Origin of the sequence: Parahaliea maris, assembly GCF_008064665.1 — a bacterium.
Classification (GTDB): domain Bacteria; phylum Pseudomonadota; class Gammaproteobacteria; order Pseudomonadales; family Halieaceae; genus Parahaliea; species Parahaliea maris.
The window spans coordinates 57,672-115,342 of the sequence record NZ_VRZA01000003.1 but is presented as its reverse complement, the minus strand read 5'-3'; the positions used below and the strand labels follow the sequence as shown (position 1 = coordinate 115,342).

Annotated in this window: 51 protein-coding genes (2 of these 51 cut by a window edge); 24 read left to right on the top strand and 27 right to left on the bottom strand. The window is 61.6% G+C overall.

All coding sequences use genetic code 11. The annotated features are described in order from the left end of the window. The 17 genes from atpG to rpmH all read right to left on the bottom strand — a co-directional run. Nucleotides 1-287, bottom strand: partial view of a F0F1 ATP synthase subunit gamma gene (gene atpG / locus FV139_RS08890; protein WP_148068092.1) — the start only. 580 nt of this gene lie to the left of the window's left edge; the window shows 287 of its 867 coding nt (coding positions 1-287); its start codon is at nucleotides 285-287; its stop codon lies off the left edge, out of view. Nucleotides 288-303: 16 nt separating this feature from the next. After that, nucleotides 304-1,848 carry a F0F1 ATP synthase subunit alpha gene (gene atpA, locus FV139_RS08885; RefSeq protein ID WP_148068091.1) on the bottom strand — a complete coding sequence of 515 codons (1,545 nt, stop codon included), beginning with the start codon at nucleotides 1,846-1,848 and terminating at the stop codon, nucleotides 304-306. 16 nt (nucleotides 1,849-1,864) lie between these two features. After that, a complete protein-coding gene (locus FV139_RS08880; RefSeq protein WP_148068090.1) occupies nucleotides 1,865-2,401 on the bottom strand; it encodes a F0F1 ATP synthase subunit delta in 537 nt (178 codons plus the stop codon). 12 nt (nucleotides 2,402-2,413) lie between these two features. Continuing rightward, nucleotides 2,414-2,884 carry a F0F1 ATP synthase subunit B gene (locus tag FV139_RS08875; protein ID WP_148068089.1) on the bottom strand — a complete coding sequence of 157 codons (471 nt, stop codon included), beginning with the start codon at nucleotides 2,882-2,884 and terminating at the stop codon, nucleotides 2,414-2,416. A 67-nt stretch (nucleotides 2,885-2,951) separates the two neighbouring features. Further along, nucleotides 2,952-3,179, bottom strand: coding sequence for a F0F1 ATP synthase subunit C (gene atpE, locus FV139_RS08870; protein ID WP_009020576.1), 228 nt, complete (start codon nucleotides 3,177-3,179; stop codon nucleotides 2,952-2,954). 46 nt (nucleotides 3,180-3,225) lie between these two features. Then, on the bottom strand, nucleotides 3,226-4,104 hold the full coding sequence (gene atpB, locus FV139_RS08865; RefSeq protein ID WP_148068088.1) for a F0F1 ATP synthase subunit A: 879 nt from the start codon (nucleotides 4,102-4,104) through the stop codon (nucleotides 3,226-3,228). Between the two features lie 18 nt (nucleotides 4,105-4,122). After that, nucleotides 4,123-4,560, bottom strand: coding sequence for an ATP synthase subunit I (locus FV139_RS08860; RefSeq protein ID WP_148068087.1), 438 nt, complete (start codon nucleotides 4,558-4,560; stop codon nucleotides 4,123-4,125). Between the two features lie 214 nt (nucleotides 4,561-4,774). After that, nucleotides 4,775-5,686, bottom strand: coding sequence for a ParB/RepB/Spo0J family partition protein (locus tag FV139_RS08855; RefSeq protein WP_148068086.1), 912 nt, complete (start codon nucleotides 5,684-5,686; stop codon nucleotides 4,775-4,777). Next, nucleotides 5,683-6,522 (bottom strand): ParA family protein, encoded by an 840-nt coding sequence (locus FV139_RS08850; protein WP_148068085.1) that lies wholly within the window; start codon nucleotides 6,520-6,522, stop codon nucleotides 5,683-5,685. Before FV139_RS08850 ends, FV139_RS08855 begins: the two co-directional genes overlap by 4 nt. Before the next feature lie 86 nt (nucleotides 6,523-6,608). Further along, nucleotides 6,609-7,256, bottom strand: coding sequence for a 16S rRNA (guanine(527)-N(7))-methyltransferase RsmG (gene rsmG / locus FV139_RS08845; protein ID WP_148068084.1), 648 nt, complete (start codon nucleotides 7,254-7,256; stop codon nucleotides 6,609-6,611). 17 nt (nucleotides 7,257-7,273) lie between these two features. Continuing rightward, nucleotides 7,274-9,172, bottom strand: coding sequence for a tRNA uridine-5-carboxymethylaminomethyl(34) synthesis enzyme MnmG (gene mnmG, locus FV139_RS08840; RefSeq protein ID WP_148068083.1), 1,899 nt, complete (start codon nucleotides 9,170-9,172; stop codon nucleotides 7,274-7,276). A 93-nt stretch (nucleotides 9,173-9,265) separates the two neighbouring features. Further along, on the bottom strand, nucleotides 9,266-10,150 hold the full coding sequence (locus FV139_RS08835) for a DUF2971 domain-containing protein (protein ID WP_148068082.1): 885 nt from the start codon (nucleotides 10,148-10,150) through the stop codon (nucleotides 9,266-9,268). A gap of 512 nt (nucleotides 10,151-10,662) precedes the next feature. Next, nucleotides 10,663-12,042 (bottom strand): tRNA uridine-5-carboxymethylaminomethyl(34) synthesis GTPase MnmE, encoded by a 1,380-nt coding sequence (mnmE, locus tag FV139_RS08830; RefSeq protein WP_148068081.1) that lies wholly within the window; start codon nucleotides 12,040-12,042, stop codon nucleotides 10,663-10,665. Between the two features lie 67 nt (nucleotides 12,043-12,109). Beyond that, a complete protein-coding gene (gene yidC, locus FV139_RS08825; protein WP_148068080.1) occupies nucleotides 12,110-13,819 on the bottom strand; it encodes a membrane protein insertase YidC in 1,710 nt (569 codons plus the stop codon). Nucleotides 13,820-13,831: 12 nt separating this feature from the next. Continuing rightward, nucleotides 13,832-14,059, bottom strand: coding sequence for a membrane protein insertion efficiency factor YidD (gene yidD / locus FV139_RS08820; protein WP_213004073.1), 228 nt, complete (start codon nucleotides 14,057-14,059; stop codon nucleotides 13,832-13,834). Beyond that, nucleotides 14,059-14,460, bottom strand: a complete 402-nt coding sequence (rnpA, locus tag FV139_RS08815) for a ribonuclease P protein component (protein WP_235898601.1) — start codon at nucleotides 14,458-14,460, stop codon at nucleotides 14,059-14,061. The genes yidD and rnpA overlap by 1 nt, the downstream gene beginning before the upstream one ends. 28 nt (nucleotides 14,461-14,488) lie before the next feature. Next, nucleotides 14,489-14,623: a 50S ribosomal protein L34 gene (rpmH, locus tag FV139_RS08810; protein WP_116367785.1), complete on the bottom strand. Its 135-nt coding sequence runs from the start codon at nucleotides 14,621-14,623 to the stop codon at nucleotides 14,489-14,491. 490 nt (nucleotides 14,624-15,113) lie between these two features. On the opposite strand from rpmH, the gene dnaA reads away from it, so the two are divergent. The 18 genes from dnaA to FV139_RS08720 all read left to right on the top strand — a co-directional run bounded on the left by dnaA (nucleotide 15,114) and on the right by FV139_RS08720 (nucleotide 39,404). Beyond that, on the top strand, nucleotides 15,114-16,580 hold the full coding sequence (gene dnaA / locus FV139_RS08805; RefSeq protein ID WP_148068077.1) for a chromosomal replication initiator protein DnaA: 1,467 nt from the start codon (nucleotides 15,114-15,116) through the stop codon (nucleotides 16,578-16,580). A gap of 119 nt (nucleotides 16,581-16,699) precedes the next feature. After that, complete coding sequence (gene dnaN / locus FV139_RS08800; protein ID WP_148068076.1) at nucleotides 16,700-17,803, top strand: DNA polymerase III subunit beta; 1,104 nt, start codon at nucleotides 16,700-16,702, stop codon at nucleotides 17,801-17,803. A gap of 70 nt (nucleotides 17,804-17,873) precedes the next feature. Beyond that, the gene (gene recF / locus FV139_RS08795) at nucleotides 17,874-18,965 is read left to right on the top strand and encodes a DNA replication/repair protein RecF (RefSeq protein ID WP_148068075.1); all 1,092 of its coding nucleotides are present in this window, start codon (nucleotides 17,874-17,876) and stop codon (nucleotides 18,963-18,965) included. Between the two features lie 59 nt (nucleotides 18,966-19,024). After that, a complete protein-coding gene (gyrB, locus tag FV139_RS08790) occupies nucleotides 19,025-21,442 on the top strand; it encodes a DNA topoisomerase (ATP-hydrolyzing) subunit B (protein WP_148068074.1) in 2,418 nt (805 codons plus the stop codon). Between the two features lie 15 nt (nucleotides 21,443-21,457). Next, nucleotides 21,458-21,820, top strand: a complete 363-nt coding sequence (locus FV139_RS08785; RefSeq protein WP_148068073.1) for a DUF3127 domain-containing protein — start codon at nucleotides 21,458-21,460, stop codon at nucleotides 21,818-21,820. Between the two features lie 59 nt (nucleotides 21,821-21,879). Continuing rightward, entirely contained in the window at nucleotides 21,880-23,256 is a 1,377-nt protein-coding gene (locus FV139_RS08780) for a serine hydrolase domain-containing protein (RefSeq protein WP_235898599.1), read from the top strand. A gap of 160 nt (nucleotides 23,257-23,416) precedes the next feature. Then, the gene (locus tag FV139_RS08775; RefSeq protein ID WP_148068071.1) at nucleotides 23,417-24,706 is read left to right on the top strand and encodes an AAA-type ATPase lid domain-containing protein; all 1,290 of its coding nucleotides are present in this window, start codon (nucleotides 23,417-23,419) and stop codon (nucleotides 24,704-24,706) included. Then, on the top strand, nucleotides 24,703-25,323 hold the full coding sequence (locus FV139_RS08770) for a hypothetical protein (RefSeq protein WP_148068070.1): 621 nt from the start codon (nucleotides 24,703-24,705) through the stop codon (nucleotides 25,321-25,323). Before FV139_RS08775 ends, FV139_RS08770 begins: the two co-directional genes overlap by 4 nt. Continuing rightward, on the top strand, nucleotides 25,313-25,939 hold the full coding sequence (locus FV139_RS08765; protein ID WP_187276459.1) for a chemotaxis protein CheB: 627 nt from the start codon (nucleotides 25,313-25,315) through the stop codon (nucleotides 25,937-25,939). Before FV139_RS08770 ends, FV139_RS08765 begins: the two co-directional genes overlap by 11 nt. A gap of 162 nt (nucleotides 25,940-26,101) precedes the next feature. Continuing rightward, nucleotides 26,102-26,512, top strand: coding sequence for a response regulator (locus FV139_RS08760; protein ID WP_148068068.1), 411 nt, complete (start codon nucleotides 26,102-26,104; stop codon nucleotides 26,510-26,512). A 3-nt stretch (nucleotides 26,513-26,515) separates the two neighbouring features. Further along, nucleotides 26,516-27,079: a chemotaxis protein CheW gene (locus FV139_RS08755; protein ID WP_148068067.1), complete on the top strand. Its 564-nt coding sequence runs from the start codon at nucleotides 26,516-26,518 to the stop codon at nucleotides 27,077-27,079. Further along, nucleotides 27,076-29,172, top strand: a complete 2,097-nt coding sequence (locus FV139_RS08750; protein WP_148068066.1) for a methyl-accepting chemotaxis protein — start codon at nucleotides 27,076-27,078, stop codon at nucleotides 29,170-29,172. Before FV139_RS08755 ends, FV139_RS08750 begins: the two co-directional genes overlap by 4 nt. After that, entirely contained in the window at nucleotides 29,169-30,035 is an 867-nt protein-coding gene (locus FV139_RS08745) for a CheR family methyltransferase (protein WP_148068065.1), read from the top strand. The genes FV139_RS08750 and FV139_RS08745 overlap by 4 nt, the downstream gene beginning before the upstream one ends. Further along, nucleotides 30,028-32,481 carry an Hpt domain-containing protein gene (locus FV139_RS08740; RefSeq protein WP_148068064.1) on the top strand — a complete coding sequence of 818 codons (2,454 nt, stop codon included), beginning with the start codon at nucleotides 30,028-30,030 and terminating at the stop codon, nucleotides 32,479-32,481. Before FV139_RS08745 ends, FV139_RS08740 begins: the two co-directional genes overlap by 8 nt. 40 nt (nucleotides 32,482-32,521) lie before the next feature. Continuing rightward, a complete protein-coding gene (locus FV139_RS08735; protein WP_148068063.1) occupies nucleotides 32,522-37,834 on the top strand; it encodes a response regulator in 5,313 nt (1,770 codons plus the stop codon). Nucleotides 37,835-37,842: 8 nt separating this feature from the next. Further along, the gene (locus tag FV139_RS08730; RefSeq protein ID WP_148068062.1) at nucleotides 37,843-38,331 is read left to right on the top strand and encodes a hypothetical protein; all 489 of its coding nucleotides are present in this window, start codon (nucleotides 37,843-37,845) and stop codon (nucleotides 38,329-38,331) included. Between the two features lie 29 nt (nucleotides 38,332-38,360). Further along, the gene (locus tag FV139_RS08725; RefSeq protein WP_148068061.1) at nucleotides 38,361-38,765 is read left to right on the top strand and encodes a hypothetical protein; all 405 of its coding nucleotides are present in this window, start codon (nucleotides 38,361-38,363) and stop codon (nucleotides 38,763-38,765) included. A 306-nt stretch (nucleotides 38,766-39,071) separates the two neighbouring features. Further along, a complete protein-coding gene (locus FV139_RS08720; RefSeq protein WP_148068060.1) occupies nucleotides 39,072-39,404 on the top strand; it encodes a hypothetical protein in 333 nt (110 codons plus the stop codon). A 76-nt stretch (nucleotides 39,405-39,480) separates the two neighbouring features. Here FV139_RS08720 and FV139_RS08715 read toward each other — a convergent pair whose 3' ends face one another. The 5 genes from FV139_RS08715 to glyQ form a co-directional block, all read right to left on the bottom strand. Continuing rightward, entirely contained in the window at nucleotides 39,481-40,002 is a 522-nt protein-coding gene (locus tag FV139_RS08715) for a hypothetical protein (RefSeq protein WP_148068059.1), read from the bottom strand. Nucleotides 40,003-40,007: 5 nt separating this feature from the next. Continuing rightward, the gene (locus FV139_RS08710; protein WP_148068058.1) at nucleotides 40,008-41,303 is read right to left on the bottom strand and encodes an energy transducer TonB; all 1,296 of its coding nucleotides are present in this window, start codon (nucleotides 41,301-41,303) and stop codon (nucleotides 40,008-40,010) included. A 161-nt stretch (nucleotides 41,304-41,464) separates the two neighbouring features. Continuing rightward, nucleotides 41,465-42,844 carry a DNA recombination protein RmuC gene (rmuC, locus tag FV139_RS08705; RefSeq protein ID WP_148068057.1) on the bottom strand — a complete coding sequence of 460 codons (1,380 nt, stop codon included), beginning with the start codon at nucleotides 42,842-42,844 and terminating at the stop codon, nucleotides 41,465-41,467. Between the two features lie 132 nt (nucleotides 42,845-42,976). Continuing rightward, entirely contained in the window at nucleotides 42,977-45,055 is a 2,079-nt protein-coding gene (glyS, locus tag FV139_RS08700; protein WP_148068056.1) for a glycine--tRNA ligase subunit beta, read from the bottom strand. After that, a complete protein-coding gene (glyQ, locus tag FV139_RS08695) occupies nucleotides 45,052-46,008 on the bottom strand; it encodes a glycine--tRNA ligase subunit alpha (protein ID WP_148068055.1) in 957 nt (318 codons plus the stop codon). Before glyQ ends, glyS begins: the two co-directional genes overlap by 4 nt. Before the next feature lie 95 nt (nucleotides 46,009-46,103). Here glyQ and FV139_RS08690 point away from each other — a divergent pair, with 95 nt between their 5' ends. Further along, on the top strand, nucleotides 46,104-46,997 hold the full coding sequence (locus FV139_RS08690) for a lysophospholipid acyltransferase family protein (RefSeq protein ID WP_148068054.1): 894 nt from the start codon (nucleotides 46,104-46,106) through the stop codon (nucleotides 46,995-46,997). Nucleotides 46,998-47,050: 53 nt separating this feature from the next. Continuing rightward, a complete protein-coding gene (gene djlA / locus FV139_RS08685; RefSeq protein ID WP_148068053.1) occupies nucleotides 47,051-47,848 on the top strand; it encodes a co-chaperone DjlA in 798 nt (265 codons plus the stop codon). Nucleotides 47,849-47,862: 14 nt separating this feature from the next. Here the strand turns inward: djlA and FV139_RS08680 are convergent, their stop codons facing one another. From FV139_RS08680 to def, 5 genes are all read right to left on the bottom strand, one after another. Next, entirely contained in the window at nucleotides 47,863-49,311 is a 1,449-nt protein-coding gene (locus tag FV139_RS08680) for a TrkH family potassium uptake protein (RefSeq protein ID WP_148068052.1), read from the bottom strand. 21 nt (nucleotides 49,312-49,332) lie between these two features. Then, nucleotides 49,333-50,709 (bottom strand): Trk system potassium transporter TrkA, encoded by a 1,377-nt coding sequence (trkA, locus tag FV139_RS08675; RefSeq protein WP_148068051.1) that lies wholly within the window; start codon nucleotides 50,707-50,709, stop codon nucleotides 49,333-49,335. A 91-nt stretch (nucleotides 50,710-50,800) separates the two neighbouring features. After that, nucleotides 50,801-52,093: a 16S rRNA (cytosine(967)-C(5))-methyltransferase RsmB gene (gene rsmB / locus FV139_RS08670; RefSeq protein WP_148068050.1), complete on the bottom strand. Its 1,293-nt coding sequence runs from the start codon at nucleotides 52,091-52,093 to the stop codon at nucleotides 50,801-50,803. Continuing rightward, entirely contained in the window at nucleotides 52,093-53,058 is a 966-nt protein-coding gene (fmt, locus tag FV139_RS08665) for a methionyl-tRNA formyltransferase (protein WP_187276458.1), read from the bottom strand. Before fmt ends, rsmB begins: the two co-directional genes overlap by 1 nt. A 4-nt stretch (nucleotides 53,059-53,062) precedes the next feature. Beyond that, nucleotides 53,063-53,569, bottom strand: a complete 507-nt coding sequence (def, locus tag FV139_RS08660) for a peptide deformylase (RefSeq protein ID WP_148068049.1) — start codon at nucleotides 53,567-53,569, stop codon at nucleotides 53,063-53,065. 272 nt (nucleotides 53,570-53,841) lie between these two features. On the opposite strand from def, the gene FV139_RS08655 reads away from it, so the two are divergent. The 4 genes from FV139_RS08655 to hemF all read left to right on the top strand — a co-directional run. Continuing rightward, on the top strand, nucleotides 53,842-54,867 hold the full coding sequence (locus FV139_RS08655; protein ID WP_148068048.1) for a LysM peptidoglycan-binding domain-containing protein: 1,026 nt from the start codon (nucleotides 53,842-53,844) through the stop codon (nucleotides 54,865-54,867). Nucleotides 54,868-55,013: 146 nt separating this feature from the next. Further along, nucleotides 55,014-56,138 carry a DNA-processing protein DprA gene (dprA, locus tag FV139_RS08650; protein ID WP_148068047.1) on the top strand — a complete coding sequence of 375 codons (1,125 nt, stop codon included), beginning with the start codon at nucleotides 55,014-55,016 and terminating at the stop codon, nucleotides 56,136-56,138. Between the two features lie 189 nt (nucleotides 56,139-56,327). Further along, nucleotides 56,328-56,888: an L-threonylcarbamoyladenylate synthase gene (locus FV139_RS08645; RefSeq protein WP_148068046.1), complete on the top strand. Its 561-nt coding sequence runs from the start codon at nucleotides 56,328-56,330 to the stop codon at nucleotides 56,886-56,888. A 52-nt stretch (nucleotides 56,889-56,940) separates the two neighbouring features. After that, nucleotides 56,941-57,671 carry the 5' portion of an oxygen-dependent coproporphyrinogen oxidase gene (gene hemF / locus FV139_RS08640; protein ID WP_148068045.1) on the top strand. The gene runs 178 nt beyond the window's last position, so only the first 731 of its 909 coding nucleotides appear in the window; its start codon is at nucleotides 56,941-56,943; its stop codon lies beyond the right edge, outside the window.

The window sequence follows — 57,671 nt, the reverse complement described above, 5'->3', positions numbered from 1 at the left end:
AACAGGTTGATGTTCAGGCCGCCACACAGGCCGCGATCGGTGGAGACCACAATAAAGCCGACGCGCTTGACCTCGCGTTCCACCATGTACATATGGCGGTACTCGGGGGCGGCGTTGGCAATGTGACCCACCACTGCGCGCATGCGCCGGGCATAGGGTTTGCCGAGCTCCATGCGATCCTGGGCCTTGCGCATTTTGCTCGCCGCCACCATTTCCATGGCGGAGGTGATCTTCTGCGTGCTCTGGATGCTGGAGATCTTTGTCCGAATTTCTTTTCCGACTGCCATTTAAGCTGCCTCGGCCTTACCAGGTCTGGGTGGCTTTGAACTTCTCAACCGCCGCCTTGAAAGTGGCTTCGGATTCGTCGTCCCACTTGCCGGTCTCGACGATACTGCCCATCAGGTCGCCGTGCTCGGCGTGCATGTAGGACAGCAGGGCGTCTTCGAAGTCACCGATCTTGGCCACTTCGACGTCGTTCATGTAGCCCTCGTTGGCGGCGTACAGCAGCAGGCCCATTTCGGCCACGCTCTGGGGCGAGTACTGCTTCTGCTTCATCAGCTCGGTTACGCGCTCACCGTGGTCCAGCTGGGCCTTGGTGGCGTCGTCGAGGTCGGAAGCAAACTGCGAGAAGGCCGCCAGTTCACGGTACTGCGCCAGTGCGGTACGAATACCACCGGACAGTTTCTTCATGATCTTGGTCTGGGCCGCACCACCTACCCGGGATACGGAGATACCGGCGTTCATCGCCGGGCGGATGCCCGCGTTGAACATGTCCGCTTCCAGGAAGATCTGGCCGTCGGTGATGGAGATCACGTTGGTCGGTACGAAGGCGGATACGTCACCGGCCTGGGTCTCGATCACCGGCAGGGCGGTGAGGGAGCCGGTCTGGCCTTTCACTTCACCGTTGGTGAACTTCTCGACGTAGTCGGCGTTGACACGGGCGGCACGTTCCAGCAGGCGGGAGTGCAAGTAGAACACGTCACCGGGGTAGGCTTCACGGCCCGGAGGACGACGCAGCAGCAGGGAGATCTGGCGGTAAGCCCAGGCCTGCTTGGTCAGGTCATCGTAAATGATCAGGGCGTCTTCACCGCGGTCGCGATAGTACTCGCCCATGGAGCAACCGGCAAACGGCGCCAGGTACTGCATGGCAGCCGGGTCGGATGCGGTGGCTGCAACGACGATGGTGTGCTCCATCGCGCCGTGTTCTTCCAGCTTGCGCACTACGGAGGCAACCGAGGAAGCCTTCTGGCCAACGGCCACGTAGACACACTTAATGCCGGTGCCTTTCTGGTTGATGATGGCGTCCACGGCAATGGCGGTCTTACCCACCTGGCGGTCGCCGATGATCAGCTCGCGCTGGCCGCGGCCGATTGGCACCATGGCGTCGATGGCTTTCAGGCCGATCTGCACCGGCTGGTCTACCGATTGGCGCTCAATTACACCGGGCGCCACTTTTTCCAGGGCGTCGGTCAGTTTGGCATTGATCGGGCCCTTGCCGTCAATCGGCGTACCCAGGGCATCGACAACGCGACCCTGCAGTTCCGGACCGACCGGCACTTCCAGGATGCGGCCGGTGCAACGGCAGGACTGGCCTTCCGCCAGGCCCTTGTAGTCGCCCAGGACCACGGCGCCCACGGAGTCGCGCTCGAGGTTCAGCGCCATGCCGTAGATACCGCCGTCGAATTCGATCATCTCGCCGTACATCACGTCGTTCAGACCGTGGATGCGGATAATACCGTCGGTGACGGAAACCACCGTACCTTCGTTGCGAGCTTCAGAGGACACGTCGAGCTGGTCGATGCGCTGTTTGATAATCTCGCTAATTTCTGATGGATTCAGTTGCTGCATGCTCTGTTCCTCAATCCTACAAATTCATTGCTTCGGCAAGCTTGTTCAGCCTGCCGCGCACGGACCCGTCGATGACCATGTCACCGGCCCGGATTAATACGCCGCCCAGAAGGCTCGCGTCGGTCGCGGTGGTGACCTTCACCTCGCGTTCCAGTTTTTTGCCCAGTGCCGCGGCCAGTTTGTCCCGGGTGGCATCGTCCAGGTCGAAGGCAGACACCACTTCCACGTCGACCGATTTTTCCTGGTTGGCCTTGAACAGGGCGAACTGGGAATAAATCTCCGGCAGCAGCGCCACGCGCTTGTTGCTGGCCAGGATGGCGACGAAATTGCGCACGGGAGCGCCCAGGGCGTCACCGCACACGTCGGTCAGGGTCTGTGCCTGTTGCTCGCTGGTCAGCGCCGGGTTGTTCAGCACTGCCGCCATGGCGGGATCGGCGGCAACCGCAGCAGCGGTAGCCAGTTGACCTTCCCAGTCGGCCAGGGCGCCGGCATCGCGAGCGTACTCGAACGCCGCTTTGGCGTAGGGACGCGCCAGGGTGCTCAGTTCAGCCATCGGGTCCTCGCTTTAAAGCTCTGAAGCCAGCTGGTCAACCAACTCGGCGTGGGCGTTACGGTCAATGGACTTGCCCAGCACCTTCTCGGCACCGGCCAGTGACAGCGTCGCTACCTGGGCGCGCAGCTGTTCGCGTGCGCGGTTGGTTTCCTGCTCGATCTCGGCCTGTGCGGATGCCTTCACGCGATCCGCTTCGACGACGGCGGTTTGCTTCGCCTCCTCGACAATCTGGTTGGCGCGCTTGTTGGCAGAATCGATAATGCCGGCAGCTTCGCTCTTGGCTTCGCTCAGGCGTTCTACCGCCTTTTCCTTGGCCAGTTCCAGATCGTGATTGGCGCGATCGGCAGCGGCCAGACCATCGGCAATTTTCTTTTCGCGTTCCTGCATGGCGGCCAATAGCGGGGGCCACACGTACTTCATGCAGAAAACCACAAAACAGACAAACGCGATCATCTGCCCGATAAGCGTAAGATTAATATTCACGCCGTGCTCCTCACAGTTTACTTAAGGGCCGCATGACGCGGCCCCGTTCCAAGCCGTTGCTGCTGGCTTAGCCGGCAACTACGAAGATCAGGTACATCGCGATACCAACACCGATAATGGGGATCGCGTCTACCAGGCCAGCGCCCAGGAAGAAGGTCACCTGCAGTTTGGGAGCCAGTTCGGGCTGACGGGCAGAGCCCTCGATCAGCTTACCGCCCAGCAGGCCAACGCCGATAGCGGCGCCCAGACCACCCAGACCCATCATGATCGCGGCAGCAACGTAGATTAATTCCATGATTTTCTCCTAACGTTAAGAACCAAGAGGTTGTTGTAAAAGTGAATCAGTGATCTTCGTGGGCCATGCTGAGATACACGATCGTCAGCACCATGAAGATAAATGCCTGCAGGGTGATTACCAGGATGTGGAAAATCGCCCAGCCTATTTGCAGCAAGCCAGCGGGTACCGCCCACGCCAGGCCGGCGCTGAACAGGGCTGCAATCAGGATAAAGATCATCTCGCCAGCGTACATGTTGCCAAACAGACGCAGGCCGAGAGAGAAGGGCTTGGCCAGCAGGCCAACCACTTCCATGAACAGGTTGATGGGGATGAACGCCCAGTGGTTGAAGGGGTTCAGGGTCAATTCCTTGACGAAGCCGAAGCCCTTCACCTTGATGGAGTAGTACAGCATCAGGATGAATACGCCCACCGCCATGCCCATGGTGATGTTGGGATCGGTAGAGGGAACGATTTTCTGGTAGCCCACACCGACAAAGGTCAGCAGCCAGGGGACCAGGTCCACAGGAATCAGGTCCATCAGGTTCATCAGGAAGACCCAGACGAAGATGGTCAGGGCCAGGGGCGCGATCAGTTTGTTGCGGCCGTGGAAAGTGTCGCGAACGGTGTTATCGACAAAGCCGACAATCATTTCCACTGCGTTGAGCATGCCGCTGGGTACACCGGAGGTCGCCTTGACCGCCATGCGGCGGAACAGCCAGCAGAACAGGATGCCGAGGCCGATAGACCAGGCCATGGAATCGACGTGGATGGCGTTGAATCCCATGGCGGCGGCTTCTTCGCCACCGTGAGCCATAACCCAGGCACCGCCTTCACCAACAATCGAGCCGTCGTAACGCTCGTAACCAGCAGGCAACTTGCCAAAGGTGTGGTTCGTCAGGTGGTGAACGATATATTCGGAAACGGTCTGGTTTTCGCCTGCCATCTATTCCAACTCTTGCGTCTATGCTCTTTTTTCCGAACCCCGCCGCAGCAGCATCCAGCTTCCAGTAATCTGTATCGCGAGCATCGCGATGTATGCGCCAAATACCGCCAGCGGCGATACCGGTCGCAGCAGGATGAACAGCGCCGCGAAACCCACTGCGCTCAGCAGGAACTTGACCACCTCACCGCTGTAACCGGCGTTGGCCACTTCCCGCGCCGAACGGGCGCCGCGATGGGCAAAGGCTTTGGCTGCAAACCAGGCCTGGGGCACTACCGCCACCAACCCACCACACAGGGCGGAAACCGCCCAGACCCTGTCCACGGGCAGAAGCGCCAGACACAACAAAGCCAGCACCGTCAGTTGGGTCTGGCTGATGCGGTAAACAGGTGGTTTTGCGATGGGCGCCCCGCGCGCTGTCGGGGGGTCACTGCTATCGCGCCTGCTGCGCTGCTCCACGGGAAAACTTCATCCTTTTGGGCGCGCGCATTATAGGTGCAATATGGGGGGCGGTTCAACTGAACAGAAGTGTTGTGACCGCGAAAGTTCCCCGCGAGTTCCTACATGATAGGAACATAATTCGCCCACTTTAATTAAAAGTTATCAGAACACACAACATCCTGTACTGCTGAAATTTTGTACTACAAGATACTGTGGTTTGACGCCTAGAAATTTATTTTATGTGATTGAGGATTCCGTCCAGCTCATCGAGGCTGTTGTAGGACAGTACCAATTTGCCACGGCCCTTGGCGGAGTGCTGGATCTGCACCTTGGCCCCCAGTTTCTGCGACAGGTCATCCTGCAACTGGCGGATATTGGGATCCAGGCGGGTTTCCTGGCCTGGACCGGAAGGGCGTTCTTTCGCTGCCAGCAGATTACGCACCAGGGCTTCGGTCTGGCGGACCGACATCCCCTTGCCCACCACAGTACGCGCCGCCTGGGACTGGTCGTTACCGGACAGACCCAACAGGGCACGGGCGTGCCCCATTTCGAGATCGCCCCGCTCCAGCAGGGTGCGAACATCTTCTTCCAGGGTCATCAGGCGCAGCAGGTTGGTAATGGTCGAGCGTGATTTGCCCACCGCAGCCGCCACTTCCTGCTGGGTCAGCTCGAATTCCCGCTGCAGGCGCTGCAGGGCAATGGCCTCTTCCACGGGATTGAGATCTTCGCGCTGGATGTTCTCGATCAGCGCCATGGCGATGGCCGCTTCGTCCGGTACATCGCGGATCACGGCGGGAATACTGTCCAGCCCCGCCAGCTGGGTAGCACGCCAGCGCCGCTCACCGGCAATGATTTCGTACTTCCGATCGGAGATTCGCCGCACCACAATCGGTTGCATCACGCCTTGCGCCTTGATGCTCTCGGACAATTCCTGCAGCGCCTCGGGATCCATATCGCGGCGCGGCTGGTATTTGCCGCGCTGGATCAGGTCGACCGGTAATTGCCGAAGCTCGTCTTCGGAAGGTTCGCCCTTGGCAATCGACGCGGCGACTTCTTCCGCCGATTCCACAGCTTCACGTGCGGTATTGCTGGCGCCCAGCAGGGCGTCGAGCCCCCGGCCTAGCCCGCGTTTCCTGGCTGTCATTGGCTATCTCCGTCGGCTGCCATAATCAGGGTCGGCGTAACGATGCCGTCGGCCGATACCGACGATGGCGCACCTTCGTCCCGGCGCATGATTTCGCCGGCCAGTGCCATGTAGGCCTTCGAGCCCCGTGAATAGCGGTCGTAGTACATGACTGGCAGGCCGTGGCTGGGCGCTTCGGCCAGCCGCACATTGCGCGGAATTACCGTACGGTAGACCTTGCCGGCAAAGTGCTGGTGCAACTGGCTGGAAACATCGTTGGTCAGGCTGTTGCGCGGATCGTACATGGTGCGCAGGATCCCTTCGACACCAAGGCCCGGGTTCACCGCACCGGCCACCTTTGAAATGGTATCGAGCAGGGCGGAAAGGCCTTCCAGCGCATAGTATTCGCACTGCATGGCGATGATCACCCCCTGGGCGGCCACCAGTGCATTGAGCGTTAACAGGTTCAGGGACGGGGGGCAGTCGATCAGGATGTAGTCGAACAGGCCCTCGACCTCGGCCAGCGCATCCTGCAGGCGGCGTTCGCGGCCGTCCACTCCTACCAGCTCCACTTCGGCGGCGGTGAGGTCGCCATTGGCGGGAATGACCGAGAAATCACCCTCGGGGGCGCCCACCATGACATTCAGCACCGGGGTGCCGTGCACCAACAGATCGTAAACGCTGTAGCCAATCTCGTGTTTATCGACACCACTGCCCATGGTGGCGTTGCCCTGGGGGTCCAGGTCCACCAGCAAAACCCGCTTTTTGGCCGCGGCGAGGGAAGCCGCCAGATTGACGCAGGTGGTGGTCTTGCCCACGCCACCTTTCTGGTTCGCTATCGCGATGATTCTCGCCACGTTTGTCCCTTCACCCCTACCACTTGCTGGTCCCGGCCCGAGAGGCCGGTTACCCCGATATTGTGCGTCCGCCTCGCCAGCCGCGCTCAGCTCGCGCCAGGTGACAACAGACGCATGTCCACCAGGTGCCGCTGCTCCGCCAGACCGGGAACTTCGAGGGGAGTAACCGCCAGGATCTCGCACACACCGGCCAGATCCGCGATCTCTGTTTCCGGGAAGATCCCCTTCATCGCCTGAAAATGGCCGCCATCTGCCAGCAAATGCCGGCAACCGGAGACCATGTCCTGTAGTGACGCGAAGGCGCGCGACAGCACGGTGTCGAACAGCGCCTCCGGCTGGAACGACTCTACCCGGGCGTGATGCACGGTCATGTTATCCAAGCCCAGTGCAGTTTTCACCTGAAAAAGAAACCGGGTCTTCTTCGAGTTGCTGTCGAGCAGGTGAAATTCCCGCTGCGGATACAGTATCGACAGGGGAACCCCCGGCAGGCCGCCGCCGGTACCGACGTCGATCAGGCGCTGGCCAAGCACCAGGGGCGCAATGGCGAGGCTGTCCAGCAGGTGCTTGCGCACCATCTCGGCGGGATCGCGTACCGCGGTCAGGTTGTAGGCCCGATTCCACTTTGCGAGCAGGGCCAGGTATTCGCACAGCAGATCGAGTTGCGCGGGACTGACGTCAACTTCGAGTTTCTGGCAACCCGCAGCGAGTTCGGCCCGCAGCGCCGGGTCTGGCACGTTCACCACCCGGCAGCTCAGGCCGACTGGCGCGCAGTGGCACGCTCAAGGGCACCGCGTTTTTTCAGGTAGATCAGCAACAGGGAAACGGCCGCCGGGGTCACACCGGGAATACGGCTGGCCCGGGCCAGGGTTTCGGGCCGGGCATCGCCCAGTTTCTGCTTGACCTCGTTGGACAGGCCGTCGACCCCGTTGTAGTCGAGATCAGCGGGCAGCAGGGTGTGTTCATAACGGCGCAGTCGGTCGATCTCATCCTGCTGGCGGTCGATGTAACCGGCGTACTTGGCCTGGATCTGTACCTGTTCGGCGGCCTGGCTGTCGGCGAGGGGTTCTCCCTTGAGGCCGGCGATATCGGCGTATTCCAGCTCCGGGCGCTTGAGCAGGTCCGCCAGGGAGTACTCCCGGGTCAGGGGCTTGGTCAATTTGACCTCGAGTTGGCTGGCTTCCGCGGTCTGCGGGTGCACGAAGGTGGAGGCCAGGCGCGCGGATTCGCTGGCAATGTCCTCGCGTTTTGCCTCGAAACGGGCCCAGCGGGTGTCATCTACCAGACCCAGCTTGCGCCCCTGTTCGGTCAAGCGCAGGTCCGCATTGTCCTCCCGCAGCAGCAGCCGGTACTCGGCGCGAGAAGTAAACATGCGATAGGGTTCGAGTGTGCCCATGGTGATCAGGTCGTCCACCAACACGCCGATGTAGGCCTCGTCCCGGCGCGGGCACCAGGCTTCCTCTCCGCGCACGGCGAGCGCGGCATTCAGTCCCGCCAGCAGTCCCTGGGCGGCGGCCTCTTCATAGCCGGTGGTGCCATTGATCTGGCCGGCAAAGTAGAGCCCGGGTACCGCCTTGGTCTCCAGCGAGTAGGTGAGATCCCGGGGATCGAAAAAGTCGTATTCGATGGCGTAGCCCGGCCGGGTGATGTGGGCGTTCTCGAAGCCAGCGATGGAGCGCACCAGTTCGTACTGCACATCGAACGGCAGGCTGGTGGAGATACCGTTGGGGTACAGCTCGGTGGAGTTGAGCCCCTCGGGCTCGATAAACACCTGGTGCGAGCTTTTATCCGCAAACCGGTGAATCTTGTCTTCCACGCTGGGGCAATAACGCGGCCCTACTCCTTCGATAACCCCGGAGTACATCGGTGAACGATCCAGACCACCGCGGATAATCTCGTGGGTGCGCTCATTGGTGTAGGTAATCCAGCAACAGCGCTGCTCCGGGTGTTCCTCCACACTGCCGAGGAAGGACATCACCGGCAGGGGCGTGTCGCCCCACTGTTCCTCGAGGTTGGAAAAATCCACAGAGCGGGCATCGATGCGGGGCGGTGTGCCGGTCTTCAGGCGCTCGACCCGGAACGGCAGTTCCCGCAAACGCTCGGCGAGTTTGATCGCAGGTGCATCGCCCGCGCGACCGCCGGCACTGTTTTCCAGACCGATATGAATCTTGCCGCCGAGGAAGGTCCCGGTGGTCAGTACCACGGTGGGCGCCCGAAAGCGCAAACCCATCTGGGTCACGGCACCGGCCACCCGGCCATTTTCGATCAACAGGTCGTCGACGGCCTGCTGGAAAATACTCAGATTGGGCTGCTGTTCCAGCATCTCGCGGATGGCATTGCGGTACAGCACGCGGTCTGCCTGGGCGCGGGTAGCGCGCACAGCGGGTCCCTTGCGCGCATTCAGCACCCGAAACTGGATGCCGGCGCGGTCCGTGGCCCGGGCCATGGCGCCGCCGAGGGCGTCCACCTCTTTGACCAGGTGACTCTTGCCGATGCCGCCGATGGCGGGGTTGCAGGACATCTGCCCGAGGGTATCCACGCTGTGGGTTAACAGCAGGGTGCGACAGCCCATACGTGCGGCGGCCAGGCAGGCCTCGGTGCCGGCATGGCCACCACCGATCACGATCACGTCAAATTGTTGCGGATAGTCCACGGGGGCTGTCCTCGCCAAAGGGCTGTCTGGGATTTGGGGCCGGCGATTATACGGCTCGACGGCCGGTTGTACAAAAAGTGTTCTACCGGGATTTTAACGCTGCCGGTAGGGAATCTGGCAATAGGAAATCCCGTTGCGGGGGCTGGCGCCGCGCTGGGATAAAAACAGCTCGAGGGAGTTCATTGACAGGTCGATATTGCTGGTGGGGCCGAGATAGACATGGTTCAGCCCCATGGCAGCGGCCCCTTCCCGCTCCCGTAACTCAAACGCGTACCAAGGCACCAGCATTGAGGTGCCCTCCCTGAAATTGACCGGCGCTTCGCGACAGTCGCTGATCACGGGGGAGACGATGCGCCACTCCTGTTCTTCCTCGAAGGCCGGGTGTTTGAGTATTGCCGCCAGGCGAAGCAGGCGACCTTCCATGCGTTCAAAGATCTGCAGATTGGCCTGTTCGTCGCCGTCCCGGGTAGCACCCGACGCCGCATGGGCTTCCACCGCGTCCACCACCTCCTCGATCAGCCCGGCCTGTTGCCGCGGATCATAGATACAGCGCCCCACCTGGAATTGCTGGCGTTTTGCACAGTGCAGGATGTGCAGCGGATCGAACCCGAGGCTGACCCCCTTGCCGTGCACACTGTATCCCCGCCACTGGCTCAGCAAATTGCCGTTGGCCCGAAAAGAGGCGCCAAACAGCATGGGGCTGCTGACGATGCGGTGGCTGAGCCAGTCGGCGAGCTGGTTCAGCAATACCGGCCGATCAGTTCCACTTATCACCCGCCGGGTGATGTGTTCGGACATGAGATCCAGGGTGTGCCGCAGCTCCGTGGAGTCGTTCATGTAGCGCACATCCGACGCGCGCAGGTGGCCCGAGTCGATAATGCCCAGCAGGCCACTCAGGGATGTGTAGTGGTACAGGGTGGAACCGGGTTCATTGGCGTAAAGCCGCTGGATGATGTCGTCGATGATGTTGGCGTTCATTCGGGTGGCGATTTTTTGATCGTTGAGTCGGTTGTTACTTGTATTGAATAAATACTCTGTTATCCATGTATATAGAGTTTAGATTGTTGTAGTTATATTTATATAGCGGCCTCCCCTCTGTGGATAGTGCCACTTTTTGCTTTTATTTCATCAAGTTACGCTGATAACAAGCGCAGCCAGAACCCCTTTATCTGACCCCCTCCAAACCCTGTTTTCGCTGGGGAGGGATTGGGTACAGATTCGGCCACCCTGGTGGCACTGGCATTTATCCAGAATTCACCCCTGCTCGATTCAGGATCTGTCCCATTTTTACTCACAGATTCTGTGGATTTCGCCATTTCGGTTTTCCACAGGCGGGATATCTATCTCGATAAACTGTGGACAGCGTGTGGGTAGAGATAAACCTGTGGGTAAGCTGGTGGCAAACCCTGAATGTTCCGTTACTCATCTGTGTGCCTGGCAGGCGTAACTTTGTAACCTAATCACACCATTGTGGCATCGGCCGGGTAGCGCTACTTGCCGATGCAGAAGCTGGAAAAAATTTCGCCCAGTAGTTCGTCGCTGCTGACGGTGCCGGTGATGGTGCCGAGGGCGTTGTGGCAATGACGCAGGTCTTCCGCCAGCAACTCGCCAGCGCCCGCCGCCGCCAGTTGTTCCTGCCCCGCCGCGAGGAATTCCGCCGCTTCTTCAAGGGCTTCCAGATGGCGCCTGCGGGCGCTGTACTGACTGCCGGTGCTATCGCTGTAGCCCATGCACTGCTTCAGATGATCGCGCAGCAGATCCATCCCGGCGCCGGTCAGGGCGGAGAGTTCTATGACGGTATCGTTGCCTTGCTGGATGACGGTGGGTTTGCGTCCGGACCGATCGGCCTTGTTGTGAATCACGGTAACAGGCAGTTCCGCGCCCAGGCGTTCATTTTTTTCCGGCCACAGGCCCGCGCTGGCAATATCCGCATCGGGTGAACTGCCGTCCACCACAAGCAGGATCCGGTCTGCGGTGGCCATTTCCTCCCAGGCCCGGCGAATGCCTTCCTGTTCCACGACGTCGGCGGATTCCCGCAGACCCGCCGTATCGACAATGTGCAGGGGCATTCCATCAATCTGGATATGCTCGCGCAATACGTCGCGTGTTGTGCCCTCGATCGGGGTGACAATGGCACTGTCCTGGCCAGCCAGGGCATTGAGCAGGCTGGATTTGCCGGCGTTGGGGCGCCCGGCAATCACCAGTTTCATCCCCTCCCGCAGAAGGCTACCCTGGCGCGCCTGGTTCAGTACCTGTTGCAATCGTTGTTGCAGCGCGGTGACCTGTTCAGCAACCTTGCCGTCGGCGAGGAAATCGATCTCCTCTTCGGGAAAGTCGATGGCGGCTTCCACGTAGACCCGCAGGCGCGTGACCGCCTCAGCCAGTTCATCGACCTCCCGGGAAAACGCCCCCTGCAGGGAGCGGGTTGCACTGAGTGCCGCCTGTTCCGTGGTGCTGTTGATCAGGTCGGCGATGGCCTCGGCCTGGGCCAGGTCGAGTTTGTCGTTGAGGAAGGCCCGTTCGGAAAATTCACCCGCGCGGGCCAGGCGCGCGCCAAGGTTGCAGCAGGCGCGGACGATCAGGTCGAGGATTACCGGACCACCGTGGCCCTGCAGTTCTACCACGCACTCGCCAGTGAAGGAGTTGGGGGCCGGGAAGTAGAGGCCGATGCCGCTGTCCAGTACGCTGCCGTCGGTATCGCTGAACTGGCAGAAATGGGCGTGGCGCGGCTGCAGGCTACGACCGCAGAGCTGCTCCCCAATGGCCAGTGCGGCGGGACCGGAGAGGCGCACAATACCCACCCCACCGCGGCCTGGCGCGGTGGCGATGGCAGCGATGGTGTCGCCGTCGAGAGAGGATAACGCGGTCATGCCCGCAGTATACGAAGCCGAGGGCCGGGAAAGAATGCCGCGGCCTTCGGAAATGTCATGCTGGCGCTCAGGCGGCGGCGCCCTGCTTCTCGATCTGTCGGGTGATGATCCACTGCTGGGCCATGGACAGGAGGTTGTTCACCACCCAGTACAGCACCAGACCCGCCGGGAACCAGAGGAAGAAGAAGGTGAAGACGATCGGCATCCACTGCATGATCTTGGCCTGCATCGGGTCCGGCGGTGGGGGGTTCAGTTTCTGCATGAACCACATGCTCGCGCCCATCAACAGCGGCAGCACAAAGTAGGGGTCCATCACCGACAGGTCCTTGATCCACAGGATGAAGGGCGCGTGGCGCAGTTCCACGCTTTCCATCAGTACCCAGTACAGGGCGATAAACACCGGCATCTGTACCAGGATGGGCAGGCAGCCCCCCATGGGATTGATCTTTTCCTTGCGGTACAGCTCCATCATGGCCTGCGACTGTTTTTGTTTGTCGTCGCCATACTGTTCGCGGATATCCTGCATCTTCGGCGCTACCCGGCGCATATTGGCCATGGAGCGGTAGCTGGTGGCGGACAGTTTGAAGAATGCCGCCTTGATCAGCACCGTCAGGCAGATGATGGCGGCACCCCAGTTGCCGACAAAGGCGTGGATTTTCGTGAGTAGCCAGAACAGGGGCTGGGCAATCCACCACAACCAACCGTAGTCCACGCTCAGATCCAGGTAGGGTGAGATTTTCTCCAACCGGTACTGGTCCTTGGGGCCGGCGTAGAATCGTGCGCCTACCGAACCACTTTCTCCCGGCAGCACCACCAGGGCAGGACTGGTGAAACCGGCAATGTTGAAACCGTTGCCGGTGACCCGGGTGCTGTAGGTGTGGGATTGCTCGGGTGCCGGAATCCAGGCGCTGAGGAAGTAGTGCTGGATCATCGCGATCCAGCCTCCGGGCAGCTGCGCCTTGAAGGGTTCTTCCTTCATGTCGTCGAAGCTGAACTTGGTGAAGCGCTCGTCGGGTTGGGTCAGTGCCGAGCCCAGGAAGGGTTTGATCCCCATACCGCCGGTGTCGGCGTTGGGGGCAGGGGTGCTGTCCCGCTTCAGCTGGCCAAACAGGTTGGCCTGGAAGCGCTGCTGGCTGTCGTTCTGGACCAGGTATTCGACTTTCACCAGGAAATGTTCGCGCTGGAAACTGTAGCGCTTGGTGACTTTGAGACCACTCTGGTCAGACCACAGCAGGTCGACTTCAAGGGTGTCCTGCCCGTCGGCCAGACGGTATTCACTGCGGGCGCTGGAGAACTGTGCCCGTCCGTTGCTGTCGATCCCGTTGGGACCAATCAGCCCGGACTGGGCGGTGTAGACCCGGTTGCCATTCTGTTCGAGGAGCACGAAGGGTTTGCCTTCGAGGGATTCCAGGTGCTCGACCAGCGCCAGCTCGACGATGTCACCACCGCGGAGGTCGATTGCCACCTGCAATTCGTCGGTGAATACGCGCACGATATCGCCGGTTGTGGCTGCTGTGTCTGCCACGGCGGGCTCAGCGTTGACGGGAGCATCAGGTGCCGCTGGCAAGTCTTCGGGCAATTCGGTGGCGTCCGCCGGCGCAGCAGCTACCGCCGGGACATCGGAACCCGGAACTTCCGTGACGGGGGCTTCTGTCAGGCGGGTGGTGACCGGAGCCGCCGCCTGGGTTCTGGCATCCTTGAAGGCGACCCACTCGGTGAGCAGCATGAAGGACAGCACGGCGATGGCGCCGATCAGCAAAGAACGTTGCAAATCCATAGTGTGTTCGTATCAGTGAGTCTGTGTGCGGGGGGGCACCGGGTCTACACCGCCCTCGTGCCAGGGGTGACAGCGGGACAGTCTGCGTGCGGCCATCATGCTTCCTTTTATTACCCCGTATTCCTCGATCGCTTCCTGGGCATAGGCGGAACAGCTGGGGTAAAACCGACAGCGGTTGCCGAGAAACGGACTCAGGCAGGCCTGATAGATCGAAATAAGGAATACAGAGAAGCGGCGCATCAGCGTCCCCGGCGTTCGCTGGTTTCTGCTTCGGAAACCCGTTTCTCCAGTTTCCGCCATTGCCCGCGCAATATAGAGGATAGCTCGGCATTATCCAACTGGTCGATCCCTCGTCGGGCCAGCAGAACCACATCCATGTAGGGCGGGTTGTTGTCGGCCTGGCGGAATACCTCTCGGGCGAGGCGTTTGACGCGGTTGCGCTGTACCGCCAGGCGAACATTTTTTTTAGCCACGACCAAACCCAGGCGATGCCCGGGTCTGTCATTTTGTTTTGCCAGCAGCAAAACGTGTTTGTGCGAAGCGCGAGCTTCTGCGCCGTCAAAAACCCGGCTGTAGTCGCTGGCGGTGAGCAGGCGCTTCTCTTTGCCGAAGCAGGAGTGCGAGCCGTCAGGCTGCGCCACGCCACTCATCGCTGCGCAGGCAGCCGAATCAGGCTGCGAGGCGCTTGCGGCCTTTGGCGCGACGACGGTTCAGGACCTGGCGGCCGTTTTTGGTGGCCATGCGGGCCCGGAAGCCGTGGGTGCGCTTGCGCTTGAGAACGCTGGGCTGAAAAGTTCTTTTCATGACACTGATTCCAGTAGCTATATATAAAGTCGAAAGCCAGGGTTCATACCCGGGCCGGAAAAAAGGGTGGGTATTCTAGTGAAACGGCCCAGCCAATACAACGCTGAAAGTGGTTTTTTTGCAGGCTTCACACCGCCCTGGTGTCCTTCGTCCAATTTTTCTGCCGCGCCAGAGAAGACGCGGCCTGTAGCGTTCAGTGCACAATTTCCCACAAAGAAACACACAGGATATCCACAGGTGGATGGCTTGCAGGATAACCTTTCCCGGCGCCTCGTGCTTGCCTTGAGAGCGTGTATAAGGTACTGATTTCTAATAATAAAAAAACTGCACACCGGTACCTCTTTTTTGTGGATAAGTGAATTTTCTGGGCGTATGATTCGCCTTCCTGACGCCGGAAACGTCGGGGACATAAGAACTTACTCACAGTTTGAACGACCGTTAAAAACCAATTCAAGGACAGCCACATTGATGTGGCCCTCAGGGGGATAGTTTGCCTGGCATCACCTGGCAGCGTTGCATCGACCGACTGCAGACCGAGCTGCCGTCTCAACAATTCAATACCTGGATTCGGCCCCTGCAGGCCGCCCAGGAGGGGCAGATGCTGACCTTGTTTGCCCCCAACCGCTTCATCAAGGATTTTGTCGCCAACAAGTTTTCCTCGCGCATTCACGAACTGGTGCGGGAAATCGAGGGCGAGCTGGCCCCGGATGTGGTGCTTGAGATTGGCAGTGGACCCCAGCCGACTCACGATGCTCCCCCCGTGCAGCCAGTCGTTGGGTCACCGCAATCGGCACCGCTGGTGTCCGGCGCCGCGACTGCCGGGTCGATCCCAGCGGTGCGGCAGGCACCCCCGAGGCGGGAACCCGTTGCACCCCAACGGGTGGCACCCCAACCGCGTGTCGTCGAAAGTGAGCGTGCTGAACCATCAGTGGCCCATCAACCCGGGCTGCTTGGCAGTTACACCTTTGACAATTTTGTCGAGGGTAAATCCAACCAGTTGGCCCTGGCTGCGGCCCGGCAGGTTGCCGAAAACCCCGGCTCTGCCTATAACCCGCTGTTTCTGTACGGCGGGGTGGGTCTGGGTAAGACCCACTTGATGCACGCTGTCGGTAATGCCCTGCGAGCGGACAAACCGGACGCCAAGGTGGTCTACCTGCACTCAGAACGATTTGTCGCCGATATGGTAAAGGCCCTGCAGCTCAACGCCATTAATGAGTTCAAGCGGTTTTATCGCTCAGTGGACGCCCTGCTGATCGATGACATCCAGTTCTTCGCCAAGAAGGATCGTTCCCAGGAGGAATTCTTCCACACCTTTAATGCCCTGCTGGAGGGCGGCCAGCAGATGATCCTCACCTGCGACCGCTATCCCAAGGAGCTGGACGGGCTTGAAGAGCGTTTGAAGTCCCGCTTCGGCTGGGGCCTGACGGTGGCAGTCGAGCCGCCCGAACTGGAAACCCGGGTGGCAATTCTCATGAACAAGGCCAACCAGGCCGGCATCGAATTGCCGCCGGAGGCTGCCTTTTTTATTGCCCAACGCATACGCTCCAATGTACGGGAGCTAGAAGGCGCGCTTAAAAGGGTGATAGCAAGTGCTCACTTCACAGGGAAGCCTGTCGACATCGAGCTGATCAAGGAAAGCCTGAAAGACCTGCTCGCGCTGCAGGACAAGCAGGTTAGCCTGGACAATATACAGCGCACCGTGGCGGAGTATTACAAAATCAAGGTGGCGGATCTGATGTCCCGGCGCCGCAGTCGTTCCGTAGCGCGGCCGCGACAGGTCGCCATGACGCTGGCCAAGGAACTGACCAACCACAGTCTGCCGGAAATCGGTGACAGCTTTGGTGGTCGGGACCACACGACAGTTCTGCACGCATGTCGTAAAATCAAGGAGCTTCGCGAAACGAGCTCCGATATACGCGAAGACTATAAAAATCTGCTGCGTTCCCTGACTACCTGACGTCGGCGAGGGCAGCTTTATATTGCTTTGTTGGGCCAGGGAGTCGAATCTGCGACACTGGCTGGGGATAGGCGGAATTACCATCGCGGCGGGCGATGAGTTAAGGAATACAACAAGCTATGAAATTTGTGATTTCTCGGGATGCATTGCTCAAGCCACTCAACCTTGTAGCGGGCGTGGTGGAACGTCGCCAGACCCTGCCCATACTGTCCAATGTGTTACTGGTACTCGAGGGAGACAGGCTCTCCCTGACGGGTACTGACCTCGAAGTAGAACTGGTTGGCCGCGTACAACTACCCGCCGCCGGCGTTGACGGTGAACTGACCGTGCCTGCCCGGAAACTGGTCGATATCTGCAAGTCCCTGCCCGAGGGAAGCGACATTGAATTCAGCGCCGCAGACAGCAAGGTCTCGGTAAAGTCTGGCCGCAGTCGTTTCACGCTCTCCACCCTGCCGGCCCGGGAATTTCCCAGCGTTGACGACAGTATCGGAACCCACCAGTTCGCCATCAAGCAGGGCCAGCTGCGGCGTCTTATCGATCGCACCGGGTTCGCCATGGCACAGCAGGATGTGCGCTATTACCTCAACGGCATGCTGTGGGAGTTGAAGCAGGGCCGTATGCGGGTCGTGGCGACCGATGGTCACCGCCTGGCCATGTGCACCCTGCCGTCCGGTGTCGATATGCCGGAGGACGCCCAGGTGATTCTCCCGCGCAAAGGGGTGCTGGAGCTGGCCCGCCTGCTGATGAACGATGATGCCGACATTGGCATCGTACTCGGTAGCAACCACATGCGGGCGACCACAGAGGATTTCACGTTCACCTCCAAGCTGGTAGACGGCAAATTTCCCGATTACGAGCGGGTGCTCCCTCGCGCTCCCGACAAGCTGGTGGTGGGTTCCCGGACAGAGTTGCGCCAGGCCTTTACCCGCACAGCGATTTTGTCCAACGAAAAGTATCGCGGTGTTCGCCTGAAACTGGTGAGCGGCGCCATGGAGATTGTAGCCAACAACCCGGAACAGGAGCAGGCCGAGGAGTCCGTGCCGGTCGATTACGAGGGCGACAGCCTCGAAATCGGCTTTAACGTCAGTTATCTGCTGGATGTCCTCGGGGTCTTGAGCGGTGAGAAAGTCCGTCTTTCGCTCTCCGATCCGAATAGTAGTGCCCTCCTGGAGGAAACCGAGAGTGACGATTCGGTGTACGTCGTGATGCCGATGCGCCTGTAACCTACACCCTGACTGCCAGCCCTGTGTATCAGGCGGGGCTGGCAATAATCTCCTTACTCCCCCTCCCCGCTTGGCTCTCGAACAGCTCAACATCCACCATATCCGCAATCTCAGGTCTGTGTCCCTGAGGGATATCGGTCGCATCAATGTCTGTTTTGGTGAGAATGGCAGCGGCAAGACCTCGATTCTCGAGGCCATCCATTTGCTCGGGATGGCGAGGTCCTTTCGCGGAACCAGTGCAAAGACCTTGATCACCCACGGGGAAAATGATTGTGTCGTCCAGGGTGCGGTGCGGGCAAAGAGCGGCGCCCGTGTCACTCTCGGTGTACAGCGTCGTCTCGACGGGGAGGTAACGCTACGGGTGCAGGGGCAATCGGTCAGAGCGGTCTCCCAACTCGTGGACCAATTACCTCTTCAGGTCGTTAACGCGGAGAGTTTCGCCTTGCTCACCGGGACCCCTGCTGCACGACGACAATACCTGAATTGGGGTGTGTTCCACGTGGAACATCGCTTTTTTCCTGAGTGGCAGCGGTTTCAGCGCTGCATTAAACAGCGCAATAGCGGCCTTCGGCGTGATAAACTGGGCGATCGGGAAATAACCGCCTGGACTCGGGAGCTCGCCCAGTCAGGCCAGCAGCTAAACCTGTTTCGGCAGGCCTATTTTAGTGAGTTGGCGCCGCGATTCAGGGCGATTCTGGACCGGTTGTTACCGCACCTGGGAGAGCTTGAACTGCGGCTTCGCCAGGGTTGGGATCGACGCCTCACCTACGAAGAAGCGCTGGAAGCAACGCTTGCGTCTGATCGCGAGAAGGGTTTCACCCAGGTTGGACCTCAGCGGGCTGATCTCAAGGTAATGATAGACGGTCGGGCGGCCGAGGATGTGTTGTCGAGAGGCCAGCAGAAGCTGGTGGTGTGCGGCTTGAAGCTGGCTCAGGGCCAGTTAATGCAGGAAACAGCGGCACGGCAATGTACCTACCTGGTGGATGACCTGCCCTCTGAACTTGATGCCCAGCATTGTCAGAGAGTGTGCGAGGAGCTCGATGCACTGGGGGCGCAGGTATTCATTACCTGTGTCGAGCAGGGAAGCCTGGCCAACCGCTGGTCGGGGAAGGCTGATCTGGCGATGTTCCACGTGGAACATGGTGAGGTTGGCGCACAGTAATAACGGGGCGCCTTCATAGGTGGGCCCCACCAAGGGATGACAAGAGAGTCTTTCAGAATATGAGCGAGCAGGAACAGAACTACGATTCTTCAAGCATCAAGGTACTCAAGGGCCTGGACGCCGTCCGCAAGCGTCCTGGCATGTACATCGGGGACACGGATGACGGTACCGGCCTGCATCACATGGTGTTTGAGCTGGTCGATAACTCTATCGATGAGGCGCTCGCAGGACACTGCTCGCAAATTGACGTTGTCATCCATCCCGATGAGTCGGTGAGTGTGGGGGACGACGGTCGAGGTATCCCCACAGAGATGCACGAAGAGGGTGTCTCCGCCGCGGAAGTGATCATGACCGTGCTCCATGCCGGCGGCAAGTTTGATGACAACACCTACAAGGTTTCTGGAGGGCTTCACGGGGTGGGGGTCTCAGTGGTCAACGCCCTGTCAGAAGAGCTGACGCTGACCATACGCCGTGAAGGCAAAATGTATGAGCAGGTCTATCGCCACGGTGTTCCGCAGGCACCGCTGGCGGTGATCGGGGATACAGAAAGCTCCGGGACCAGCGTGCGCTTCAAGCCCTCCGCGCAAACTTTCACCAATATCGAATTCCACTTCGAACACCTGGCAAAGCGGCTGCGCGAACTGGCCTTCCTGAACTCCGGCGTCCGTATCGTCCTCAAGGACGAACGCAGCGGTAAGGAAGAGACCTATGCCTACGAGGGCGGCCTCAATGCCTTCGTTAACTACCTGAACCAGAACAAGACACCCATTAACAAGCCGTTTCACTTCCAACTGGATACGGATGACGGCATTGGTGTTGAAGTCGCCCTGCAGTGGAACGATTCCTTTCAGGAAGCCATCTACTGCTACACCAACAACATTCCGCAGCGCGATGGCGGTACCCACCTCGCCGGTTTCCGGGCGGCCCTGACCCGTAGCCTCAACAACTACATTGAGCGCGAGGGCCTGGCGAAGAAGGCCAAGGTCAACACCACCGGGGACGATGCGCGCGAGGGTCTCACGGCCATTATCTCGGTGAAAGTGCCGGATCCGAAGTTCTCTTCCCAGACCAAGGACAAGCTGGTTTCCTCAGAGGTAAAAACCGCTGTGGAGCAGTCCATGGGTACGGAATTTAATGACTTCCTGTTGGAGAACCCGCAGGAAGCCAAGGCCGTGGTCGGCAAGATGCTGGACGCGGCCCGTGCGCGTGAGGCCGCACGCAAGGCGCGGGAAATGACTCGCCGCAAAGGCGCGCTGGATATCGCCGGCCTGCCAGGCAAACTGGCGGACTGCCAGGAGAAAGATCCCGCCCTGTCAGAACTCTACCTGGTGGAGGGTGACTCCGCGGGCGGTTCTGCCAAGCAGGGCCGCAACCGCCGCTTCCAGGCCATTCTGCCTCTGAAGGGAAAGATCCTGAATGTGGAGAAGGCGCGCTTCGACAAAATGCTGGGCTCCGCGGAAGTCGGCACGATTGTGACCGCGCTGGGCTGTGGCATTGGCAAGGATGAATTCGATCCTAACAAACTCCGTTACCACAGCATCATCATCATGACCGATGCGGATGTTGATGGGTCCCATATTAGAACCTTGTTGCTGACCTTCTTCTTCCGGCAGATGCCCGAGTTGATCGAACGGGGCCACATCTTTATTGCCCAGCCGCCCCTGTACAAGGTCGCCAAGGGCAAGCAACACACCTACCTCAAGGATGACGAAGCCCTGCGCCAATACCTGACCCAGTCGGCCCTGGACGGCGCTGCCATCCATGTGAACGACGATGCCCCCCCCATCGCTGGGGAGGGCCTGGAGCAACTGGTGGGAGAGTTCCGTGGGGTAGCTGCGACCATCGACCGTCTGAGTCGACTGTACGCCCCGGTGGTGTTGTGGCAGATGATCTACGGCGAGCACATCACGGTGGATGATCTCAAGGACGAGGCCCGGGTCGCGGCCTTCGCCGAACAGCTAAGTGAGCGCTTACTTCCAGTGACTCCCAAGGGGAGTGCCTATCAGGTCGTGGTGCGCAAGGACCCGGAGCGGCAGATATTCTTCCCCGTGGTAAAACTGCTGGCCCACGGCGTCGAGTCCGAGACCGAGTATCACCACGAGTTCTTCGCCTCGGGTGAGTACCGCAGCCTGGTGGCGCTGGGGAACACCGTGAATAATCTCATCGACGAGGGCGGTTACTTCAAGCGCGGGGAGAAGGTGCTCAACACCCGCGACTTCGAGGAAGGTCTGGCCTGGCTGATGGCCGAGGCTCGCAAGGGCTACAACATCCAGCGCTACAAGGGTCTCGGCGAAATGAACCCCGACCAGCTCTGGGAAACCACCATGGACCCCGAGGTGCGTCGGATGCTGAAGGTGACGATCGAGGATGCGATCGCCGCCGACCAGATCTTCACCACCCTGATGGGAGATCACGTGGAACCTCGCCGGGACTTCATCGAGGAGAATGCGTTGTCCGTGGCTAACCTGGACGTCTGATCAAGGAGGATTATCGTGGCCTACGAGCTTACCGGAAAAATCAAACTCATCCAGGAGCCGCAGACGTTCAACAGTGGCTTTACCAAGCGGGAAATGGTGGTCACTGTTGACGACGGCCGTTATCCACAGGAGATCAACCTGGAGTTTGTCCAGGACAAGATTGCCCTGCTCGATGACCTGCAGCCCGGGCAGGAAGTCACCGTCAGCTTTGATATTCGCGGTCGTGAGTACAACGGCCGCTATTTCAACAACCTGCAAGGCTGGAAAGTGGTTCCCGCTGCCGCGGCTGCGGGCGGCTATCCCGGGGATGAGGCGCCTCCGCCGAACATGGACCCCGGGCCCGCGGCAGATTACGGGGATGACGACATCCCCTTCTGATGAAGTTTCCCGTGCTTTCCCGATGGGTCTGTGCGCCAGCTCTTGCCCTGACGAGCTTGTTGGGTTCATCGGCGAGCCAGGGTGAGGATTACTTCCAGCACCAGCGGCAGCTGATCCGACACGGAGTGGAGGCGGTGCTGGCCTGTAACGGCCTGTACACTTCCGACCGTACCCTGGCTCAGGTTCGAGCCCAGGAACTGGCCTACCTGGTGCGTTTCCAGGCTGATACCGTGCCGGGCGAACTACAGGTGCACCGTGAGCAGCAGGCGGTGACCGTTGCCGCCCCCACTGGCGATCAGGCGATCCACGCTGCCTTCCGGCCGGGCATCGGCTGTGTGGTACTGGCGCCGGAACAGACACTGGCCGACATTGGCACCCTGCCCCAGCTCGACCTGCCACCGCCAGCCGGCAACCCGGCTGACCTCCCCTGGCCGATGGGCGACGCCATACCCGAGCAACCGATACCCGACAGCATCGACGGCGCCGCGCTACAGGCGGCATCAGACTGGGCCTTCCAGCGTGAGACGCCCGAGCAGGACACCATCAGCCTGTTGGTGCTTTACCGCGGCCAGATTATCCATGAGCGCTACGCACCGGGTTTCGACATGCACACCCGTACCCGCACCTGGTCCACTGCCAAGAGCATCGCGGTCTCCCTGATCGGGCAACTGGTGGCGGCGGGAAAACTGAAACTGGATGAGCCCCTCAACCTGCCCTTCGGACCGCAACTGGAAGCCGGAGTGGACCCGCGGGCAGACATCACCCTGCGTCACCTGCTTAATATGTCCAGTGGCCTCTATCCGGTAGACAGCTTTAACAAGGAGTACGCTACCGGGTCGGGCCTCGCCTACTGGGCTGGCGCCAGTTCGGTAAAGGGCGCCCTCGATCGGGGGCTGGTGCGCGCGCCGGGGAGTTTCTGGGACTACGAGAACTACGACACCCTGCTCGCCGTGCTGGCCATGAAGCAGGTGCTGGGTGAACAGGCCTACAGGGAATACCCGCGCCGGGCGTTGCTGGACAAGCTGGGCATGCGCAATACCCTGGTGAGTACAGACCGCTTTGGCGACTTTATCCTCAGCAGCCAGGTGTACACCAATGCCCGGGACCTGGCCCGTTTTGGCCAGCTGTACCTGCAGCAGGGTGAATGGCAGGGAGAGCAGTTGTTGCCCCGGGAGTGGATCGACTTCGTTCGCCACCCGGCCCCGGCCACCGCCGGGAGCGGCAACTTCTACGGTGGACAGTGGTGGCTGGTGCCCGATGAACGCAAGGGTGAGGTGCCTGCGGATGCCTACAGTACCGCCGGCAACCGCGGCCAGTTTGTGATCGTGGTGCCCTCCCACGACCTTGTCATTGTGCGCCGGGGTCTCGACTACGGCGCCCAGGGTTTCGATCGCTGGGATCTCGCGCGCGAGGTCATCAAGGCCGTGCGCCACTGAGGGACTATCACCAGCGCTCAACCAGTCCGCGGCGTTGCGCCCGATGCCTTCCAGATCCCGGTATCGCCTATGGCCATGGGCGCCGGGAATCCCTATATTGGTGAACGGGGGCTACCTTCTGAACAGGGGTGGCTGACGACATAACAAGATGTAGTGCAATGTGAAGCAGCAAGGTCTCTGGGACACGGAGGGCGGTGCCGGCGGGCAGCGCCCCGGCAGTAACACCGGCTATGTCCTGGACAATATGGAAGGGGCGGTCGACCGTGCGGCCTTTCTCGCCAAGACCCATATGCCCATCGCGATCATCGGCGCCCGGGGCACCGGCAAGATGTACGTGGCGCGGGTGGTGCACGAGGAAGCCGGGGGGCTGCCGGGCCACCTGGTCGCCATCGACTGCCGGGAGTTTCGCAACTGTGATGCCGCCAACCGGGCCATTGCCAGGGCACTCAAGGCCAGCGTCGGCAAAACCCTGGTCTTCAAGTACCCCCACCTGATGTGCACAGAGGCGCAAACCCGGCTCGCCCGGCAGCTCAGCACCCGTACGGTACTCGATACCCGTCCGCCCCAGCCCCTGTCCCAAGCGCGGTTTGTGGCTCTGCTGCCAGACTCTATCGAGCGCCTGGTTCGCACCCAGCAATTGCAGGAAAGGCTCGGTAGTGTGTTTGCCGGCTACCCCATTTTCGTTCCACCTATCCGTGACCGCCAGCGCGCCGTGCTGCGCTGGGCCGACAAGATACTGCAGCAGGAATGCGCGGACCGCGATCTCGCCGAGCACCGGTTTACTCCCGAGGCCGAGCGCGCCATGCTCGCCCACACCTGGGAGGGCAACATCAGCGAAATGCGCCAGCGGATAAGTGACGCCCTGGGTTCGGCCAGTGACGCCTGGGTGAGCCCTGCCGACCTGGGCCTGCTGGGGGCGGCCCGGGAGCAGCAGCGCGTGCTCGAGCCCATCGTTGACGGCTTCGGCGGTGAATTGTCCAACCTTGGTCGCTATCGACCCTCTGCCACAGAGGAGCTGGAACTCGGGTTGGCGGAAGCCGTGCACCACGCGCTATCGACCCGGGCGTGTGAGCCCCTGGGGCTGTGGCTCGAAGACGAGGTGGTGCTGGCGGTGCTGGCCCAGTGTGGCGGGCAGCCGCCCAAGGCGGCTCGCCGACTGCAAACCACCTCGCGCAATGTGCAGCGCTGGCAACCTCGAATCGCCGAACGCGACAGCGAACGCGGCGAAAGCATGCTGTGGAAAAGCATGGATGAACGGGTGCGCGCCTGGCTGGCGGAAGCGGCGGACGACGCAACAGACCCGCTGGCGACCGCCCGCACCCTGCTGCTCAAACAATTGGAAAGTCAGGGAGCGGGCGTATCGCTGAAACAGCGGGCGGTGGTGCTCGGTGTCTCTGTACCCACCTATAACAAGCGCCTCCGGGAGGCTGCCGTGGAAGGCTCCAAGTGACAGAGAAAGTGACCGAAAGCAAGCAGGGGCAGGAAACTGCCCAGGACAAGCCCCGGCGTCGCCCTCTGGCGGAGTACGCAGAGCAGTATCGCGATCTCGCCCAGGAGCGTCCTCCGGTCGCCCTTGGCTTCTCGGCGAGGCTCAACATGCTCTGGGACCTGAGCGGGGTGGCGCCACCCCTGGCTGAGGGCCGGGTTATCAGCCTGCTCGCGATCAACAGTCACTGGCGGGAATCGGAACTGCGCAGCTGGTTGCACAAGGACGTGCTGCCACCGCGGGAAGAGCTCAGCAATATGGTCCGCTTCCTGGTGTCGCTGCTGGGAGAGCATCAGGACGAACGCCACTGGGAGGCGTTCCTGGTGTACGGCCCGGGGGTTGTCTCCTCGCCGGTTGACCACTTGCTTTACCGGGAGGACCAGGGGCGACGGGAGATCGCGACACTGATCTATGCCCAGGTGACCGATCGCTACCGCATTCCGCCCTCGGCCTACGATGCCGAAGAGGCGTTCCAGCGCTGCCTGACCCTGATGTACCGACTCAATATCTATGAACTGGGCGATTTTCAGCCCGGCCACCTGGAGCCATTCAAGAACTTTATGTTTCCCCGTGTCGATTGAGCGCTCACTCACCACGCTGCGCGAAGCCGAGGTCTGCCAGGGGCTGACTACACGCCTGGAGGCGGTCTGGTTGCTGGCGGGTTCCGCCGGGGCCACGGTCGCTGTACAGCGGTTTTTTGCCAGCTTTCGGCGCCGACCGCCGGTGGCTTTCCTCTATGCCCAGCATTACGACCCTGCTCGCCAGGAACAGCTGCGCCAACTGACCTGCGCCAGTGATCTGTTTCAGATGGAGCTGATCCAGCAGCGCCACACACTGCGTCCCGGGGCGGTACTGATCGTGCCCCCACGCTGTCGCGTTGGATTCTCTGCGGGAGACGTGTTCGCGGAACCTCACAGCGGCTGGGGAGCGGGACACACCCCCGATATCGACGAACTGGCGATCATATTCGCTGCCGCAGCGTTGCCAGCGCGTGGGCTGATTCTGTTTTCCGGTATGGGCAACGACGGCGCCGGAAGTCTGGATGTGCTCGACACCACCGGATGTCGAATGTGGGTGCAGGAGCCTGCTTCGGCAGTCTGCCGCGGGATTCCCGAGGCGGCACTGGCCAGCGGACTCATTCATCGCAGTGCCAGCCCTGAACTTCTAGCCAGTGCGCTGGAGCAGCTCTACGAATAGGCCGGTTTCAATGGCTTTCCCGGGTTTTGAGACATAGATCACGGTTGCTGCCTAACTGGAGAAAACTCCAGTTTTTCCTTGAAGCGCCGATGCCCAATTTAAATACTGTGAACGCCGGACGCCCGCACTGTGGCGCCGGAATCAGAAGCTGCGAGGTTACAAATGACGGACCAGACAGAAGAGCTCGATATCAGCGGCGTCAAAGTCGCCATTGTGGATGATGCAAAAACCATCCGCATGATGATGTCGCACACGCTCAGAAACATGGGTTGTGAAGTGGAATGCGCCGAAGACGGCTACAAGGCGCTCGGCATGCTGCGCCGCTTCAAGCCCGATATTATTTTTCTCGATATCACCATGCCGGAGCTGGACGGATACCAGACCTGTACCCTGATCCGTAACGCAGAGGACACCCGCAACACGCCGGTGATCATGCTCTCCTCCTCCGATGGCATTTTCGACATTGCCAAGGGCCAGGCGCGTGGCGCCACCGCCCATGTCACCAAAATTCCGCCGGACTCCGTGCTGAGGCAGTTGATTGCCGATCACACCGGTGCTCGTCGGGCGGCCTGATCGATGACTTCCAGCGCCCTGTCAGCGTTCCGCGAACTGGAACAATATTACGCACAGGCTGCGGCGCCGAGTCCGGCACGCGACCAGCACGTGATGTACTGGGTGGGGACTCACCTGGGTATTGCGGGTGTGCCGATGCTGATCGGGGCCGGGGAGCTGGATGAAATTATCGAAACGCCTGCCGTGACTCCCATCCCGGGTACCAAGCCCTGGGTGTTGGGGCTGGCTTCCCACAAGGGTGGTCTGTTGCCGATTTTTTCCGGTGACGTCTTGCTCCGCCGCCAACCTTATACCGGTCGGGTGCGGGAGTACTGCATGGTAGTGCGGCGCCAGGGCCTGCACTTCGGACTCACCCTGAGCGGTGTGCACCGCGATCTCAAATTTCCCATCGAGGAGCGCGACATGGCGCACCCCGTTGATGAAGATGTCGCCGAGTTCAGCCTCGGTGGCTTTCACTATAACGAGCAGTTTCTGGCGGTACTGGATATCGACAAACTCGTCTCCGATAGCGACCTCGGTAATGCTTCGGCGACGACAGGGGACCATAACGAGGATCAAATCTCATGACCGATGTGAAGAAAAGTGCAGCTTCCTCCTTCTGGGTGGGCGTTATTGCACTGGCCATCCTGGCCTGCCTCGGCGGCGTAATTTATACGTTCGTCATGATCCAGCAGGATGCCGGTGAGGAAGGCGAGCACCGGAGCATGGCCAATGAATTGCGCCTGCAGGCCCAGCAGGTTGTCGCCCGTGCGCGGGAGACCGAGCAGGGTGCCCAGCAGACCTTCGACCAGCTCAATGCCCAGGTCGAGCAATTCAATGCTTCACTTGCTTCCCTGCAGGGCTCCGGCCTGGATGCCGAGGTCACTGAGATCGCCAGCCAGTGGGAGCCCATCGAGGCGGCGGCCCGAACGCTGGTGGACGCCGGGCCGCGCATTGTCTTTATCCATGGCGTATCGGCCGAGATGGAAACCAACATTCGTCCCATCCAGAGCGAGTTCGCGGCAGTGGTCGATATCCTGCTGGATGAGTCTGTTTCCAGTAACACGATTACCGCGGCCCAGAAAACCCTGTGGCTGACCGAGCGTATTGCCCGCAACATCGACAAGATTCTCGCCGGGGGTCCCGAAAACCAGCGTGCCGCAGATGAATTTCGCACCGATGCGGCGGACTTCAACCGCACCGTGGACGCCCTGCGCAACGGCAACAAGGTGATGGGCGTTCAGCGCCTTGCGGATGCTGACGCAATCGACGCAATCGACTCCGCCAACAAGCTGTTCGCGGTTGTCTCCACCTCTATCGAGCAGATTGCCGAAGCCGCTCCGGAGCTGCGCGGTGCCGCGGTGGCCCGCCAGTCGGTGGCGGTATCCAGTGCCGCTCTCTCCGATGCCATCTCCGCCCTGTTCCCCGCCATCGACCGGATGACCAGTGCTCGCGTCAACGATCGCAGTACCCTGATGGTACTGTTCGGCGCGCCGGCACTGCTGTCGGTGGCCCTGCTGATTCTCATGTTCCGCAACCAGCGTCAGCGAGTGGTGTATACCGAGCAGGGGGTCGAGGAAATCAACGGCGCACTGGTCAAAATTTCCGAGGGTGACCTCACCGTACGTGCACCCGAAGCCAATACTGTTACCCAGGACATCGCCCGGGAGATCAACGCCTCGACAGGCCGCCAGCGTGAGCTGATCCGCAACATCCGCACGCCGTTCGAGATCGCCGTAGACGAGATCAACAAGATCGGTAAAACCGCCCAGGGCCAGGTGGAGAAAGGCAAGGAACTGACCCGTTCGGTGGTGGAGTCCACCACTGCCGCCACCGAGATGGTGCGCACCAGTGAGCAGATCAAGGCCTCTACCGTGAAAGCCGCCCAGACCTCCGAGCGCAACCGGCTGCAGGTGGCACGCGGTTACGAGCTGACCAAGGACATGTCGAAGGCATCGGCTGACGTCCGGGAATCGGTCCAGGAAACCTCCAAGTCGGCCAAACGCCAGGGCGAGCTGATCCAGTCGGTAACAACGGCTGCAGAGTACATCCAGGCCCTGAATACCAAAATCTCGGTTGTGGCGATCAACACCCGTATCGAGGCCGAGAAAGCCGGCGAACACGGCCGGCCCTTCCTCGGCATTGCCGAGGCGATCGGCGACCTGCTGCGGGAAGCCGAAGAAGAGGGCCGCAAGGTTATTTCAGAAGTGCGCATGCTGCAGAACCTGTCGGCGGAAAACCTTTCGTCCATGGAAAATACGGTGGGCACCGTTGTCACCATCCTCGAGTACATCGATCGCCTCGATGCCTCGCTGGAGGAAATCAACGAGGGCTCCAACGAGATTACCGCCATCATTAACTCGGTGGATGATGCGGCCGGCCAGTCGGCGGACAGCGCCCAGCACATGAACAGTTCCATGGCCGAGATTCGCGAGCGCAACCTGGACATTTCCGAATACAGCGAGGAAACCCAGGGTGGCGTGAGCGCACTGCAGCAGTCGATGCGCGCCGTGGCCCAGAGCCTGAGCCAGTTCCGCATCGAGGAAGACGCCGCGGCCGGCGACAGCGGCCTGGCCGAACTGGACGACATGAAACACATTCCCTCCCCCGCCAAGCTCTACGATGAGCGGGAGATGAGTGAGCTCGAGAAAGCCGGCGCCGAGGAGAAAGTCTCCGTATGAGCCTTTCCGCTCGCCAGTTGAGTCCCCACCTGAACGGGCGCCAGTTCCAGCTGCTGATGCAGCAGCTGCAGCGGCGTGCGGGGATCCGCATCGAGAGCCCCCTGGGGGTGATCGAGGCCTGTATCGGCGAGCGCATGCAGGCGCTGGGTCTGTGTGATTGTGACGAATACCTGGCCCTGATCGACGACAGTATCAGCGCCCGGGCCGAGTGGTTGGCGCTGGTGGATCTGCTCACTGTCAAGGAGACGCGATTCTTCCGCCAGCCGGCTGCCCTCGAAGCAGTCGGGGAATATGTTGACGCCTGGTTGCAGCGTGAAGACACCGGCAATGGATTCTCTTTCTGGAGTGCCGGCTGCAGTGCCGGACAGGAGCTGTACTCGATTGCGATGGTGGTCGAGCAGCGCCTGCATGCTCGCGAGCCCTGGCTCGAGTGGCACGGGATCGGTACCGACATCAGCTTTGGCGCGGTAACCGAGGCGCAACAGGGGCGTTACCGGGAAGGCGCGATAGCCCGCATCCCCGCGCCCTATCGCCGTGGCTATACCCACCGTGTCAGCGACCAGTGGTGGGCAATCGATGACGCGATCCGTGCCCGCTGCCACTTTTTCCACAGCAATCTGCTACACGTGAATGACGCCCCCTTCGCCGATTTCAATGTCATTGTCTGTCAGAACGTACTGATCTATTTCGAGCGCGACGTCCAGCTCTGGATTATTGATCAGTTGGTGGACCGACTGCGCGACGGTGGCTTGCTGGTGCTTGGCGCCGGCGAAGACCTTGGCTGGAAGCACCCATGCATGCAACGCGCGACCTGGCCTGGCGTGACCGCCTATAAAAAAACCGGAGGTGTAAGTGGTGACTAGCAAGACCGACATTGTGTCCCTCAAGTGGGTCATCGGGTTGATGAACAAGCAGGCGGAAAACGCCGAGCAGGCCCTGGTGGAATACAGCAAGGACATGAGCCAGAAGAAGCCGCTGCTGCAGTGCATGTGGGCCGTGCACCAGATTACCTCCACCCTGCGCGCACTGGGGATCAAGAAGGGCGAGATGCTGTCCATCGAGATGGAGCGCAGCCTCAATTTCCTTTACAAGGACCGGGTTCAGGGCGAGCGTCGCAAGCTCACCATGGGCGGGCTGATGCAGGCCTTCAAGATCCTGCCGGCCTACCTGGCCCATGTACAGACATCCCGCCTCGACACGGGGCAGGGTCTTGAGCAGTACGTCAACGACCTGCGTCGCTGGGTCGGGGAGCGCCCGCGGCCCCAGGCCTTCTTCTTTCACATGGATATCCCCGAAGGACTCGGGATAACCGCAGGTGCCAGCCCGGCTTCCGATGAGGAGATTCGCAGTCGCGCCAACGTCATGCTGGCGCTGTACCTGGAAATGGCCAAGTCTGCATTGCGCAAGCGTAACGTGGGCGAGAGCATGAAAACGGTCGCCCGCATCGCCCGCAAGATGCAGTCCCTGTTTGTGGGTACCGAGCCGGAGCGGTTCTGGTTTACCCAGGTGGGTCTCTGTGAAGGCATTGCCGGTGGCCTGATCGTGCCGGACGAATGTATTGCCCAGGTGTTCAAGACCGGCGCCTTCATGATCAAGTACGCACGCGAGAATGGCGGTGAGGTTGACCCCAGCGTGGACTACAACGCCTATCTGCAGCAGATGCTTTATTACATCGCATCCTGTCGCGCCAAGCCGGTACATATCGCCAACATTCGTGAAGTGTTCGGCATTGACGACAATACGCTGGAGGAAAGCCAGCGCGGCCTGATCCATATCGATGCCCTGGTCACCGCCCTGAGCAGCGCGCTGGAACACCTCAACGCCGCTGCGGACTTCATCAACGCCAACGACCTGAACGCGATCAAGGCGTCCAGCGAGGCGGATGGTGCCGAGGTGGTCGATCACGTCGAACAGGCCATGTTCCGCCTCACTGCAGCCGGGCATGATGCCCACGCCGACTCCCTGCAATCGGTCTACAACAAACTGCAGAGCCTGTACCGGGGAGATTATCGCAACGACGAGGTGAAGCTCGACCAGGCCATCACCAGTATCGTGCGCGGCATTGTCGACGTGAAGCTGGACGTGGAATACAAGCTCGAACACGGCGTTTGCAGCTCATTTTCCAGCCGCGAGTTCGAACTGCGGGAGAGCGTGGTCAAGGCGACCTTCGGACAGATGGCGCTGGTGGAAAACCACCTGCATGCGATCCTGCGTGGCAAGGCGCTGGCCAATGCCCTCAAGCGCAAGCCCTTCGGCATGGAAGACACGCTGAAGCTGACCCACGCCCTGCACCGCTACCTGAACAAGACGGACAAAGGGCACGCAGAACTGCGCAAGGCGGTGTTTGACGCCGATAACGGGGAGGCTGACCTCGACCTGCTGTATGACCTTGCCTGTAAGTTCGAGGCCCAGCTCGACAAGACCCCCGAACGCAAGGCGATGAGCATCTCCATCCAGTTGCTGTCGGAAATTGCCGGCGCCCTGACCTTTGCCGGCATGGAGCGGGAAGGCAACGTGATGGAGCAGTGCCGCCGCTGGCTGGAGGCGGCCAGCAAGGCGGGCTGTGTTCACGAGGACGAAGCTTTCCGTTGTTTTGCCGATGCTTTTGCCCAGATCGAACTGCACCTGCAGCGCACCCTGATCGACCCGCTGGACGACACCGCACACATGATCGCCTTTGCCGAGCAGCGGGCGGCAGAGCTGGATCGCTACGGCGCGGAGCTGTCTGCCGGTGCCGCCGTGGCCGTGCCGGAAACCGGCGCGGAGGAAACGGCGTCCGTGGCGGCCGCGCCGGCGCGCAACTATGTAGAGGACAGGGATATCCCGCCCGAATTTCGCGAAGTCTTCCTCGAGGAATCGGAGGAAATCGTTGAAGAGCTGGCGCGCCTGATGACGGTTTGGGAGCTGGATCCGGAAGCCAACGACCACCTGAAGGATATCCGCCGCCACTTCCATACCTTCAAGGGAAATGGCCGTGCGGTGGGTGCCAACGTCCTGGGCGAGTTGGGGTGGTCGGCCCAGGATCTGCTGGACCGGGTACTGGATGGCGACATAGCACCCGATGACAAGTTGCAGGCGCTGTTACGGGACGTGGTAGATGCGCTACCCGGCCTGGTTGCCTCCTTTGGCGACGCCGCTGGATTTGACGTGACCACGACACGCGAACTGACCAATCGCTGCTTCCGCATGGCAGAAAACGGGGTCGATGACCTCGCCTCGGATATGCCGCAGCTGGATGACGCGGGCGTACCCCCTGCCACGGGGCCCGGGTCCGAAACTTCCGCGCTGCATCCGGCGGGACACTCCTGAGCTCCGAGCTCGGTAATAGCACAGGACAGGGAGACGCATCGTGTACTCAGATGACAGCGGCGGTAAGGGCGACAAGTCCCGCCCTGAACAGGATCAGCGCAAGAAAACCCTCAAGTGGTTGCTGGAACAGGACATGTCCGAGCAGAAGGACAAGCTGTTCAAGCTTGCCGATGACGGACTGCCAGTTGCCGAACTGAGCGAGAGCGAGACGGCCGTGGCCGGCCGTCACATGATGGGCGGCACCGGCAACGGTGATGACCTCTCCGCCTTTGTCGACGAGGAAATCGTCCTCTCCGAGGATACCGGCAGCGATATCTATTCCGACTCGCGCAAGCCTGCCGCCCAGGCTTCGGCGCCTGGCGGCAGTCACAACGGTTTCATGGCGGTCGATCATCGGCGCCCCCGCAACCCGGTAGCGGAGACCAATTCCAGCGTTGCCGATGGCAGCGACATCCTCGGTTTGCTGGACGACGACGATATCGGCGCCCAGCCCCTGGCCCTGCAGCGCAACCGGCGGGTGACCACCGAAGAGCAGACGGCGACTCCCTCACAGGAGTCCTCCGCTGTACCGGTTGACGAGAACGCCTCACCCCTTGCCCAGGAAGCGCCGATGGCGCTCGACCTGTCGGCAATCGAGGGCACCGACCCTGGTCCGTTCGATGAGCCCGCAGTGGCAGATTCTATCGCTGGCGAAACCTCTACAATCGATACTCCCGAAGAAGAACTGGCCGGGATCGATTTTGCGGCCATTGAGGTCGAGGTGGATTCGGAGCTGGCGGTGGCCGTGGCTTCGCTCGGTGAAGACCTTGAGGTTGCCTCCGCCGAAAGCGATTCGCTGGACCAGCCGGACAGCAATTGCTGGGACGCACTCGCCGAGACCAGCGCTGAAAATCCGGTCCAGCCGCTAAACGGTGAAGCAGTGGACGGGCTGAGCACAGCAGAAGACTGGTCAGCGAGTGCTGGTGAACAGCCGCTGGAAACAGCCGCGGACGCCGGGGAATATCTCGGGGTAGTGGCGGAATCCCCCGACCCCCATATCGAGGCGGAAGTGTCCGAAGAGGGGCTGGACCTCAGTGAGCTGGCGGCGTCGATGGAAGACGTAGCCACCGAAGATAGCCTTGCAGACGTTTCGTCATCCTTCGAGGAGTTACCCGCCGAGTTTGAAGGCGGCAGCGACTGGCTCACCGGGGCCATTGCTGACGACCTGACCGAACTGGAACCGGCTGCGCTCGAGGATGAGGATGACAGCTGGCTGACGGCCAGCCTCGAAGATGAAGAGGAACCGATGGATCTCGCCGCGCTCGCGGCGAATCTGCAGGGCGACGAAATCGAGCCGGAGGACATGGCGCAGGAACCGGTCGAGTCCGCCTCGGTGCTTGCCTGGCCAGTTGCAACTGCGGTGCCGGTGGAGCCTGAGGCAACACCCGTTGCGGTCGAGCAACCATCGACCTTCCAGAACGTGGAAACGGAAGCCATTCCGGAGGTGGCCGAGGTAGCAGCCGATATGGTCGAGGTGGCCGGGACGGCTGAGGCGATCGAGGCCGGTCTGGATGAGGTTGGTCTGAATGAGAAGGCAGAACCCGACGCGCAGGACCTTGATAGCGCTGCGGAGGATGTCTTCACCTACGTCAACCGCTACGCGCCGCCCACCGACGACAGCGAGTTTGACCGCTACCTGCTGGAGGGTGGGCAACTCGCCGACAGCACCTACGATTTCGATGCGCTGGAGGTAGAGCGCACCGAAGGCGTGGTTTCCGTCGACCCCTCGCTGGATTCCAACCTCGACTATCACCAGGATTTCAGCCTGCCGCAGGACTTCAATCCGGCGACGGTCGCCACCCTGACCCGGGTGCTGGCGCCGGTCATGGAGCAGATTTCTGCCGCCCTGGATTCCCGCACTGAGGAACTGGGGCTGCCCGAGGACAGTGTGCTGCTTGACGCGATGCTGGCAACCGACCCGATGTCGCGGAGCCAGAGCGTCGATGAGGGCTTTTTGCCCGTCGCCCAGGTGTACCCGCAACTGCCCGCGGCGCTGTTGCCCCTGCAGCAGGACGAGCGCGATGCCTTCTGTGTGCGCCTTGCCTGGCGAGACAGCGGCCACTCCTGCAATGCACTGTTCACCGAGAGCTTTGAAGTACCGGCACTGGAGGTTGAGGAGGCGGCGACCGCTGACTCCCGCTGGATGTCGCCACTGGCGGATTCCCGTCACCGGGTCAGTTTCGATTTCAACCTGGACGGGGCCAGCGCCTCGAGTGACTTCGCCGTCGACTCGGAGTCGGCCAACGACAGCGACAGCCCGGAATATTCGCCGAAGGAAGAGCGGGTGTGGTCGCTTGTGCCCGAAGCTGCAGCGCTGCCGGACGAGCAGGAAACAGCGGGCGAATCCGTTGACCTGGCGGCCGAGGATACTCTCCCGCCGGTAGACGCCCTGGAAGCGATAGATCTTCTGGCCCCGGATGACGAACCCGAGCCGTTCGACGATCTCGAGGTTTTCGCCGCGTTCGAGACATCTGATTCCGCCGAGCCGTTTAACAGCCTTGAGCCGGTAGACAGCCCGGAGCAGCTCGATAACGGCTTGGCTGCGACAGAGACCAACGCCTGGCAGGCACCGGATGACGTCCTCGGAGGCACGGAGGATGTCTCTTCCCCCGAGCTCGTTCTTGACGACGCTGGTGAGGACGCAGAGCCTCAGGAGGAAATCGCCAGTAGTTTCTCCGACGACGACCTGGATGACTGGGATGAGCAGACAACAGCCCTGGACGATGTGGATGTCGACGCGCTGTTTGACAGCCTCGGCGGCGGTGAAGCCGATATCGAGGATATCTGTGGCATAGCTCTCGATGAGTTTGAGCAGGAAGAAGAACTCTCGGATCCCACCACGGCGCTACCGGAATCGTTCTCCGTCAGTGAACAGTCGGAGAGCCCGGAAGCACCGGCCCCGGTGTCACCGGAGCGGGAAGCCGATGCGACGACCGATATGGCCTGGTGCATTCCATCGAACATCCGCTTCAATTACACCAACAGCAGCGGAACGGAAGTTTTCCGCGATTTCCTCGAGGCCTTCCTGGAAGAGGGTGCCGTTGAAATCGAGAAGCTGGAGGACGCAATCGGTCAATGGGAACAGGATATCGATTCACCGGCAGGCGAAATGCTCGTGCCTCGCATCCTGCACACGCTGAAGGGTATTGCCAAAGGTATCGGCCTGCAGCGCTACGGCACCCTGATCCACAACTTCGAGACCTTGCTGGAAGGCCTCGCCCGTCCCGAACCGGGGGCTGAGGAGAGCTACTTCCGCATCGTCAATGCCTGGCTGGATGCGGCGGTCAACGGTTTCGCCCACATCCAGGACACCGAGACAGACGTCAGCAGTGAACTGCCGTTGGCCGAAGGTGTGGTGCAACCGCTGCAACAGGAAGATGCCGCGGACTCGGTCGATAGCGATAGCCCGGTGCATCGGGATGCGGCCGTTGTGCCCCAGGCCCGCGAAAAACAGCAGGACAAGCGGATAGCGGATGAGGGTGCCAAGGCGCTCGCCGCCCAGCAGACCATCCGCATGACCTCTGAGGCGCTGGATCACCTGCTTAACCTCAACAATCAGGCGCAGCAATTGGGTGTACGCGCGTCCCAGAGTAATTTCCGCGGCAAGCGTTCGGTGGCCGAGTTGGGTACCAGGCTGTCTTCGGTGCGCTCCCATATCAGCAAAATTGCAGACCGCGCCCTGCAGAATGTCACCGCCCGTGGCGGCCGGGCCGACAGTGAGCTCGATGCACTGGAGATGGATCGCTACTCGGAGCTGCAGGAGGCCGCGAGCATCCTGCGGGAGGCGGTCGAGGATCTGGACGACCTGATCCATGTGTCCAGCCGCCAGACGGCTTCCACCGAAGCGCTGCTGAAACAGCAGGCCGCGGTCATTTCTTCCCTCGGCACATCCATCCGTGATGCCCGGGTAGTGCCGGTATCAAGGTTGATGCCCGGTTTGCGCCGTATCGTGCGCACAGTGGGGGCGGACCTTGGCAAACAGGTGAATTTCCGGGTACTGAACGAGATAGGCAAGCTCGATCGCGACAGCCATGTATGCTGCCAGATCATTCTCGAGCACATGGTGCGCAATGCGCTCGACCATGGAATCGAGTCACCTGAGCAACGTCGAGAGGCCGGGAAGACTGAAACCGGCCTGGTGAGCATCGATGTCCGCAAGGACGGTTCCGATTATCTGATCCGCCTGGCCGATGACGGCCGTGGTATCGACCCGGAAGTGATCCGGGAAGTCGCCATCGCTCGCGGGCTCGAGGTCAATGCCAGTGAGCTCAGTGACCAGGACGCACTGCGCCTGATTTTCCACAAGGGCTTCTCCACCGCCGCAAAACTGTCGGAAATCTCCGGCCGCGGTGTCGGTATGGATATCGTGATCAGCGAACTGCAGCAGATCGGTGGCGATATCGAAATCGATTCGATAGTCGGCGAGGGTACAACCTTTACCGTGCGGGTGCCCTCCAACGTCAACGTCAACGGCGCCCTGCTGGTCAAGGCCGGAGAAGCCTCCTATGCCGTGCCGCTGGACGGCCTCGTTGCCGTGGAGCAAGTGCCCGTAGCGGGTTTCTATCAGGCCATTACAGGTGGCACCAAGCTCGACATTTTTGAACTGGAGTGCGAACCGGCCTACCTGGCTACCATCTGCAACGGCGACAAATTGCCCGACCCCGGGAGCTGGGTCGGCGATACGGTGCCGGTGATCGTGGCGGGTAATGAAGAGCGTTACATGGCCATCGCGGTGGACGATGTCGAGGAGGCACTGGAACTGGTGATCCGCTCACTCGGCGCACAGTTCGCCCAGGTACCGGGTGTCGCCGGTGGTGCTACCACCTCTGATGGCCAGGCTATCGTAGCTCTCGATCTCAACGCGCTCGTACGTAGCATCGCCAGTAACGTGATGTCCGCGGAGCCGTTCGAGCGGGAGAAGAGCGAACGCCTGCTGGTACTGGTCGTAGACGATTCACGCACCCAGCGCATGGTAGCGACCAACCAGCTGGACAGTATCGGCGTCGAAACGGTGACCGCGGAAAATGGCATGGTGGCAATCGACCTGCTGAACACGACCCATCGCCTGCCGGATATCGTTCTGCTGGATGTGGAGATGCCGGTCAAGGACGGCATCCAGACGCTGCGGGAAATCCGCAAGTCGGCTCGCTACAAGCATCTGCCTGTGATCATGGTGACCTCCCGTACGGGCCCCAAACACCGCGCCCTGGCGCAGGAGGCGGGCTGTAACGGTTATATGGGCAAGCCCTTTAATTTTCCGGTGCTGGTGGAGCAGATTTCCCAGCTCACCGGGTACAAGCTGCAGATCAACTGAGGTCAGTGATGGCGGAGATAAAAACGACAACAGCCTGTCTGTTTCTGCCCTGTTCCGCCCAGGAAATCTGGGCCGTGCCCCAGGCTTCCCTGGCAGAAATTCTCACCCTGTACAACGTGGAGGAAAGCCCGCCGGAATCCGTAAGCTGGCGCGGCGAGGACGTCCCGGTGCTGGATTTCGATGAAGCGGGGGAGACACGCTGGCGCGACCAGAGAGCCGGTACAGGCCTGATCGCCATTCTGCTGGGCGTTGAGGGTCGGGGTTGTCCGTATTTTGGCGTGGCGCTGCGTGGCCAGGGGCTCGGGTTGCAGCATGTGCCAACCCAGGAAATGCACGATTGCCCCGGGGAAGTATTGCCCAATTCACTGGCAGCATTCCGCTGGCACAACGTGACTTACCAGGTGCCGGATCTGCTGGGTCTGCAGGAAGCGTTGCGTGAGAAAATGGACGGGCAACACTTTGACGAATCGGAATTGAGCGCGGGCCTGGGCGCCTGACGCCCGCAAAGCCTGTAGTCGGAGTCAGCGTGGATATGGTTCAACTCAGCCAACTCGTGGATCGCATCGATAGTGCTTTCGGTGGCGATATGCCGTTCACAGACCGGGCGCTCACTGAAGCTGATATTGAAACCCTCAACAGGGTGTTCTCCGATGCCGGATACCGGCGCTATCTGCAAGACCAGGTCAATCGCCAGATCATCCGCGATTACCTGACCAATGCCGCAATGCTTGACCTGATCGACGATGAGCAATTCGAACGGCTTACCCACCGCGCGAGCAGTATAGAGGGGCGCTCCGAACTGTCTCTCTACATGCTGATGAGTTCGGTGGAGCAAGCGGGAAATCTTCCACTGGGCTCCGAACCCGAACCACTCAAACCACTGAATGGTCGGGAGGGCGGGCCGCCCCATCTCAACCTGATTCGCAGCTGATACCCTTCTTCGAAACCTGTATTTAACCGCGTTTTTCACCCGTTTGTAGCATTTGTATTCCGTGCGGAATGCAAAATTTTGGCAAGTGCGGTGAAAATTTGGCCGGCAAAAGCTGCTCGACTGAAAAAAATTGGCAAAAAAATGCCCGTCGTGGAAAATTTGCCAATAAATAGCGCTAACAAGCGTTGTCAAGCGATATGTCTCGCCCTATAACTTTACCCACACGATAAAAACGCGGTAAGGGATGGCACGGATTGCCAACGCGCCATCGAAAACAAAGACAAATATCGAATGGGGGACATAGGGATGCTGACGATGACGCCTACAGCGGAGTTTGGGGATAAGCCCGCTGCTGAATTGGAAGTGTTTGCTGTGATAGAGGGGAAAAAAGTGTACCTGCCAACTGAAGCCAAGTACGTGATGCAGGACTGTCGCGGCCTCTGGTTCTACAGCACTCGCAAGCCACGCACGGCTGAGGGTGACTGGACGCCAAACAAAACCAGCATTTGCTGCCGTACCGATCGCGGTTATGTACGGGTGTTGAAAACTGATACCCGTGTGCCCTGGCTAGACACCTGCCAGCGTACCATCCGCATGGTAACCGGCAGCGAAGGCCGCCGTCCGGCAGACGAAGAGTAGTAACTCGCCTTGTCTTGAGATTTGTCTTGAGATTTGCCTTGAGATTTGTCTTGAGACTGCCGCCGGCAGGGCTTTTTTAGCCTACGGCGGCATGCTCGGGCAGTCGGGCGAATTCACACCACCGACCCAACTGTTCTGAATTGGCTGCGAGGATGTCTACCACCTCCCCGCACAGTCTGCTGTAGGCTTCCTGCCATACCCGTACGTGAACCACCATGGCACAGCGCTGCCGCATTGGCATGGTCCGTGGAAGGTCCAGCGGATCCAGTTGCAGGCTCCGAAAGCCGTGACGGAGCACGGACGAAATCACCTCGTCATTCTTGTTATCCCGCATCTCACCCTCGAACCGGCGCAGCGGCATGATCAGTCGGTCACGCTGGGGAAAATCCGGGTCGGTAATGATGTTGTGTATCCACAGTGGCAGCTGTTCCGCGAGCAGGGTTTTGAGCGATCCCTGGGTTCCGCCCGGACGATCCCCCGGCATCTCGGGTACCACCCGACACATGGTCAGTTCTTCGCGGGAGTTGTAGCCGTAGGGTCGGAAGCTGTTGATGCGGGCTCCGACCAGAGCGGTGTGTGTCAGTTGGAATTCGGACATTGCGCTCACTCGGTAAGTACAAAATTGACGGGTACCGGGATCACCAGTCGCTCGCCGTCGCCACTGTATTCTGCAACGGCGACTTCATCGACAGCTTCACCCAGGGGCGTCTCAAAGGCATCGTTAGCCGCCTTGAGTGCTGACTTGTCCAGCATACTGTGTCCCGATGAACGGCCAACGGCTATGTCGAGCAGTTCGCCTTTGCTGCTGAGCGTGATATCCAGTTCCAGGGAGCCCTGTATGTTGCGGCGGATGGCGGCCCGCGGGTAGCGTATTTCCATATTCACCATACGAAACACCTGGGTATTGAAGGCTGCAAGGCGCTGGGAGTATTCGATGACACTCATTCGGGTTATGTCGTTGGGGTCCGCGGCGGCGGTTTCCTTCCTGAGTTTCGCCGTTGGCGTTACCTCGGTAAGAACGGGCTTGGGGCGTGCCATGGCGATACTGGGAGTAGAGGCTGGACTGGCCGGGATTGCGGCCGCCGCGGCCTCGGTGGCCGCTACGACATCTGCGGGCACCGGAGTGACTTCCTCCGGCAGCGCGGTGGCAGGCGGTGCCTCGGGTTGCGTGTTGGTGTCCTCTGCCGGTTCGTTAACCACAGCGATAGCTGCCACCTGTTGCACCGCTTCACTGGTCGGTTCCGGTTCCGGTGCCACCACCTCCACCGGGATAGTTGTGGCGCTCCAGGCGCTTACGCTGGCCACGCGATCGGGCGCTGGTTTCAGCGAGCCATAGGTCGCGCGCAGGTCGATATCGATGTCCGGGGCGAGCATAGTGCTGCGAAAAGCGGTTGACGCGCCGCGGTCTTCGATCCACCCGGCAAGGAAATAGGGAAAGACTTCACTGGCAGAGCTGCGAGCCATTTCCTGTCCGTTGATAAGCGCCACAACCGTACCGCCGTCTGTACTGCGCAGGATGAAGCTGTCGTTGGTATAGAGACTCCCCTGTACGGAGTTCATTACGTCATTGGCGAAATCTACGGTTGCTGGCACGGGTGCGGTGCCAGTGGCGACTTCTGCCTGCAGCAGGATACCTCCGAGCAGGCTGCGGATACTGGTGCGCCGGGCGACGATCCTGAACTCCATCTCCCGCGCACCGTTGGCTGTGGCGATATCTGCAACATTGACCAGAGCGTGCTCGGCACGCAAAGCCCCAAGGTATATCTCACGCCCCGTCTCGCGGTGCATGGCCAGACCGACCAGATCGGTTTCCCCTGCCGCCTGTACTGCGGTGACACTCGCGGACAATGTCGAGAACAGCGCCAATGCCAGAAACCAACGCGTTATCTGTTGTTTCATAGGTTTCGCTGCTGTTTTACGTTCTTGTGATGGCTAACTTTGCAGATGGGTAGCAGGCAAGGCAATAAAAAACCGGGGAAAAGTCCAGAAGTTGAGGCCCCGGTCACAGCCTGCCGGGAGCCGCTCTCGCTGCGGCAGCAGCGGGAGTGTCGCCGGTGTCGTCAATCGCCGGAGGGAGTATCCGTAACAGGCTGGAAAGCAGCCGCAGATGTGGCGCTGCGGATTTCTGTTCGGGGTGTTTTGTGGTCGAAATCGGCGGCGGCCACGAGACGTTCCTGCTCCAGATCGGAATGTACCGGTGCGAGTTCTGGCATGGGCCGGCTGGCGCGGCCGGACAATTCCTGGAACCGTTCGACCTTGCCGTGCAGGCCCTGCTTACCTGCCAGCGCCCGTACGGCGTCGTTGTAATGATTGCCGGCACTGCGCAGGGTGTTGCCCAGCCGGTTGAGCCGCTCCGCGACCAGACAGACCTGGTGATAGATTTCACCAGCCCGATTACTGATTTCTCTCGCTTCGCGATTACTTCGATCGACCATCCACAGATTGGCGACTGTGCGCAGGACCGGCATGAGTGTGGTATGGGAGACCAGCACAACCCCTTTCTGATAGCCGCTATCGAACAGGTCGGGGCTGTGCCTGAGTGCTTCGATGTAGGCCGGTTCGACGGGCAGGAACATCAGGACAAAATCGGGGCTGCCGAGCCCGGGCAGGTGGGCGTAGTCTTTGCCCGCGAGGTCGTCCATGTGCTGGCGTACAGCGCGTACATGGGCCGCCAGGGCGGTATCCCGTTCGCTATCCGTGGCGGCCGCGATGGCGCGATCGTAGTCCACCAGCGACACCTTGCTATCGACCACCAGGTGCTTGCCATCCGGCAATTTGATAATGAAATCCGGTACCTTGCGCCGCCCCGACTCGTCCCGCAGCGCGCTCTGGGCCTCGTAGTGGTCCCCGGCCTGTAGCCCCGCCAGTTGCAGGCTGCGTTCGAGTTGGGCCTCGCCCCAGTTCCCCGTGGTTTTTTTGTCACCCTTCAGGGCCGCTGTCAGGTTGCTGGCCTGTTCGTTCATCTGCAGGCCGACGTCCAGAACCCGTCGCAGCTCACCGGCAAGGGTGGCATTGCCCTTCAGGGATTCGCTGTGTACCTGGTTGACGCGCTGCTGGAAGGCGCCGATTTGCTCGCGGAACGGTTTGAGCAGGGTTTCCAGCGACTGCTGGCTACTGCTGGTGAAATGGCGGCTGCGCTCCTCGAAGATCCGGTTGGCGAGGTTTTCGAATTCGCGTTTGAGGTGGGCGCGCTGCTCGTCGAGTTGCGCCATCTGCTCCCCCTGCTGACGCTCGCGTTCGCGTACTCGCGCCTGGAGTACTGCGTGGTCCTGCTGCAGTTGCTGATGGTTGCGTTCCAGGTGCTGGTAGCGGTGGGAGAGTTGCCTGCTGCGTTGTAATTCCGAGCGCAGGCGCAGGCCGAGCCATGCGACGATTGCCAGTACCAGGCAGGCACTGAGTGTGCTGCCGACCAGCAGGAGTTGTTGGCTTGTGAAATCCATGACGGCCCCCGGTTTTGGCGACCAGTTTACTGCAACAACCTCCCGGTTGCCGTGCGAACCGGCGGACACCTGTCGCCCAGGCGACCAGGATGCGCCCACCCGGTCCGGGTGGGGCTGCTGTCCCGGTTTTCCCTACTTGCCCACGGCCAGCTGGGAAATATCGGCCACCTGCAGGAATCGCTGGCGCAGGGCCTGCAGCAGGTTGAGGCGATTGTTGCGCAGTGTCTCGTCTTCGGCGTTGACCATGACGCCGTCGAAAAAGGCATCCACCGGCTCCCGCAGTGCCGCCAGTGCCGCCAGGGCCTGGGCGTAGGCGCCCTGTTCGAGTTGTGCAGCACTTTCGCCGCCCACCCGGTCGAGTGCTTCCGCAAGTGCCTTTTCCTGTGGCTCAACCATTGAGTTGGCGCTTACTTCACCAAACTGGTGGTGGGCGTCGAGTTTGCCGAGGATATTCGCAACCCGCTTGTTGGCCGCGGCCAGGGCGGCGGCTTCGGGCAGCTGGGTGAAGGCGTGTACAGCGTGGACCCGCCGCTGGATATCCAGTGGGCGGCTGGGGTCGGTGGCACTCACGGCGCGGAACACCTCCACCGCTATGCCCTCCTCCTCGTACCAGGCGCGGAAGCGCTCCAGCATGTAGGCCAGCACCTGCTCGGCGGTACCCTCCGCCAGCAGGCCAGCGGGGTACTGGTCGACCGCCAGTTGCAGGCAGTCCCGCAGGTCGAGGTCGAGTTCCTTCTCTACCATGATACGCAGCACCGCCAGGGAGGCGCGGCGCAGGGCGAAGGGGTCCTTGGAACCGGTGGGGGGCTGGCCGATGCCGAAAATGCCCACCAGGGTGTCGAGCCGGTCGGCCAGGCCGAGGGCTGCGGCAGTGAGGTTTTCCGGCAGCTGGTCGCCGGCAAAGCGCGGCCAGTACTGTTGGGCCTGGGCCACGGCGACGTCGGCGTGTTCGCCGTCGTGAGCGGCGTAGTAGGCGCCGGCGATACCCTGCATGTCAGGGAATTCCAGCACCATCTCGGTGACCAGGTCGGTTTTCGCCAGCAGGGCAGCCCGGGCCGCCAGGGCGGGGTCGGAACCGGTCAGCCCGGCCAAGGCGCCGGCGAGGGACTCGAGGCGCCGGCTTTTCTCGGCCAGGGTGCCCAGTTGCTGCTGGAATACGATTTTTTCCAGCTGGGGCAGGCGATCCGCCAGCGGGGTCTTCTTGTCTGTTTCGAAGAAGAAGGCGGCATCCGACAGGCGCGGGCGAATAACGCGCTCGTTGCCATCGATCACCTGAACCGGGTCTTCGCTCTCGATGTTGCTGATGGTGATGAAGTTGGGCAGCAGCGCGCCCGCCTCATCCACCAGGTGGAAGTATTTCTGGTGTTCTTTCATGGAGGACACCAGCGCTTCTGCCGGTACCGCCAGGAAGCGCTCCTCGAAGCTACCGGTCAGGGCGACCGGCCACTCCACCAGTCCGGTGACCTCGTCCAGCAGATCCTCATCGATGACTGCCGTGGCCTTCAGACCGCTGGCCTCTACCATGACCTGTTCGCGGATCATCTCCCGGCGCTGGGCGAAATCCGCCACCACGCGGGCGTCCGCCAGCGCCTGGGGGTAATCCTCCGGCCGCTCCAGCACGATGTCGCCGCTGCTGTGGAAGCGGTGGCCGCGGGTCGTGTTGCCGGTGGCCAGGCCGAGTACTTCGCCGTGATTGATTTGCTCACCGAGCATGGCAACGACCCAGTGCACCGGGCGCACGAATTCCACTCGGCTGGCACCCCAGCGCATGCGCTTGGCGATGGGCAGGTTGCGCACGCTGTCGTTGATGATGTCGTTGAAGCAGTCGGCCGTGCGCGCGCCGGCTTCTACCCGGCGCAGGCCCAGGCGCGGGCCCTTGGGGGTGTCGAGGGTTTCCAGTTCCTCGGGTTCGACGCCCTGCTTTTTGGCGAAGCCGGCAGCGGCCGGGGTCCAGGTGCCCTGCTCATCGCGGGCGCGGTCCGCCGGCGGGCCGAGGGCCTCCACGGTCTTGTCGGCGCCCTGCAGGCTCACGGCGTCGATCAGCACTGCGAGCCGGCGTGGGCTGGCGAACCACTGCACCTCGCCGTGGGCGAGTTCGCGCTGGGCGAGACCGGCAACGATGCCATCGCGGAAGGCCAGCCCCAGGGTTTTAAGGTCCTTCGGGGGCAGCTCCTCGGTACCCAGTTCTACCAATAGGGTTTCGGTGCTCATGCCTTGGCGGCCTCCGCGTCCAGTTTGTCCAGTACTTCTTTGGCCAGGGCAGGCTCCGCCAGGGGGAAGCCGAGAGTCGCCCGGGCCTGCAGGTAACCCTGGGCCACGGCCCGGGCCAGGGTGCGCACCCGCAGGATGAAGCGTTGCCGCTCGGTCACTGAAATGGCGTGGCGGGCGTCCAGCAGGTTGAAGGTGTGGGACGCCTTCATGACCATTTCATAGGCGGGCAGGGGCAGGCCTTTTTCAGCCAGGCGCAGGGCCTCCGCCTCGCAGTGATCGAATTGGGTGAACAGGAAGTCCGTGTCCGCCTCCTCGAAGTTGTAGCGCGACATCTCCACCTCGTTCTGGTGGAACACGTCGCCATAGGTCACCGTGCCCGCCGGGCCCTCGGCCCACACCAGGTCGTAGATACTGTCGACGCCCTGCAGGTACATGGCGATGCGCTCGATGCCGTAGGTGATCTCGCCGGTCACCGGGTAGCACTCCAGGCCGCCTGCCTGCTGGAAGTAGGTGAACTGGGTCACTTCCATCCCGTTCAGCCAGACCTCCCAGCCCAGGCCCCAGGCACCCAGGGTGGGGGATTCCCAGTTGTCTTCGACAAAGCGTATGTCGTGGATGGCGCTGTCGATACCCAGGGCCTTCAGTGAGTCCAGGTAGAGCTGCTGGAACTCGGCGGGCGAGGGCTTCATCACGACCTGGAACTGGTAGTAATGCTGCAGGCGATTGGGGTTTTCGCCGTAGCGGCCATCGGTGGGGCGGCGGCTGGGCTGTACGTAGGCCGCGTTCCAGTTTTCCGGGCCTACGGCCTTGAGAAAAGTTGCCGGGTGGAAGGTTCCGGCGCCTACCTCCATGTCCAGCGGCTGCAGGACGACACAGCCCTGGGCAGCCCAATACTGCTGGAGACGGAGGATAAGTTCCTGAAATGTGAGGGTTTTCGCTTTGTCCTGGGACACGGGTCCACCTGTGAGGGGATTGCAAAAAGCCGGGTATTATACAGGCAAGTTCCGCTGCATAATACGCGCTTTCGCCCACTATCCGGACTCCCCGCATGGACCGCGCCAAGGCCCTGGCCGTCATACTATTGCTCAAGATCTGCGCCCTGCTCCCCCTCGGGCTGGTGCGGGTGTTGGGTCGCGGCCTGGCCCGTCTGTACTGGCCCTTTAACGCTCGCAGCCGCCGGGTGACCGAGCGCAATATTGCCCTGGCGTTTCCCCACCTGACAGCGCGAGAGCAGCGCGCCCTGTCCCGGAGCAGCATTGCGGCCACCGCCGAGTTGATGGCGGAGATGGGACAGGTCTGGTTGCGCAGTTGGGAGCATGTCCGCAGCCTTATCCTGGAGGTGGAGGGAGCGGACCTGGTGACGCAGGCTCAGGCCGAGGGGCGCGGCATCATTGTGCTGGCTCCCCACCTAGGCAACTGGGAAGTCCTGGGCCTGCACCTGGCGACCCTGGGTTCCACGGTGTCGCTCTACGAGCCGCCCAGGCTGGCGGACCTGGGACCGATGATACGCGGCGCGCGCCAGCGCAACGGGGCAACCGTGGTGCCGACTGATACCCGGGGCCTGGCGAAATTGCTGCGCAGTGTCCGTGGCGGGGATATTTCCGGCATCCTGCCAGACCAGTGTCCGTCGGACCCCGGCTCCGGCATGAACGTGGAATTTATGGGGATTCCCTGCTTCACCGGTACCCTGGCCAGCAACATGATCCGGCGTACCGGCGCCCTGGCCCTGTTCGGCTATGCCAAACGGGTGCCCGGGGGGTTCAAAGTGGGTTATTTCCCCGCTGATGAGCTCATTTACTCCGACGATGACCGAACGTCGCTGATGACATTGAACCGTGGCGTGGAGGCCTGTCTAAGCGATTGTCCCGCCCAGTACCAGTGGGAGTACAAGCGCTTCCGTGTGCGCCCCCGCCAGGGTCCGGGAGTCTATGCCGGGCTTTGAACCACGAAGCGGTGCCGCGGCACCGCCCGTCTTTACCTGATTTAAGGAGCACCATGTTCTACGGCAAAATTGTCGCCGGCCTGCTCGGCCTGTTGTTGGGCGGACCGATCGGCCTGGTGATTGGCCTGCTGCTCGGGCACTACTTTGATCGCGGCCTTGCCCGGGCACAGTTGTTCGCCTCGCCGGAAAACCTCGCCCGTATCCAGCGTAACTTTTTCGAGACCAGTTTCCTGTTACAGGGGTTTCTGGCCAAGGCCGATGGACGCGTCTCTGAAGCCGAAGTGGCCCACACGGAGGCAATCATCCGCCAGATGGGCCTGTCAGCAGACCAGCGTCGGGAAGCCATTGGCCTGTTCAAGCGCGGATCGGCCCCGGACTTCCAGCTGGAGCCCGTGGTTTCAGAGTTTCTGCAGATCTGCGGCAGCCAGCGCCAGCTGGTGCAGAACCTGTTGCTGTTCCTGATTTCCCTCGCCCATGCCGACGGCCAGCTGGACAGCACCGAACGCGATGCCCTGCACCGGATTGGCCGCCTGATGGGGCTTCCCGCTGCAGTACTCGACCAGTTGCTGCGCATGGCCCAGGCCCAGGGGCGTTTTCACCAGGGCCCGGGTGGTGGCACTGGTGCCGGGCCGGATACCAGCCTGGCGGATGCCTACGCAGCCCTGGGTGTCAGTGCCGATGTGAATGATCGCGATCTCAAGCGCGCCTACCGCAAGTTGATGAGCGAAAATCACCCCGACAAGCTGATCGCCAAGGGTGTGCCGGAGCACATGATAAAGCTGGCTACCGAGCGCTCACAGGAGATCCAGGCGGCCTACGAAATGGTGCGCAAGCACCGGGGCGGCCGCTAGGTCGCGGGTACGACTCAGAGCCGCCAGAACATCGGGGTGAACAGCACCAGCAGGGTAAAGACCTCAAGCCGGCCCAATAGCATGGCGAAGCACAACAGCCCCTTCGCCACCTCGTTGATGCCGGCGTAATTGGCCGCCACGTCACCGAGGCCCGGGCCCAGGTTGTTGAGGGAGGCGGCAACAGCAGAAAATGCGGTGAGGAAGTCGAGCCCTGTCGCCATCAACAGCAGCATGATGGTGATAAAGGCGAACATGTAGACGGCGAAAAAACTCCACACGGCGCTGACCACCGCCGCCTCGACCCGGCGCTTGCCCATCTTGAGTGGAATCACCGCCTGGGGGTGAACCAGCTGTTTCAGTTCGCGGATACCCTGTTTGTAGATCAGCATCAGGCGCATGGCCTTGATGCCCCCACCGGTGGACCCCACACAGCCGCCCATAAAGGAAAACATCAGCAGCATCACCGGCAGGAAGGTGGGCCAGAGAGCAAAGTTCTCGCTGGCGAAACCAGTGGTCGTGGTGATGGAAATCGCCTGGAACAGTCCGTGCACCACCGCGTCATCGGCGACAATGTTTTTCGCCAGAATCAGGTGGCTGCAGGTAATGGCGATACATACCAGCAGGATGCCGCAGAAGAATTTGGTTTCCGAGTCGCTGGCGTACTGGCTGAGTGAGCGCCGCCGCCAGGCCACGAAATGCAGGCCGAAATTCATCGCCGAGATGAACATGAACAGGCTGCAGATCAGCAGAATCGTGTTGTTGTCGAACCAGGCCATGCTGGCGTCATGGGTGGAAAAGCCGCCGATGGCGACAGTGGAAAAGGCGTGGCCGATAGCGTCGAAAGCGCTCATGCCCGCCAGGTAGTAGGCCACGGCGCAGACGAAGGTGAGGGCCACATACACTGTGAACAGGGCCTTGGCGGTCTCGGTGATCCGCGGCGTCAGCTTGGAATCCTTGGTCGGCCCGGGTATCTCCGCCCGGTACAGCTGCATGCCGCCGATACCCAGCATGGGCAGTACCGCCACCGCCACCACGATAATCCCGATACCGCCCAGCCACTGCAGCATCTGGCGGTAGATGAGTATCGAGCGCGGCAGGTCATCCAGCCCGGTGATCACCGTGGCACCGGTGGTGGTGAGCCCGGAAATGGATTCGAAAATGGCTTCGGTGGGGGTGAGGTCGATGGCCTGCTCGAAAGCGAAGGGCAGCGCTCCGAACAGGCCCAGTACGGTCCAGAACAGGGAGGTAATCAGGAAGCCGTCACGAATGCGCAGTTCGTGGCGCGAATTGCGCGCCGGCAGCCACATTCCCAGCCCGGAAAAAAAGGTGATCGACAGGGCCACCAGGAATCCTTCCACGGTGTGGTCGTCGGCAATGAGCCCCACCACCAGCGGTACCAGCATGGTGGTGCTGAACAGCATCAGGAGTATTCCGAGGACGCGGAGTGTGGTGCCGAAATGCATGCGTTGCCAGGCCCCGGGGCGTCAGGAGAAGAAGCCGAAGCCGACCGCGAACAGCTTTTCCACCTGGGAAATTCGGCTGCGATCCACCAGGAACAGAATGACGTGGTCGTCGGTTTCGATCACCACGTGACCGTGGGCGATCAATACTTCCTCTCCCCGCACCACCGCGCCGATAGTCACCCCTTCCGGCAGGTTGATTTCGTCGAGCCGGCGCCCGACCACCTTGGAGGAGTAGGCGTCGCCGTGGGCAATAAGTTCAATCGCCTCAGCCGCACCCCGGCGCAGGGAGTGCACATTGCTGATATCACCCTTGCGCACATGGGTCAGCAGGCTGCCGATGGTGATCTGCTGCGGAGAAATGGCAATGTCGATTTCGTCTCCCACCAAGTCGGCATAGGCGGCGTTGGTGATCAGGGTGATGACTTTCTTGGCGCCCATGCGTTTGGCCAGCATGGACATCATGATGTTGGACTCGTCGTTATTGGTGAGCGCGCAAAATACGTCGGTGTTCTCGATGTTCTCAGCAGTCAGTAACTGCGGCTCAGCCGCGCTGCCGCACAGCACGATGGCGTGTTTGAGTCGCTCCGATAACATGCGACAGCGGTTGTAGGATTTTTCGATCACCTTGACCTGGTACTGGCTGTCGATGCTCTGGGCCAGGGTGGCGCCGATATTGCCGCCGCCGGCAATCATCACCCGTTTGTAGGGCTTGTCGACCTTGCGCAGTTCCGACATTACCGCGCGGATGTGCTTGCGGGCGGCAATGAAGAACACCTCGTCATCCACCTCGATGACGGTGTTGCCCTCGGGGATAATGGGTCGGTCCTGACGGAAGATGGCCGCCACCCGGGTATCCACCTTCGGCATGTGCTTGCGGATTTCCTGCAGTTCCTGGCCCACGAGGGGTCCACCGTAAAAGGCCCGCACTGCTACCAGCTGGACCTTACCGTCAGCGAAATCCAGCACCTGCAGGGCGCCCGGGTTGGCAATCAGCTGGCGAATGTTCTTGGTGACCAGTTGCTCCGGGCCGATGATCACGTCCACGGGCACATTGGCGGGATTGAACAGCTGCTCCTGGTGGGCGAGGTAATTGGGGGAGCGCACGCGGGATATCTTGGTGGGCGTATTGAAAATACTGTGGGCCACCTGGCAGGCCATCATGTTGATCTCGTCACTGTTGGTGACAGCGATCAGCATGTCGGCGTCTTCGGCGCCGGCCCGCAACAGCGTACTGGGGTGGGAGGCGCCGCCGAGCACGGTGCCGATATCGAGGCGGTCCTGCAATGAGCGCAGCTTTTCGGCGTCGGTATCGACGACCGTGATGTCGTTCTGCTCATTGGCCAGGTGTTCGGCCAGTGTTCCCCCTACCTGGCCGGCGCCCAGAATAATGATCTTCATGGCCCGGGGACCCCGTAGGAAGAATTCTGAACCTTAATGCACTTGCCCGGCGATTGTAAGCACAAGCGCCGGGACTGTATAGCGCGGGGGCTTATATGCACTTCTCGAGCAGGGCAAAGTAGAGACCGTCGGGGCCGCCATCCCGGGGCATCAGTTGCCGGCCGTGCTCCCGGGCGGCCCCCCACGACAGCGCCAGATCGGTTTCGCGAGCATCAACCTGCAGTTGCAGGAAGCGTTCGACCACCGCGCTGTTTTCTTCCGCGAGCACCGAGCAGGTGACGTAGAGCAGGCGCCCACCGGGTTTCAGCAGCGGCCACAGTCCCTGCAGGATGGCCAGTTGTTGATCGGCCAGCTGGGTGATATCGGATGCACGCCTGAGGAGTTTGACGTCGGGGTGGCGGCGGATCACGCCGGAGGCTGAACAGGGGGCATCGGCGACAATGGCGTCGAAGCTGGCGGCAGCCAGCTCGGCCGGAGGGTGGCTGCCGTCGCCGGCCATTACTGTTGCCTTGAGCTGCAACCGCGCGAGGTTTTCCCGCACCCGCAACAGGCGCTCCTCGTCGATGTCCATGGCCACGAGTTCAGCCAGCGCGGGCTCGCGTTCTAGCAGGTGGCAGCTCTTCCCACCCGGGGCGGCACAGGCATCGAGAATGCGCTCCCCTGAACGGGGGGCCAGGACGGCGGCCGCCAGCTGCGCCGCTTCGTCCTGCACGCTCACCAGGCCCTCCTCCCAACCCGGCAGCTGGCTGACGTCCACCGGCTGTTCCAGGTACAGCGCGCTGTCGGCCAGGGCGCCCGGCCGGGCGCCGATCCCGGCCTCCTGCAACGACCCCAGGTAAGTGTCGCGGTCGACGCGGGAGAGATTGACTCGCAGGGTCATCGGAGGGCGACTGTTGTTGGCGTCAATCAGGACATCCGCCTGGTCGAATTCCCGCAACAGGCGCTTCATGAGCCAGGGCGGGTGCGCGGCAATGGCGGCGGCGGGCAGCGCGGCCTCCAACGCATCCCGCTCCCGCAAATAGCGGCGCAGCAGGGCGTTGACCAGGCCGCGAGCCCAGCCTTTACCGAGGGAGCGTGTGGCCCCGACCGTACTCGCCACGGCGGCGTGGTCCGGTACCCGGGTTTCGCCGAGCTGGTAGAGCCCCACCAGGATCAGGGCGTAAACGTCCCGATCCTTGCCGCGCAGGGGCTTGTCGAGCAACTGTTTGGCCAGCGCTTCGAGTCGCGGCCACAGTCGCAGGGTGCCGTAGCAGAGTTCGCGCAGCAGTGCGGTGTCGCGGGGCGCCACCGTGCGCAGCTGTTCCGGTAACGCCTGATTCAGCGACTGGCCGGAGGCGACCCGGGCCAGCACCCGCGCCGCAGCGGCTCGACAGTCCCCGGCCATCAGAGGTCGGCGCTGCCGAAGCGGGCGCCCGGCGCGAACAGCTCGCCCCGGGCATTGAGCAGGGACTCTGCTTCCAGGGCCTTGCCTCCGGGAAGCTGCAGGACCCGCAGGCAGAGGCTGCCCTCACCACAGGCGACGCGGATGCCTTCCCGGTCGCTCTGGAGGATGGTACCTGGCACCGCGTTGTGGTGGCTGCCCCTGGCCCGGGCACGCCATATCTTGCAGCGTTGACCGCCGATTTCACTGAAACAGACCGGGAAGGGGTTGAAGGCGCGCACTCTGCGATCCAGCACGTGGGCCGGGAGCTGCCAGTCGAGCAGTGCCTCGGGCTTGAGAATCTTGCTGGCGTAATTGGCGAGACTGTCATCCTGAACCTGGGCGCCGGCCTGGTAGGCCGGCAGGTCACCCAGCACCCGCAGCAGGCAGGGTGCGCCCAGTGCGGCCAGTTCGTCGTGCAGGCTGGCGGCGGTGGTCTCGTCGCTAATAGTGCAGCGCGCAGTGGCCAGCATGGCACCGGTATCCAGGCCGGCGTCCATCTGCATGATGGTCACCCCGGTCTCGCGGTCGCCCGCTTCGATGGCGCGCTGAATGGGCGCTGCACCGCGCCAGCGTGGCAGCAGCGAGGCGTGCACGTTCAGGCAGCCAAGCCGTGGCGCATCCAGCACCGCCTGGGGCAGGATCAAACCATAGGCGACGACGATCATGACGTCGGCGTCGAGCTCTGCCAGGGTCTGCTGGGCATCGGCATCACGCAGGCTTACCGGTTGCAGGACCGGCAGGCCGGCCTGCTCCGCGCGCTGCTTGACCGGACTGGCCTGCAGTTTCTTGCCGCGCCCGGCGGGACGGTCCGGCTGGGTGTAGACGGCCACTACCTCGTGCGGGCTGTCCAGCAGCGCATCGAGGTGAAGAGCGGCAAATTCGGGGGTGCCCGCGAAAATCAGGCGCAGGGGCTGGCGACTGGACACGGGTTCAGGCCCGGCGGCGCTGGTCTTTCTCCAGCTTCTTGCGAATGCGCTGGCGCTTCAGCGGAGAGATGTAGTCGACAAAGAGTTTACCGTCGAGGTGGTCGATCTCGTGTTGCAGGCAAATGGCCAGCAGTCCTTCCAGTTCGCGGGTAAAGGACTCACCGTTGCGATCCAGAGCCGTTACCCGCACCCGGCGTGGGCGATTAACCGTTTCGTAGAAGCCGGGCACTGACAGGCAGCCCTCGTCGTATTCGCCGAGTTCAGGATCGAGTATTTCCACTTCCGGGTTAATGAAAACCAGGGGTTCAGAGCGGTCCTCGCTCACATCGATCACCAGCAGGCGTTCATGAACATCCACCTGGGTGGCCGCGAGGCCAATACCCGGGGCAGCATACATGGTCTCGAACATGTCATCGATCAGGGTGCGTGTGTGGTCCGTCACGTCGGTGATCGGTTTGGCCCGGGTGCGCAACCGCGGGTCGGGAAATTCGAGAATATCGAGAATGGCCATTGCTTTCCTGAGGGAAAATAACAGGCCGACCGGCCTGAGTGAATTAATAACATTTGCACTTGCCAGTGGCGAAGCACCACCGCAAACTGTTGTTAATTATACATCTGTCCGCAGATTTGTGCCCAGCGCCGGGGGGCGAGGGGCACTATGGGGATCGGCTATTTGGCCGAATTGGACGAAACCCGTTGCAGTAAGCGGCAGTCAGGCTGCTATGCTGCGAAGTAGGGTGTAAGTGGGGCGGAGAATAACAAGGCCAGGGCAGGGACAGAAGAATGAGAACTAGGGTACTTTCGGGACTGCTGTTGATGGCAGCGCTGTTGTTTGGCGGCGCGCTGCAGGCGGTAGAGCTCAACGACGATGTGCCGGAGGTCTACATTGTCAAAAAGGGAGACACGCTCTGGGATATCTCCGGCGTGTACCTGCGGGAGCCATGGCTGTGGCCGAAACTGTGGGACGTCAACCCGCAGATCGACAACCCCCACCTGATTTATCCCGGCGACGAGCTCTACCTGGTCTGGATTGATGGCCAGCCCCGCCTGCGCGTCCGGCGCGGCGACATGAAGCTCTCTCCCAATATGCACGTCAGTCCCCTGGACCTGGCGATTCCCGCGATCCCGCTGGACCAGATCGGGGCCTTCCTCAAGCGCCACCGGATCATGGACGCGGACGAGCTGAATAATTCCGCCTACGTGGTTGCCGGTGCCCAGGGCCACCTGATCAGCGCCCCCGGAGACCGGGTGTTCGGCCGGGGCCCCTTCCCCGACGGTGAGCGCGCCTATGGCATCTATCGCGCCGGTGAGGCCTACCGGGACCCAATTACCAATGAGCTGCTCGGCTATCAGGGCCAGGATATCGGCAGCGCGCGCCTGCTCAGCAGCAACCGCGATGAAGTGACCGAACTGGAAGTGACCCGGGTTACCGAGGAAGTGCGAATCGCCGATCGCCTGTTGCCCAACGAGGAGCGGGTCCTGGACGCGACTTTCTACCCCCGGGCTCCCGAGCACGAAATCGTCGATGGTTACATGATCGCCGTGGATGGCGGCGTGACCCAGATCGGCACCACCGACATCGTGGTCATCAACCGCGGCCAACGCGAGGGTATGCGCATTGGTGATGTCCTGGCCATCTATCAGGCCGGCGAACTGGTGTTCGACGAGGTGGCGCGCAACAACGTGCGCCTGCCCGACGTGCGTGCCGGCCTGGCGATGGTGTTCGAGACCGCCGAGAAGGCCAGCTACGCCATCGTGCTCAAGGCTGCTCATCCTCTGAAAGTGGGCGACAAGGTCAAGAATCCCTGACCCCGGACCTCTTTCTGCACAACCGGGCGTGACAGCGGGGTAAACCCGCCGGTCTGGACCGGGGCCCGGGTAGCGCAGGACAAGGTGGTCCGCGCGCTGCCCGAAGCTTGCAACTGCAACACCAGCAACCATCAGGGAAGACGGTTATGGATGTTGAAACCCTCAGGCGCGCCCTGCTGCTGCAGGCGCTGCCAGGTCTGTCTGCGCGTCGCCTGTACCGGCTGTTGCGCCAGTTTGGCGGTATCGACAACCTGTGGGGTTCCGACCCCGCCCGTTGGCAGCTGCCGACCGTACCCCGCGACCTGCCCGAGGCCTTTCTGCGGCTGCGGGACAGCCGTCGCAGTCCCGATCCGCGCTTCGACACCGAGCGCCAACTCGCCGCCCTCCTCGCTTGCGAGGCGCGGCTCCTGACGGTTGTGGACGGCGACTACCCTGCCCTGCTGCAACGTATTTACGATCCGCCGCCACTGCTGTACTGCCGGGGCGATGTGGCTGCCCTGTCGCGGCCGCAGCTTGCGATTGTCGGCGCCCGACGGGCCAGTCACGACGCATTGCGCGCTGCGGCTGAGCTGTCCCGCGCCGCTGCGGTCGCCGGCTGGACAGTTACCAGCGGCCTCGCGTTAGGGATAGACGGCGCCGCCCATCGGGCGGCCCTGGAGGCGGGGGGCAGCAGCGTGGGCGTGATGGCCACCGGTATCGAGCAGGTCTACCCCAGGCGCCACCGTGATCTCGGCGAAGCGCTGGTTCGGCAGGGGGCGTTGATCACCGAGTTCGCTCCGGGGTGTGGTCCTTTGCCAGAACATTTTCCCCGCCGCAATCGGATCGTCAGCGGTCTCGCGCCAGCGGTGCTGGTAGTGGAGGCCGCCCTGCCCAGCGGGTCGCTCATTACCGCGGGCACGGCCCTGGAGCAGGGGCGTGAAGTGTTCACCTTGCCATGGTCCATCTTTCATCCGGGTGGCGCCGGGTGCCTGCGCCTGTTGCGCGATGGTGCCGCCCTGATTCAGGGGCCGGAGGATCTGCTCGGCGAACTGGCACTGCTGGCCTGCGGCTCCCTGCACAGTCACTGGCATGTTGGTGGGACATCCTCCGGGGAGGACCGTGCGCCGGCCGAGGAAGACCCGCTGCTGATATTGATTGGCGATGGCGCGGCCACGGCGGAGGAATTGGTGGTGGATAGCGGTCTGCCCCTGGCGAGAGTGTTGGCACGCCTGTCCGGGCTGGAACTGGAAGGCCGGGTGCGGCGTGCGGGTGCGGGTTACAGTCGGGTGTGATCGATGGGCGTGAGCGGGTGGTGCCTTGCCATCGAGTGCCCCTTTTGGTTACATTTTCGCGCGCACTCACCCCGGCGACGGGGCCACACCCACGGTTCAGCGGAGAATCGCCATGTGCAAGCCATTTGTTGCCTACGCCGGGTTACTCTGCCAGCAACCCCAAGTCACCCAGATCGCACTGCCAGACTGATGCCCAGCATTCCCCTGCGCTTGCAGGAAGCCGTTCGCGCCCTTGCCGCGGGTGGCGTAGTAGCCTGTCCTACGGAGGCCGTTTGGGGCCTGAGTTGTGACCCGGATAATCCCGATGCTGTCGAGCGCCTGCTGGCACTCAAGCAGCGGCCGGTCAGCAAGGGCGTGATCCTCGTAGCCAGCAGCACCGACCAGGTGGCCGCCCTCCTGGAAGGCCTGAGCGAGGCCCAGCGCAGCAAGTTGGCCCTGTCCTGGCCTGGCCCCACTACCTGGTTGATCCCCCACCGCGGCCTGGTGCCTCCGTGGATTCACGGCGGCCGTGACTCCGTCGCGGTGAGAGTGACTGCCCATCCGGCGATGGCGGCACTGTGCACGGCCTGGAACGGGCCGCTGGTATCGACGTCGGCCAACCGTACGGGCTGTCAGGCGCCCCGTTCGGCCTTTCAGGTCCAGCGCTATTTTGGCGCAGAGCTCGATGCACTGGTACCCGGTGCGGTGGGCGGCGCAGCGCGCCCGAGTGTGATTCGCGACCTGCTCACCGACCAAATTATTCGAACCTGAGTGCGGGGCGTGCGTATAATGCCCCGCCTGAAGCACCCAGCGGTAAGACTCCATGGATATTGACGCCGTCAAAAGCTACCTTCTCGGCCTGCAGGATCGCATCTGCGAGGCACTGGCTGCCGAGGACGGTACAGCAGACTTTATTACCGACGAATGGCAGCGCGAGGCCGGCGGTGGAGGCCGCAGCCGGGTGCTCGCTGACGGCGCGGTGTTCGAGAAGGCCGGGGTTAATTTCTCCCATGTCTTCGGCGCCGGCCTGCCACCCTCCGCAACCGCGGCACGCCCGGAGCTGGCGGGGCGCAGTTTTCAGGCCATGGGCGTGTCACTGGTGATTCATCCGCGCAATCCCTATGTGCCAACCTCCCACGCCAACGTGCGCCTGTTCGTGGCGGAAAAAGAAGGCGAAGAGCCGGTGTGGTGGTTTGGGGGTGGTTACGACCTGACGCCCTACTACGGCAATTCCGATGACTGCGAACACTGGCACCGGGTAGCTTTCGAGGCCTGTCAGCCCTTTGGCCGCGAGGTCTATCCCGAATTCAAGCAGTGGTGTGACGACTATTTTTACCTCAAGCACCGCCACGAGCCCCGCGGTGTCGGCGGCCTGTTCTTTGACGACCTCAACCGCTGGGACTTCGATACCTGCTTCGGTTTCATGCGCGCTGTGGGCGACTCCTATCTCCCGGCCTACCTCCCCATCGTGCAGCGGCGCAAGTCATGCGACTGGGGCGAGCGCGAGCGTCAGTTCCAGTTGTATCGCCGTGGACGTTACGTCGAATTCAACCT

Excerpts from the sequence above, each read along its gene's own strand:
- atpA (WP_148068091.1), bottom strand. The coding sequence starts at position 1,848 with ATGCAGCAACTGAATCCATCAGAAATTAGCGAGATTATCAAACAGCGC.
- FV139_RS08880 (WP_148068090.1), bottom strand. The coding sequence starts at position 2,401 with ATGGCTGAACTGAGCACCCTGGCGCGTCCCTACGCCAAAGCGGCGTTC.
- atpE (WP_009020576.1), bottom strand. The coding sequence starts at position 3,179 with ATGGAATTAATCTACGTTGCTGCCGCGATCATGATGGGTCTGGGTGGT.
- atpB (WP_148068088.1), bottom strand. The coding sequence starts at position 4,104 with ATGGCAGGCGAAAACCAGACCGTTTCCGAATATATCGTTCACCACCTG.
- FV139_RS08855 (WP_148068086.1), bottom strand. The coding sequence starts at position 5,686 with ATGACAGCCAGGAAACGCGGGCTAGGCCGGGGGCTCGACGCCCTGCTG.
- FV139_RS08835 (WP_148068082.1), bottom strand. The coding sequence starts at position 10,150 with ATGAACGCCAACATCATCGACGACATCATCCAGCGGCTTTACGCCAAT.
- mnmE (WP_148068081.1), bottom strand. The coding sequence starts at position 12,042 with ATGACCGCGTTATCCTCTCTCGACGGCGACACCATCGCTGCCATCGCC.
- yidC (WP_148068080.1), bottom strand. The coding sequence starts at position 13,819 with ATGGATTTGCAACGTTCTTTGCTGATCGGCGCCATCGCCGTGCTGTCC.
- yidD (WP_213004073.1), bottom strand. The coding sequence starts at position 14,059 with ATGCGCCGCTTCTCTGTATTCCTTATTTCGATCTATCAGGCCTGCCTG.
- rpmH (WP_116367785.1), bottom strand. The coding sequence starts at position 14,623 with ATGAAAAGAACTTTTCAGCCCAGCGTTCTCAAGCGCAAGCGCACCCAC.
- dnaN (WP_148068076.1), top strand. The coding sequence starts at position 16,700 with ATGAAATTTGTGATTTCTCGGGATGCATTGCTCAAGCCACTCAACCTT.
- gyrB (WP_148068074.1), top strand. The coding sequence starts at position 19,025 with ATGAGCGAGCAGGAACAGAACTACGATTCTTCAAGCATCAAGGTACTC.
- FV139_RS08760 (WP_148068068.1), top strand. The coding sequence starts at position 26,102 with ATGACGGACCAGACAGAAGAGCTCGATATCAGCGGCGTCAAAGTCGCC.
- FV139_RS08755 (WP_148068067.1), top strand. The coding sequence starts at position 26,516 with ATGACTTCCAGCGCCCTGTCAGCGTTCCGCGAACTGGAACAATATTAC.
- FV139_RS08750 (WP_148068066.1), top strand. The coding sequence starts at position 27,076 with ATGACCGATGTGAAGAAAAGTGCAGCTTCCTCCTTCTGGGTGGGCGTT.
- FV139_RS08745 (WP_148068065.1), top strand. The coding sequence starts at position 29,169 with ATGAGCCTTTCCGCTCGCCAGTTGAGTCCCCACCTGAACGGGCGCCAG.
- FV139_RS08730 (WP_148068062.1), top strand. The coding sequence starts at position 37,843 with ATGGCGGAGATAAAAACGACAACAGCCTGTCTGTTTCTGCCCTGTTCC.
- FV139_RS08720 (WP_148068060.1), top strand. The coding sequence starts at position 39,072 with ATGCTGACGATGACGCCTACAGCGGAGTTTGGGGATAAGCCCGCTGCT.
- FV139_RS08715 (WP_148068059.1), bottom strand. The coding sequence starts at position 40,002 with ATGTCCGAATTCCAACTGACACACACCGCTCTGGTCGGAGCCCGCATC.
- FV139_RS08710 (WP_148068058.1), bottom strand. The coding sequence starts at position 41,303 with ATGAAACAACAGATAACGCGTTGGTTTCTGGCATTGGCGCTGTTCTCG.
- rmuC (WP_148068057.1), bottom strand. The coding sequence starts at position 42,844 with ATGGATTTCACAAGCCAACAACTCCTGCTGGTCGGCAGCACACTCAGT.
- glyS (WP_148068056.1), bottom strand. The coding sequence starts at position 45,055 with ATGAGCACCGAAACCCTATTGGTAGAACTGGGTACCGAGGAGCTGCCC.
- FV139_RS08690 (WP_148068054.1), top strand. The coding sequence starts at position 46,104 with ATGGACCGCGCCAAGGCCCTGGCCGTCATACTATTGCTCAAGATCTGC.
- djlA (WP_148068053.1), top strand. The coding sequence starts at position 47,051 with ATGTTCTACGGCAAAATTGTCGCCGGCCTGCTCGGCCTGTTGTTGGGC.
- FV139_RS08680 (WP_148068052.1), bottom strand. The coding sequence starts at position 49,311 with ATGCATTTCGGCACCACACTCCGCGTCCTCGGAATACTCCTGATGCTG.
- trkA (WP_148068051.1), bottom strand. The coding sequence starts at position 50,709 with ATGAAGATCATTATTCTGGGCGCCGGCCAGGTAGGGGGAACACTGGCC.
- rsmB (WP_148068050.1), bottom strand. The coding sequence starts at position 52,093 with ATGGCCGGGGACTGTCGAGCCGCTGCGGCGCGGGTGCTGGCCCGGGTC.
- def (WP_148068049.1), bottom strand. The coding sequence starts at position 53,569 with ATGGCCATTCTCGATATTCTCGAATTTCCCGACCCGCGGTTGCGCACC.
- FV139_RS08655 (WP_148068048.1), top strand. The coding sequence starts at position 53,842 with ATGAGAACTAGGGTACTTTCGGGACTGCTGTTGATGGCAGCGCTGTTG.
- dprA (WP_148068047.1), top strand. The coding sequence starts at position 55,014 with ATGGATGTTGAAACCCTCAGGCGCGCCCTGCTGCTGCAGGCGCTGCCA.
- FV139_RS08645 (WP_148068046.1), top strand. The coding sequence starts at position 56,328 with ATGCCCAGCATTCCCCTGCGCTTGCAGGAAGCCGTTCGCGCCCTTGCC.